52 protein-coding genes and 1 tRNA gene (2 of these 53 cut by a window edge) are annotated in these 57,671 nt (G+C 37.4%); 14 read left to right on the forward strand and 39 right to left on the reverse strand.

Going from position 1 to position 57,671, the window contains the following annotated elements; genetic code table 11:
- From rplJ to B9T35_RS01700, 11 genes are all read right to left on the reverse strand, one after another.
- On the reverse strand, nt 1-281 hold the 5' portion of the coding sequence (gene rplJ / locus B9T35_RS01650; protein ID WP_086189390.1) for a 50S ribosomal protein L10. The gene continues 235 nt to the left of window position 1, outside the view; 281 of the gene's 516 nt are visible here — the first part of the coding sequence; it begins with the start codon at nt 279-281; its stop codon lies beyond the left edge, outside the window.
- A 299-nt stretch (nt 282-580) separates the two neighbouring features.
- Nucleotides 581-1,276, reverse strand: a complete 696-nt coding sequence (gene rplA / locus B9T35_RS01655; protein WP_086189391.1) for a 50S ribosomal protein L1 — start codon at nt 1,274-1,276, stop codon at nt 581-583.
- A 3-nt stretch (nt 1,277-1,279) separates the two neighbouring features.
- The gene (gene rplK, locus B9T35_RS01660) at nt 1,280-1,708 is read right to left on the reverse strand and encodes a 50S ribosomal protein L11 (RefSeq protein WP_086175350.1); all 429 of its coding nucleotides are present in this window, start codon (nt 1,706-1,708) and stop codon (nt 1,280-1,282) included.
- 119 nt (nt 1,709-1,827) lie between these two features.
- Entirely contained in the window at nt 1,828-2,361 is a 534-nt protein-coding gene (gene nusG / locus B9T35_RS01665) for a transcription termination/antitermination protein NusG (protein WP_053579368.1), read from the reverse strand.
- 7 nt (nt 2,362-2,368) lie between these two features.
- Nucleotides 2,369-2,809: a preprotein translocase subunit SecE gene (gene secE, locus B9T35_RS01670; RefSeq protein WP_086189392.1), complete on the reverse strand. Its 441-nt coding sequence runs from the start codon at nt 2,807-2,809 to the stop codon at nt 2,369-2,371.
- Nucleotides 2,810-2,888: 79 nt separating this feature from the next.
- Nucleotides 2,889-2,964 (reverse strand) — tRNA-Trp (locus B9T35_RS01675).
- 54 nt (nt 2,965-3,018) lie between these two features.
- Nucleotides 3,019-4,209 (reverse strand): elongation factor Tu, encoded by a 1,191-nt coding sequence (gene tuf / locus B9T35_RS01680; RefSeq protein ID WP_086189393.1) that lies wholly within the window; start codon nt 4,207-4,209, stop codon nt 3,019-3,021.
- Between the two features lie 92 nt (nt 4,210-4,301).
- Complete coding sequence (fusA, locus tag B9T35_RS01685) at nt 4,302-6,440, reverse strand: elongation factor G (RefSeq protein WP_086189394.1); 2,139 nt, start codon at nt 6,438-6,440, stop codon at nt 4,302-4,304.
- 131 nt (nt 6,441-6,571) lie between these two features.
- Nucleotides 6,572-7,042 carry a 30S ribosomal protein S7 gene (gene rpsG / locus B9T35_RS01690; RefSeq protein WP_016657334.1) on the reverse strand — a complete coding sequence of 157 codons (471 nt, stop codon included), beginning with the start codon at nt 7,040-7,042 and terminating at the stop codon, nt 6,572-6,574.
- A 170-nt stretch (nt 7,043-7,212) separates the two neighbouring features.
- Entirely contained in the window at nt 7,213-7,587 is a 375-nt protein-coding gene (gene rpsL, locus B9T35_RS01695; protein WP_002050319.1) for a 30S ribosomal protein S12, read from the reverse strand.
- 154 nt (nt 7,588-7,741) lie between these two features.
- On the reverse strand, nt 7,742-9,235 hold the full coding sequence (locus B9T35_RS01700; RefSeq protein ID WP_086189395.1) for an EcsC family protein: 1,494 nt from the start codon (nt 9,233-9,235) through the stop codon (nt 7,742-7,744).
- Between the two features lie 355 nt (nt 9,236-9,590).
- On the opposite strand from B9T35_RS01700, the gene B9T35_RS01705 reads away from it, so the two are divergent.
- The 7 genes from B9T35_RS01705 to hemJ all read left to right on the forward strand — a co-directional run bounded on the left by B9T35_RS01705 (nt 9,591) and on the right by hemJ (nt 22,751).
- A complete protein-coding gene (locus B9T35_RS01705; protein WP_086189396.1) occupies nt 9,591-10,688 on the forward strand; it encodes an ATP-binding protein in 1,098 nt (365 codons plus the stop codon).
- 2 nt (nt 10,689-10,690) lie between these two features.
- Complete coding sequence (locus B9T35_RS01710; protein ID WP_086189397.1) at nt 10,691-13,330, forward strand: DUF5682 family protein; 2,640 nt, start codon at nt 10,691-10,693, stop codon at nt 13,328-13,330.
- Between the two features lie 91 nt (nt 13,331-13,421).
- On the forward strand, nt 13,422-14,513 hold the full coding sequence (locus B9T35_RS01715; protein ID WP_416202414.1) for a VWA domain-containing protein: 1,092 nt from the start codon (nt 13,422-13,424) through the stop codon (nt 14,511-14,513).
- Nucleotides 14,510-16,732, forward strand: a complete 2,223-nt coding sequence (locus B9T35_RS01720) for a hypothetical protein (protein WP_086189399.1) — start codon at nt 14,510-14,512, stop codon at nt 16,730-16,732. The genes B9T35_RS01715 and B9T35_RS01720 overlap by 4 nt, the downstream gene beginning before the upstream one ends.
- A 150-nt stretch (nt 16,733-16,882) precedes the next feature.
- A complete protein-coding gene (locus B9T35_RS01725) occupies nt 16,883-20,692 on the forward strand; it encodes a DUF4132 domain-containing protein (RefSeq protein ID WP_086189400.1) in 3,810 nt (1,269 codons plus the stop codon).
- A gap of 283 nt (nt 20,693-20,975) precedes the next feature.
- Nucleotides 20,976-22,208, forward strand: a complete 1,233-nt coding sequence (locus B9T35_RS01730) for a beta-ketoacyl synthase N-terminal-like domain-containing protein (RefSeq protein WP_086189401.1) — start codon at nt 20,976-20,978, stop codon at nt 22,206-22,208.
- Between the two features lie 90 nt (nt 22,209-22,298).
- Nucleotides 22,299-22,751 carry a protoporphyrinogen oxidase HemJ gene (hemJ, locus tag B9T35_RS01735; RefSeq protein ID WP_086189402.1) on the forward strand — a complete coding sequence of 151 codons (453 nt, stop codon included), beginning with the start codon at nt 22,299-22,301 and terminating at the stop codon, nt 22,749-22,751.
- Nucleotides 22,752-22,832: 81 nt separating this feature from the next.
- Here hemJ and B9T35_RS01740 read toward each other — a convergent pair whose 3' ends face one another.
- The 5 genes from B9T35_RS01740 to B9T35_RS01760 form a co-directional block, all read right to left on the reverse strand.
- On the reverse strand, nt 22,833-23,960 hold the full coding sequence (locus tag B9T35_RS01740; protein ID WP_086189403.1) for an acyltransferase family protein: 1,128 nt from the start codon (nt 23,958-23,960) through the stop codon (nt 22,833-22,835).
- 171 nt (nt 23,961-24,131) lie between these two features.
- On the reverse strand, nt 24,132-25,562 hold the full coding sequence (locus B9T35_RS01745; protein WP_086189404.1) for an amino acid permease: 1,431 nt from the start codon (nt 25,560-25,562) through the stop codon (nt 24,132-24,134).
- A gap of 268 nt (nt 25,563-25,830) precedes the next feature.
- Complete coding sequence (locus B9T35_RS01750; protein WP_213033342.1) at nt 25,831-26,205, reverse strand: RidA family protein; 375 nt, start codon at nt 26,203-26,205, stop codon at nt 25,831-25,833.
- A gap of 10 nt (nt 26,206-26,215) precedes the next feature.
- Nucleotides 26,216-27,340, reverse strand: a complete 1,125-nt coding sequence (gene alr / locus B9T35_RS01755; RefSeq protein ID WP_086189405.1) for an alanine racemase — start codon at nt 27,338-27,340, stop codon at nt 26,216-26,218.
- A 165-nt stretch (nt 27,341-27,505) separates the two neighbouring features.
- The gene (locus B9T35_RS01760; RefSeq protein WP_086189406.1) at nt 27,506-28,765 is read right to left on the reverse strand and encodes a D-amino acid dehydrogenase; all 1,260 of its coding nucleotides are present in this window, start codon (nt 28,763-28,765) and stop codon (nt 27,506-27,508) included.
- A gap of 138 nt (nt 28,766-28,903) precedes the next feature.
- Between B9T35_RS01760 and B9T35_RS01765 the strand changes: the two genes are divergently transcribed.
- Nucleotides 28,904-29,368, forward strand: coding sequence for an Lrp/AsnC ligand binding domain-containing protein (locus B9T35_RS01765; RefSeq protein ID WP_086189407.1), 465 nt, complete (start codon nt 28,904-28,906; stop codon nt 29,366-29,368).
- A gap of 90 nt (nt 29,369-29,458) precedes the next feature.
- On the opposite strand, the gene B9T35_RS01770 is transcribed toward B9T35_RS01765, so the two are convergent.
- On the reverse strand, nt 29,459-30,115 hold the full coding sequence (locus tag B9T35_RS01770) for an HAD-IA family hydrolase (RefSeq protein WP_086189408.1): 657 nt from the start codon (nt 30,113-30,115) through the stop codon (nt 29,459-29,461).
- 124 nt (nt 30,116-30,239) lie between these two features.
- Between B9T35_RS01770 and B9T35_RS01775 the strand changes: the two genes are divergently transcribed.
- Nucleotides 30,240-31,007 carry a hydroxymethylpyrimidine/phosphomethylpyrimidine kinase gene (locus tag B9T35_RS01775; protein ID WP_086189409.1) on the forward strand — a complete coding sequence of 256 codons (768 nt, stop codon included), beginning with the start codon at nt 30,240-30,242 and terminating at the stop codon, nt 31,005-31,007.
- 114 nt (nt 31,008-31,121) lie between these two features.
- Nucleotides 31,122-31,673, forward strand: a complete 552-nt coding sequence (locus tag B9T35_RS01780; RefSeq protein WP_086189410.1) for an XAC2610-related protein — start codon at nt 31,122-31,124, stop codon at nt 31,671-31,673.
- Between the two features lie 4 nt (nt 31,674-31,677).
- On the opposite strand, the gene B9T35_RS01785 is transcribed toward B9T35_RS01780, so the two are convergent.
- Genes B9T35_RS01785 through sugE form a run of 3 tightly spaced genes read right to left on the reverse strand, consistent with a single transcriptional unit; the run spans nt 31,678 to nt 33,243 of the window.
- Complete coding sequence (locus B9T35_RS01785; protein WP_086189411.1) at nt 31,678-32,349, reverse strand: nuclease-related domain-containing protein; 672 nt, start codon at nt 32,347-32,349, stop codon at nt 31,678-31,680.
- Nucleotides 32,350-32,392: 43 nt separating this feature from the next.
- Nucleotides 32,393-32,878, reverse strand: coding sequence for a methylated-DNA--[protein]-cysteine S-methyltransferase (locus B9T35_RS01790; RefSeq protein WP_086189412.1), 486 nt, complete (start codon nt 32,876-32,878; stop codon nt 32,393-32,395).
- A 47-nt stretch (nt 32,879-32,925) separates the two neighbouring features.
- Nucleotides 32,926-33,243, reverse strand: a complete 318-nt coding sequence (gene sugE, locus B9T35_RS01795) for a quaternary ammonium compound efflux SMR transporter SugE (protein WP_086189413.1) — start codon at nt 33,241-33,243, stop codon at nt 32,926-32,928.
- Nucleotides 33,244-33,484: 241 nt separating this feature from the next.
- Between sugE and B9T35_RS01800 the strand changes: the two genes are divergently transcribed.
- Complete coding sequence (locus B9T35_RS01800) at nt 33,485-33,976, forward strand: DUF6985 domain-containing protein (protein WP_086189414.1); 492 nt, start codon at nt 33,485-33,487, stop codon at nt 33,974-33,976.
- Nucleotides 33,977-34,061: 85 nt separating this feature from the next.
- Here the strand turns inward: B9T35_RS01800 and B9T35_RS01805 are convergent, their stop codons facing one another.
- From B9T35_RS01805 to rpe, 4 genes are all read right to left on the reverse strand, one after another.
- On the reverse strand, nt 34,062-34,991 hold the full coding sequence (locus B9T35_RS01805) for a copper resistance protein B (RefSeq protein WP_086189415.1): 930 nt from the start codon (nt 34,989-34,991) through the stop codon (nt 34,062-34,064).
- Entirely contained in the window at nt 34,978-36,720 is a 1,743-nt protein-coding gene (locus tag B9T35_RS01810) for a multicopper oxidase domain-containing protein (protein WP_086189416.1), read from the reverse strand. Before B9T35_RS01810 ends, B9T35_RS01805 begins: the two co-directional genes overlap by 14 nt.
- A gap of 46 nt (nt 36,721-36,766) precedes the next feature.
- Entirely contained in the window at nt 36,767-37,303 is a 537-nt protein-coding gene (locus B9T35_RS01815; RefSeq protein ID WP_086189417.1) for a hypothetical protein, read from the reverse strand.
- Nucleotides 37,304-37,693: 390 nt separating this feature from the next.
- Nucleotides 37,694-38,380 carry a ribulose-phosphate 3-epimerase gene (gene rpe, locus B9T35_RS01820; RefSeq protein ID WP_086189418.1) on the reverse strand — a complete coding sequence of 229 codons (687 nt, stop codon included), beginning with the start codon at nt 38,378-38,380 and terminating at the stop codon, nt 37,694-37,696.
- 290 nt (nt 38,381-38,670) lie between these two features.
- On the opposite strand from rpe, the gene B9T35_RS01825 reads away from it, so the two are divergent.
- Entirely contained in the window at nt 38,671-38,949 is a 279-nt protein-coding gene (locus B9T35_RS01825) for a DUF2218 domain-containing protein (RefSeq protein WP_086189419.1), read from the forward strand.
- Between the two features lie 67 nt (nt 38,950-39,016).
- Here B9T35_RS01825 and B9T35_RS01830 read toward each other — a convergent pair whose 3' ends face one another.
- From B9T35_RS01830 to B9T35_RS01870, 9 genes are all read right to left on the reverse strand, one after another.
- Complete coding sequence (locus B9T35_RS01830; RefSeq protein WP_086189420.1) at nt 39,017-40,132, reverse strand: M48 family metallopeptidase; 1,116 nt, start codon at nt 40,130-40,132, stop codon at nt 39,017-39,019.
- 20 nt (nt 40,133-40,152) lie between these two features.
- On the reverse strand, nt 40,153-41,241 hold the full coding sequence (locus tag B9T35_RS01835) for a YjgN family protein (RefSeq protein WP_086189421.1): 1,089 nt from the start codon (nt 41,239-41,241) through the stop codon (nt 40,153-40,155).
- Between the two features lie 214 nt (nt 41,242-41,455).
- Nucleotides 41,456-42,292: an S-formylglutathione hydrolase gene (fghA, locus tag B9T35_RS01840; protein WP_086189422.1), complete on the reverse strand. Its 837-nt coding sequence runs from the start codon at nt 42,290-42,292 to the stop codon at nt 41,456-41,458.
- Between the two features lie 42 nt (nt 42,293-42,334).
- The gene (locus B9T35_RS01845; RefSeq protein ID WP_086189423.1) at nt 42,335-43,789 is read right to left on the reverse strand and encodes a C13 family peptidase; all 1,455 of its coding nucleotides are present in this window, start codon (nt 43,787-43,789) and stop codon (nt 42,335-42,337) included.
- 121 nt (nt 43,790-43,910) lie between these two features.
- Nucleotides 43,911-44,729 (reverse strand): class I SAM-dependent methyltransferase, encoded by an 819-nt coding sequence (locus B9T35_RS01850; protein ID WP_086189424.1) that lies wholly within the window; start codon nt 44,727-44,729, stop codon nt 43,911-43,913.
- Nucleotides 44,723-45,547 carry an undecaprenyl-diphosphate phosphatase gene (locus B9T35_RS01855; RefSeq protein WP_086189425.1) on the reverse strand — a complete coding sequence of 275 codons (825 nt, stop codon included), beginning with the start codon at nt 45,545-45,547 and terminating at the stop codon, nt 44,723-44,725. The genes B9T35_RS01850 and B9T35_RS01855 overlap by 7 nt, the downstream gene beginning before the upstream one ends.
- Nucleotides 45,548-45,562: 15 nt before the next feature.
- A complete protein-coding gene (tsaB, locus tag B9T35_RS01860) occupies nt 45,563-46,228 on the reverse strand; it encodes a tRNA (adenosine(37)-N6)-threonylcarbamoyltransferase complex dimerization subunit type 1 TsaB (RefSeq protein WP_086189426.1) in 666 nt (221 codons plus the stop codon).
- A gap of 129 nt (nt 46,229-46,357) precedes the next feature.
- The gene (locus B9T35_RS01865; protein ID WP_086189427.1) at nt 46,358-46,888 is read right to left on the reverse strand and encodes a gamma carbonic anhydrase family protein; all 531 of its coding nucleotides are present in this window, start codon (nt 46,886-46,888) and stop codon (nt 46,358-46,360) included.
- A 34-nt stretch (nt 46,889-46,922) separates the two neighbouring features.
- The gene (locus tag B9T35_RS01870) at nt 46,923-47,552 is read right to left on the reverse strand and encodes a CoA pyrophosphatase (RefSeq protein WP_086189428.1); all 630 of its coding nucleotides are present in this window, start codon (nt 47,550-47,552) and stop codon (nt 46,923-46,925) included.
- A gap of 122 nt (nt 47,553-47,674) precedes the next feature.
- On the opposite strand from B9T35_RS01870, the gene B9T35_RS01875 reads away from it, so the two are divergent.
- Nucleotides 47,675-48,223, forward strand: a complete 549-nt coding sequence (locus B9T35_RS01875) for an NUDIX hydrolase (protein WP_171264192.1) — start codon at nt 47,675-47,677, stop codon at nt 48,221-48,223.
- Nucleotides 48,224-48,327: 104 nt separating this feature from the next.
- On the opposite strand, the gene B9T35_RS01880 is transcribed toward B9T35_RS01875, so the two are convergent.
- The 6 genes from B9T35_RS01880 to B9T35_RS01905 all read right to left on the reverse strand — a co-directional run bounded on the left by B9T35_RS01880 (nt 48,328) and on the right by B9T35_RS01905 (nt 56,476).
- Complete coding sequence (locus B9T35_RS01880) at nt 48,328-50,244, reverse strand: hypothetical protein (RefSeq protein ID WP_086189429.1); 1,917 nt, start codon at nt 50,242-50,244, stop codon at nt 48,328-48,330.
- A 17-nt stretch (nt 50,245-50,261) separates the two neighbouring features.
- The gene (gene filE, locus B9T35_RS01885) at nt 50,262-51,557 is read right to left on the reverse strand and encodes a putative pilus assembly protein FilE (protein ID WP_228147061.1); all 1,296 of its coding nucleotides are present in this window, start codon (nt 51,555-51,557) and stop codon (nt 50,262-50,264) included.
- The gene (locus B9T35_RS01890; RefSeq protein ID WP_086189431.1) at nt 51,557-53,221 is read right to left on the reverse strand and encodes an OmpP1/FadL family transporter; all 1,665 of its coding nucleotides are present in this window, start codon (nt 53,219-53,221) and stop codon (nt 51,557-51,559) included. The genes filE and B9T35_RS01890 overlap by 1 nt, the downstream gene beginning before the upstream one ends.
- A gap of 12 nt (nt 53,222-53,233) precedes the next feature.
- The gene (locus B9T35_RS01895) at nt 53,234-54,466 is read right to left on the reverse strand and encodes a hypothetical protein (RefSeq protein ID WP_086189432.1); all 1,233 of its coding nucleotides are present in this window, start codon (nt 54,464-54,466) and stop codon (nt 53,234-53,236) included.
- A gap of 46 nt (nt 54,467-54,512) precedes the next feature.
- A complete protein-coding gene (locus tag B9T35_RS01900) occupies nt 54,513-55,346 on the reverse strand; it encodes a C39 family peptidase (RefSeq protein ID WP_086189433.1) in 834 nt (277 codons plus the stop codon).
- Between the two features lie 200 nt (nt 55,347-55,546).
- Nucleotides 55,547-56,476, reverse strand: a complete 930-nt coding sequence (locus B9T35_RS01905) for a DUF6160 family protein (RefSeq protein ID WP_086189434.1) — start codon at nt 56,474-56,476, stop codon at nt 55,547-55,549.
- A gap of 248 nt (nt 56,477-56,724) precedes the next feature.
- Here B9T35_RS01905 and B9T35_RS01910 point away from each other — a divergent pair, with 248 nt between their 5' ends.
- Nucleotides 56,725-57,671, forward strand: partial view of an anthranilate synthase component I family protein gene (locus B9T35_RS01910; RefSeq protein ID WP_086189435.1) — the 5' portion only. It continues 418 nt past the right edge of the window; only the first 947 of its 1,365 coding nucleotides appear in the window; the start codon lies at nt 56,725-56,727; its stop codon lies off the right edge, out of view.

A 57,671-nucleotide genomic window follows, 5' to 3' on the forward strand; every position in this document is an offset into this window, starting at 1 on the left:
GCTGCACCCATATCATCTTCAGAAGTCGAGAAAGCTAAAATTGTTGGACCAACGAGGTTGTCATTCAAGATTGTAAATTGCGTATCTTGAAGAGCGCGTTTAGCCAAAGTATTACGTACAACGCGTGTAGCAACACCTAGTTTACGAGCTTCAACACGAAGAGCAGTTAATTGCCCAACGGTTAAACCTTGGTAGTCAGCAACAACGGCAGCGAACGCTGTAGAAGCAATTTCAGCAACTTCAGCAACGATCTGTTTTTTGTCTTCGATAAGAAGAGCCATTGTAAAACCTCCTAACGGTGATTTATGCACTTAAACAAGTGCACTCCCAATTCGTAAGTCCATACAGACTTACACGCGGAGGAGGAATAAATCACACCACCGCGTCTACTCAGACTGGACTTTTAAGAAGAAAGCTCCGAAGAGCTCCCCTCGCCTGAGGTCTTTGACGCTGATAAATATATATCTATCAATTCAAAGTTCGCCTAAGTTTGCAAAATACGACAGAGCATTTTTTGCGCAAAAATCAAAGTGTTTTTGATTTTTACTCAGGGCTTTAAAATTCTGTAATAAGTCGAAACTTATTTAGTTACGTCGCTTACATCAATAGTAAGACCAGGACCCATAGTTGAGCTCAAAGTGATCTTTTTGATATAAATACCTTTAGAAGTAGCAGGTTTTGCTTTCTTAAGGTCAGCCACAAGAGCTTCAACGTTTTGACGAACAGCATCGATATCAAAACCAACTTGACCGATTGCAGCGTGGATAATACCACCTTTGTCAACACGGTAACGTGCTTGACCAGACTTTGCATTTTTAACCGCAGTCGCTACGTCAGGAGTTACAGTACCCACTTTAGGGTTTGGCATTAAGCCACGTGGACCAAGAATCGTACCCAACTTACCAACAACGCGCATAGCGTCAGGAGCTGCGATTACAACATCAAAGTCTAAGTTACCTGCTTGAATGCTTTCAGCAAGATCTTCAAAACCAACGATATCCGCGCCTTCAGCTTTAGCAGCTTCTGCAGCAGCACCCTGTGCAAACACAGCTACACGTACAGTTTTACCAGTACCTGCAGGAAGTGTAGTTGCACCACGAACTACTTGATCAGATTTACGTGGATCAACACCTAGGTTTACCGATACATCCAAAGATTCTTTGAATTTAACAGCAGGTAGGTTGTTAAGAACTTGCAATGCTTCTTCCAAAGAATAAACTTTGTTAGCTACAACAGAAGCAGCAATGGCTTTTTGACGTTTCGTTAATTTAGCCATGTCTTATAACTCCACTTCCAAGCCCATAGAACGCGCAGAACCAGCAATGGTACGTACACGTGCGTCTAAATCAGCACCAGTTAAATCTGGTTCTTTAGTAGTCGCAATTTCTTCTAATTGAGCGCGAGTCAACTTACCAACTTTAGTTTTGTTAGGTACAGCTGAACCCTTAGCAATGCCTGCAGCTTTCTTAAGAAGAATTGCAGCAGGAGGAGTTTTCATGATGAAAGTGAACGACTTATCGTTGTACACAGTAATCACGACTGGAATTGGAAGACCTTGTTCAACTTTTTGTGTAGCAGCATTGAATTCTTTACAGAATGCCATGATGTTAACACCACGTTGACCTAGTGCAGGACCAATCGGTGGAGATGGATTTGCTTTACCAGCTGGAACTTGCAGCTTGATATAGCCGTCAATCTTCTTAGCCATTTCAAAATACCTCTGGGTACAAACGCCGTTAGGCTCCCCAATGTCGTCTAGAGAGCAACAATAAATGTTGCCACAATAACAATGCCCGATAAATCGGGCGTTTTACAACCAATACTAGTTTAGTTCGCTTTTTCGACTTGTCGAAATTCGAGTTCAACTTGAGTTGGTCGATTAAATACATTAATTGTCAACGTTAAACGTGACTTCTCGTACTGAACTTCTTCCACCACGCCTTTAAAGTCGGTGAATGGACCGTCAGTAACAAGTAATTCTTCGCCTGGCTCAAACATCGTCTTAGGACGTGGAGCTTCACCAGTATTGCGTACACGAGCAAGAATTGCATCAGCTTCTTTTTGCGTAATAGGTGCAGGCTTTTCTGCTGTACCACCGATGAAACCAAGCACTTTTGGACATTCTTTCACAATGTGCCAAGTATCATCATTCATTTCCATTTCGACCAATACATAGCCTGGAAAGAATTTACGCTCTGACTTACGTTTCTTACCATCCTTCATTTCCACTACTTCTTCAGTAGGGACAAGGACTTCACCAAAACTATCAGCAACAGCGCTACGCTGGATTCGATCATTAAGTGAACGCATCACTTGTTTTTCATAACCTGAATAGGCATGAAGAATGTACCAACGTTTCATAGCTCTCTTACCCGATAATAAACTTCATAAACCAACCGATAATATAGTCAAAACACCACAATACGATTGCAGCAATCACAACTACCAGTAAAACCTGCCATGAAGTGGTTACTGTTTCATGTTTCGTCGGCCAAGTCACTCGGCGTAGTTCGATACGCGAATCTTTGAGCAAACGAACAAAGCCTTTGCCTTGATGGGTGGCGTATAATAAACCTAAAGCCACAACGATACAAGCCAAAATTACCCCAACGCGCACCCAAATACTATTTGCAGGTGCCCAATACGCTGGTAAAAACTGATTCACAGTGAGTGCACCAGCGAATAAAACTAAAGCGATTACCCATAAAACCACATCAAGTGGAGAACCTGAGCTTACAACTTCAGCAGAATTATTTCTTTGAGGAATTGGCGCGTCGCTTAATGCGTCACGCGATTTATCATTCGACATTTTTGTACTCGTCGTAGGATTCGCGACTTATTATATGACAATTTCGTCGACATCAAGCTTTTTATTAAATAAAAAAATCTGGCAGGCCAGGAGGGACTCGAACCCCCAACATTCGGTTTTGGAGACCGACGCTCTACCAATTGAACTACTGACCTTCATTACAACAAACCGAGAATCTTAATTCCCGGTTTGCATTAAAACAGAATGGATTATAGTGTTACTTTAGCAACAACACCAGCACCCACTGTACGACCACCTTCACGGATCGCAAAACGTAGACCTGGGTCCATTGCGATTGGGTGAATCAATTCTACTGACATTTCAACGTTGTCACCTGGCATAACCATTTCAACGCCTTCTTGTAATTGGATTGCGCCAGTTACGTCAGTTGTACGGAAATAGAACTGTGGACGGTAACCGTTAAGGAACGGAGTATGACGACCACCTTCTTCTTTCGAAAGTACATATACTTCAGCATCAAACTTAGTATGCGGTTTGATTGTACCTGGTTTAGCAAGTACTTGACCACGTTGAACGTCTTCACGTTTAGTACCACGTAGTAAAACACCACAGTTCTCGCCAGCACGACCTTCGTCAAGCAATTTACGGAACATTTCTACGCCAGTTACAGTCGTAACAACTGTATCTTTAATACCAACGATTTCAACTGATTCGCCAACTTTAACGATACCAGATTCAACACGACCTGTTACAACCGTACCACGACCTGAGATAGAGAATACATCTTCGATTGGCATAAGGAATGCTTTATCGATTGCACGTTCTGGTTGTGGAATATAAGTATCAAGCGCTTCAACAAGAGCAAGAACAGCAGGAACGCCGTACTGACCTTCTTCACCGTTAAGTGCAGCAAGTGCTGAACCACGGATGATTGGAGTGTCATCGCCTGGGAAGTCATAAGTAGAAAGAAGTTCACGAACTTCCATTTCTACTAATTCTAATAATTCTTCATCATCAACAAGGTCACACTTGTTAAGGAATACAAGAATAAAAGGAACACCAACCTGACGAGAAAGAAGGATGTGTTCACGAGTCTGTGGCATAGGACCATCAGTCGCAGCACAAACAAGGATTGCACCATCCATCTGAGCAGCACCAGTGATCATGTTTTTAACATAATCGGCGTGACCTGGGCAGTCTACGTGCGCATAGTGACGAGCTGGAGAATCATATTCTACGTGAGAAGTATTAATTGTAATACCACGTGCTTTTTCTTCTGGTGCAGAGTCAATTGCAGCGTAATCTTTCGCTTCACCGCCAAAAGTTTTAGCACATACAGTTGCAATCGCAGCCGTTAAAGTTGTTTTACCATGGTCGACGTGACCAATTGTGCCCACGTTTACGTGTGGCTTATTACGTTCAAACTTAGCCTTAGCCATGAGATCTTCCTTTTTAAACAACTCATGAGGGTTAGCTCATGAGCATTTGGTTTTAACTATGAATTAGTTTGGGACTTATAGTAATCGAAAGATTACTCGTCGTCACCTTTTTTACCGCCAGTTTGGAACTTAGTGATAATGCCTTCAGCCACGTTACGTGGAGTTTCAGCATACTTCGCAAATTCCATAGAGTAAGTCGCACGACCTTGAGACATAGAACGCATAGACGTTGCGTAACCAAACATCTCAGCCAATGGAACTTCAGCTTTAATTGCTTTAGTACCACCAGGTAAATCGTCCATACCTTGAACCATACCACGACGACGGTTTAAGTCACCCATGATATCGCCCATGTAATCTTCTGGAGTTTCTACTTCAACTTTCATGATAGGCTCAAGCAAGATTGGATCCGCTTTCATGAAACCATCACGGAAGGCATAAGAACCCGCCATTTTGAACGATAATTCGTCAGAATCGACATCATGGTAAGAACCATCAAATAATGTCGCTTTGATACCCACAACAGGGTAACCAGCCAATACACCATTTTTCATACGTTCTTGAATACCTTTGTCTACCGCACCAAAGAATTCTTTAGGTACAGTACCGCCAACAACTTCTTCAGCGAATACGTATTCTTTACCAATTTCTTCGACATTCATAGGTTCTAAACGAACATATACATGACCGAATTTACCTTTACCACCTGTTTGACGTACGAATTTGCCTTCTTGCTCAACAGTCTTTTTGATTGTTTCACGGTAAGCAACCATTGGTTTACCAATGTTCGCTTCAACACCAAATTCACGTTTCATACGGTCAACAAGGATGTCAAGGTGAAGCTCACCCATACCAGCAATAATCGTTTGACCAGATTCTTCGTCTGTGCGAACACGGAACGATGGATCTTCTTTAGCCAAACGACCTAAAGCGATAGACATTTTTTCTTGGTCAGCTTTTGTCTTAGGCTCTACAGCTAAAGAAATTACTGGCTCAGGGAATTCCATACGCTCTAAAGTGATGATGTTTTTCTCATCACATAATGTATCACCAGTAGTAACGTCTTTAAGACCTACACATGCAGCGATATCACCAGCGCGGATTTCTTCAACGTCTTGACGATCGTTTGCGTGCATTTGCACGATACGGCCAATACGTTCACGCTTAGCTTTAACTGGGTTATATACTGGATCGCCTTGTTTAAGCACACCAGAATATACACGTACGAAAGTTAAGTTACCTACGAACTTGTCATTCATAATTTTGAATGCAAGTGCAGAGAACGGAGCTTCGTCAGATGCTTCACGAATCGCTTTAGTTTCAGCTTTGTCGTCAAGAATACCTTCGATTGGCTTAACTTCAGTAGGCGATGGTAAGAATTCAATAACAGCATCCAACATACGTTGAACACCTTTGTTTTTGAATGCTGTACCACAAAGCATTGGCTGAATTTCACAAGCAAGTGTACGTGCACGAATACCAGCAACGATGTCAGCTCTTGAAAGCTCACCTTCTTCTAAGTATTTGTCCATCAACTCTTCTGAAGCTTCAGCAGCCGCTTCAACCATGTTAGTACGCCATTCTTCAGCAGTAGCAACAAGGTCAGCAGGGATTTCGCCATATGCGAATTCCATACCTTGAGAAGCTTCATCCCAAATGATAGCTTTCATTTCTAGAAGATCAACAACACCTTGGAAGTTGTCTTCAGCACCAATTGGTACAACGATTGGCACAGGGCTTGCACCAAGACGTGTTTTCATTTGTTCAACAACACGGAAGAAGTTGGCACCAGTACGGTCCATCTTGTTCACGAATGCTAAACGAGGCACTTTATATTTATTTGCTTGACGCCATACAGTTTCTGACTGAGGTTGAACACCACCTACAGCACAATAAACCATGCACGCGCCGTCAAGAACACGCATAGAACGCTCAACTTCGATTGTGAAGTCAACGTGTCCTGGGGTGTCAATTACGTTAATACGGTGTTCTGGGAATTGTTTACCCATACCAGACCAGAAACAAGTTGTTGCAGCAGAAGTAATGGTAATACCACGTTCTTGCTCTTGTTCCATCCAGTCCATTGTTGCTGCACCATCATGTACTTCACCAATTTTGTGAGATACACCTGTGTAGAACAAAATACGTTCTGTAGTCGTAGTTTTACCAGCATCAATGTGAGCTGAAATACCAATGTTACGGTAACGAGAAATTGGGGTTTGACGAGCCATGATTTCTTGCATTCCTAAATTTTGTTGTTTAAAACAGGACGCTTTAAGTTGCTATGCAACTTAAAGCGCTTTGATGACAACTCGGTGACAACCGACTTGTCACCCTCCTGATTAAGGCCTGTTTTAGCCGCTTAGAAGCGGTAGTGAGAGAAGGCTTTGTTGGCTTCAGCCATACGATGCACATCTTCACGTTTTTTGATCGCTGAGCCTTTACCTTCAGCAGCATCAAGCAACTCGCCAGCTAGACGTAAAGCCATAGTTTTTTCAGAACGCTTAGCAGCAGCATCTACTAACCAACGCATAGCCAAGGCAGTACGACGGGATGGGCGCACTTCCATAGGTACTTGGTATGTAGCACCACCAACACGGCGTGCTTTTACTTCGACCATAGGACGAACTTTTTCAAGAGTAGTCTCGAAAAATTCAACTGGGTCTACTTTATTTTTTTCTTGAACGCGGTCTAAAGCACCGTAAACGATACTTTCTGCAATCGATTTTTTACCGTCTTGCATTACGTGGTTCATGAATTTAGCGATTGTTTGGCTGCCGAACTTAGGATCCGGAAGGATTTCACGGGCAGCGACTACGCGACGTCTTGGCATTTTAACACCTAATAATATGACACTTCAGGGTAATCCAGCAGCTTGTGCAAGTGTCACGCACGGTACGCTGGCCTTACTATACGTCGCTTGAATTTCAATAAATTAATGCAGAAATCAGACAAGCGATACGGTTACAGCACTTTCAATCTTAAGAGAATCTTGTAAAAAGATTATTTCTTAGGACGTTTAGTACCGTATTTAGAGCGAGATTGGTTACGATCTTTCACACCAGCGCAGTCTAAAGAACCACGAACGGTATGGTAACGTACACCTGGTAAATCTTTAACACGACCACCACGGATAAGAACAACACTGTGCTCTTGAAGGTTATGGCCTTCACCACCGATGTAGCTTGATACTTCAAAACCTGAAGTTAAGCGAACACGGCAAACTTTACGCATTGCTGAGTTAGGTTTTTTAGGTGTAGTTGTGTAAACACGTGTACAAACACCACGACGTTGTGGGCAAGCCTTCAACGCTGGAACTTTTGATTTCTCAACCAAAGTCGTACGACCCTTACGGATCAACTGATTTGTTGTTGCCATATGGCAAATCTCCCGTTAATAAAAAACCTCAAAAAATACCACTTTTTGAGGGCATGCAATTGTATGCCAATAACTAAAAATGGTCAACATTCGACACGCAGTCAAATGTTAACCATTTCAATGTTTATTGAGAGTCAAACCTACTCTCTCCCAGTTATTTTTCCTGATTTTTTGTAACTTTTGTTACCGTTGGTGTTGATGCTTTACGCGGTGTCCGTTTTTTTGTCGCTGTTTTAGGCTCATCAACAACAGTTTTATCCTGAGCAACATCAGGCTGAGCCACGTTTTGCACCCCTTCCTTCGCAGGAGCATCCTTTTGAGCTTGCCCTTCAGCAGTTTCTGTAGATGGCTCTCCTTGGGTTGAAGCCTCAACTTTTGACTGCACAGTTTGATCTACATTCTGAACAGGCTCTTTAATGTTTTTATCTGTAAGTGTTTTGACAGATTGATCTATTTCTGTGGGAGTACTTAATTCAGTGATCTCAGCTTGCTTATTCTGCTCAAGCTTTAAATCTGCATTTGCACCCTTGTCTATTGCTTGCTCAGAAATAACAGATGGTGATACCTGCTCTGCTTTTACATCTTGTAGCGACAATGGACTGATTTGTGCCAAAAGTTGCCCTGCTTTTTCATAAGCAGTTAATGCATCTATCTTTTGATCAGGATGTTCAATTAGATACTGACGTGCTGTTAAAAATACAGCTTGGGCTTTATCCGTCGCATCATCGACCAATTTCCAACTATATACAGCACTAATACCAATGGTAGCTAAAGGCGTCAGTTTTGATAGAAGTCCTAATTTAGGTAAACCATTGAGCCATGACCATTTAAATGAGCCATCTTCGTTGGAAATCCATTTTTTGATCAGCTCTGCATCATTTGCTGACCCTAATAACTGTTGCAACTGATCGATATTGTGCGTTTGCATCACATTGGCAACCGTACGAACCGCCATCAATAAAGCTTGTTTTTCTGCAACTGAACCCAAATCAATTTGTTTAAAGATGAACTCTACAACATCTTGATCTTTATGACTCAACTCAAAACCATGTGCACGCCCAGTTTGATAAATACTTCTTAAAGCCAATGCAATAGAGGTTGGTACATCAATTGCTGAACCAATAACACCCGTAGCGCCTGTTAAAGTTCCTTGTACTGCTGCAATGATTTTATTTTGATTGGCTAAAGCCTGACTAATCCGTTGTGAACGAGCAGGATCATTTGCTAAAGCACTTAAATCCTTCACGCCTACTTCTTTTAATAAAGCATCAACAGAACTTGACTCTGAAACAAAATCATTCAGTTTATCAAAAAAATAATCAGCTAATTTATCATTCAAATCTGGTGAAATAAATGAAGCGACATTATTCACTTTTTTATAATGGCGACCCAGTAATTGACTTGAGAGCTTAGGCAGTTGTTCACGTATCATTTGTTGTGGATTATCGTACGATTTTTTTTCAAATCCACCTTTCTCTCGGGCTACACTTTGCACAACCTGATGATCTTGTGGCGCTTGCGTTATCTTGGCAACAGTCCCTGGTGCAACATGATTTAATACACTTAAGCCAGTCGTACTGAGATTTTTAGCCACTCCAAAGGCATTCGAGATAAATCCGCCTGATTGTTTATTATTAGAATTTGCCATTTAAATCCAACCTCTCAATCAATTTTATTTACTTTTAATATTAGGGATTATTACTTTAGATCTCAACTTGAATGTGTATTGATTCATTAAGAGAGTAAATACGTTTAACGTTACGCATCTTACATTTACATTCACTCTTATCATCCAGCAATCCGATTTATGAGCTTAGGTAACACAAGATGTTATATCTTCAATTTCATATAAATCACAATATAAGGTGTAGATGAGTAACATCAGTTACCTTAGTGTAAACCTTAAGTCATAATTTGTCGTAGTCTCTTATCACTCTACTAGTCATCCTTGCTTTTGCTCGTTATGATAATTCAATGTTTAGCCTCATTTGAATAAAATACCAATGAATGATAATCACAATAATGTAATTCAACTTAGACTGAATGCTGAACAAAAATATAGCGAAGAGTTAAATCGTTTACATGAACAAGATCAACATCGAAAACCTCAAGGATGGACATTATCGGCATATGCAGTGCGAGCCTTTATTTTAGGTGATCCTAAACTAAATATTCAGAAAAAGTTTTATGGCGATGATGCATTAGTCGATCGTGCTTTAGTCACCTTAATGGGCAACCAAGGCCTCATGTTAGTTGGTGAACCTGGTACAGCAAAATCAATGCTGTCTGAGTTATTTAGTGCTGCAATTAGTGGCAATTCACAACTGACCATTCAAGGTACAGCAGGAACAACTGAAGATCATATTAAATATTCTTGGAATTATGCATTATTACTTTCTGAAGGACCGACTGAAAAATCATTAATTCCATCACCGATTTTTTATGCAATGCAAAAAGGTCAAATCGCGCGTTTTGAAGAAATTACGCGCTGTCCACCTGAAATTCAAGATGTTTTGGTCTCTTTGCTTTCTGAGAAACAAATGATGATTCCAGAAATGGGACAAGATTTTAGCCTTCAAGCTCAATATGGTTTTAATTTAATTGCGACTGCAAACTTACGTGATCGTGGCGTACATGAAATGTCTGCAGCGTTAAAACGGCGCTTTAATTTTGAAACAGTGAAGCCAATACGTGATCGTCAATTTGAAATTGAATTGGTTCAACAACAATTAAAACAACAACTGGCTGAATTATATTCAGAGCTAAAAGTTCAACCACAAGTGATTGAACTTTTAGTGACTATTTTTAATGAACTTCGTACAGGTCAGAGCTTACAAGGTGCGACCTTAAAGACACCTGATGCGGTTATGTCAACAGCGGAAGCAGTCAATATTGCCCATGCAGCAGGCTTACAAGCAATCTATTTAAGTGATGGAGTTTTACGTGCAGAACACATTGCACAACAACTTATTGGCGTGGTGTTTAAAGATAACCCTGATGATGCAAAGCGCCTCCGTTATTATTTAGATACAGTGGTTAAAGAGCGCGCTCGTCAAGATAGTGACTGGAAAGCATTTTATGAGGCGAGTCGTGAGTTTTAAAAATGCCTAATTTTATTGAAACAATAAATATGGATTTACCCACTCGTTTGTCGAATGCTTTTCAGTCTAAACAACTGTTAGCAGATCAACAGATTTTTTTTGCTCCTATTCGGCATCATAGCCCGGCTTGTGCCTATGCATTACAACACTATATTCAGCAACTCAAGCCGACCCATATTTTTATTGAAGCCCCTGAATCTTTTCAATTTTTATTGGAAAGCTTACTAGATGCTGAAACACAACCGCCTGTTGCAGTATTTGCTCAAGCGCAATCTTCACAAACCAGAACATCAAAACCAAATCATCCTCAAGAAGATCCCCCCTCAGAGCTTGTCAATCCTGAAAACGAATTACCTGAGTTGAATTCAGCCTATTTCCCTTTTTGTGAATATTCACCAGAATGGATTGCCTTAAAACAAGGACGCCAGATTCAAGCTCAACTTAAATTTATTGATTTATCTTGGGCCAAACAAAGTACTTTTAAAGCTGAACAAGAGGTTTTAGATTGGCAGCAAAAAAATCTCATTTCTGAGCGTTATTTAGCTCATAGCCAATTTATTCAAAAATTAGCGACACAACTTCATTGCCGTAACCATGATGAATTATGGGATCATTTATTTGAACTCCAACCTCAAGAAAAACTGAAAGATGCAGAATATTTTTTTAATGAGGTATTTACCTGGTGTTCATTTGCACGTTTAGACTATGAAAAAGATGTCCTACTGCAAGAAGCCTCTTTACATCGTGAAGACTGTATGTGGCAACACATTCAACAAGCCAGACAAGCTGAACATAGAATTTTGGTCGTGACAGGAGGCTTTCATACACTGGCATTAATAGAAAGCCTCGTTCAACCACAGCAGACTGAACGCTTTATTATTGAGAATAAAAAACAAACATGGCAAGAACAGGCATGGTTAATTCGGTATAGTTTTGATCGTTTAGATGCTCTAAATGGCTATGCATCAGGAATGCCATCCCCTGCTTACTATCAACATGTATGGTTAGATTTAAATACAGAAGAGCAACACAGTCCTGCTCAAATTCAACAACAATTTTTCCAGTATCTGAATCAACTCTGCCATTATTTAGATCATGAACAGACCTTAGATGTTACTCCATATATTGCTCTTAAAAATACGGCAGAATTAGCATGGAAACTTGCCGAATTACGTGGACATTATCGCCCCAGTAGATATGACCTTTTAGATGCTCTACAATCTGCTTTAGTTAAAGGTGAGATCGGCGATGGTCAACACCATTTATTTGCAAAAGTTTATCAATTTCTAAGTGGGCAGCAACTCGGCAAAGTTGCCAAAAATCAACATAGCCCAGCATTATTGCAAAATACCTATCAACAAATTGCAAAATATCGCTTTAATTTAAATGACACTATTTCTCGTACACGAAAATTAGATATTTATCGTAAAAATTTACATCAAGATATAAGTCAATTTTTACATTTATTAGAATTTGTAGACTGTGGTTTTGCTCATCGCCTTTCAGGCCCAGACTTTGTTCATGGCGTAGGTTTAGATTTACTGTTTGAAGAGTGGCGTTATGCATGGTCTCCAAGTGTCGAAGCGAGGCTCATTGAGTTAGCCGAGTTAGGTGACCAATTGAAGTACATTGCGCTAGGTAAAATTATAGCCTTGCAAAAAAATAATGAACAAAATGGTTTAGGACAATCAGCCTTCGAAACAGCAAAACTTTTAGCTTTAGCCTGCCGTTTGGGCTTAAAACAACAATTACAGTATTTGAGTCAACAGCTAGATCATTTTTTAGAGTCAGGTCAAAATTTAACATCATTAATTGGTGCCGCACAGCAACTTTATTATTTATGGCACGGTAGAAAACTTTTACAACTTCCAGAACAACAATTACAGCACAGCTTACAACAAGCTTTATTTCAAGCATGTTTTTTACTGGATCAGCTCAATGATACGCACGAAGAAAAAATTGAACAAAATTTAAAAGACTTAAAAACCTTACACGAATTGATTCTCAATTTAAAACAGCAAGTTTTCTTAGATCATCAAACTCTTCATCCTTCTGACGATCACCATGTAAATACCGTTAACTTATTAGACTTAATGTATCAACACATTGATGTGCAAAAATTAGATGAATTTCATCTCAGTAAACTTAAAGGTGCAGTAGATGTATTAATGTTTTTAGATGATCGGTTACAACAAGATCAGCTTAAAGAAAAATTAAAGTTAGCCTTTGCAGTTGGGAGTGATGCCGAAGAAGCAACCCAATATTTACATGGCATGTTTTATATTGCACCTGAAATTTTTGTACAGTCTGAGATTGCTATTCATGCATTGCATGAATTAGTCACACATTGGTCAGAAGAGACTTTTATACGAATACTACCCGATTTACGCTATATATTTAGTCAACTGTCTCCGAAACAAAGTACAACTGTCTCCAAAACTATCGCAATAATGACAGGTTTAGGAAATGAGGTCATTTTAGATCAAGTGATGAGTCATATTAGTGCGAATGACGTTATGGAAGGCGTAAAATTAAATTTACAATTACAACAAATGCTCCAAAACGATCATTTAGAAAATTGGATTAAAGCCTCCCCAATACAGTCCAATATACAATCACAAATAAAAAATATAGAGGACTAAAATGACTCATCCATTACATCCTCAAGATTTTGATGATCAAAATATAGATCAAGCTTTAGATACCTTAGAACAAGCACGTCGTTGGCGTTTAATGTTAGGACGTTATGCAGATCAAAATTTATCGCAAGCAAACTTATCCACTGAACAATTAAAAATTGAACGTAATTTAGATTATCTATATCAACAAGAATATAAACGTCGTGGCGTTGAGCAAAGTAAAAATCGACATGGTGGCTTAGAAGCCTCACAATTAACCGCGATTAACTGGTTAAATCAAAGTCGTAAATTATTTCCTAAATCAACATTTGAGCGCATGCAACGCCAAGCAATAGAACGCTATCAAATGACGGATTTATTGAAAAATCCACAGCATGTAAAACAACTTGAACCAAACCCTGCAGTTGCAAAAGCTTTACTGAGCATGCGGGGTCGGTTAAGTGTAGACATGAAAGAAGCCATTCGTGAATTGATTCAGAAAGTGGTTGAAGAATTACTGCAAAAAATTCGTACTCAATTTTTACAAGCGCTACAAGGTAGACGCAATCGTTTCCGTCGCTCCCACATAAAACAGGCGCAAAATTTTGATTGGCGTAGAACTATCCGTGAAAACTTAAAACATTACCAACCTGATTTACAAAAATTAATTATTCAAAATCCATATTTTAATGCACGAGTACAAAAGCACTTACCGTGGGAAATTGTGCTGTGCGTCGATCAAAGTGGTTCAATGCTTGACTCAGTGATGTACGCAGCGATTTGTGCCAGTATTCTGTCGGCTCTTCCTGCAGTCAATATCAGCTTGGTTTTATTTGATACGCAAGTTGTAGATTTAAGCCATATGACACATGACCCTGTAGAAGTTTTACTGACAATTCAACTCGGTGGCGGAACCAATATCGGTCAAGCTTTACAATATTGTGCTAAAAAAATTAAACAACCATCACGTAGTATTTTAGTTTTAATTAGTGATTTTGAAGAAGGTGCATCTGTACAACACATGCTGAATACTACGGCAGAATTACATCAACAAGGCTGTAAATTGCTAGGACTTGCAGCATTAGACCAAGAAGCAAATCCTACTTACGATATGAATATGGCTCAACAGCTGCAAGATCGAGGTATGAAAATTGCTGCGATGACGCCTGAACACTTAGCCACATGGTTTGCAGAGGTGATGCAATGAGTTGGCAAATTTACATTCAATATGATGAAGATAGCTTAACCTTACACAGTAATGCAGGACTATTAAGACGTGCAAAAAAGTCTTTACTAGATGTACAACTCATTGAGAAAAATCATACAGAACTCCAGTTTCAAGTCGAAGATTGCAAAGTAACCCTCTACCCACATGGAATTACGACAGCACAATGTAACTGCTCTTCCATCGATTGTTGTAAACATATTCTGAGCAGTATTTTATGGATTCAGCAAAATGTTGAACCCTTAAATTTAGTTGATGCCACAAATAATCCATCTGAAACATCTGAAACACATCCAAATCATTTAAATAGTCATACAGAAATTCATCTCGATAGCCGTATAGAAAATAATGATCAAATAACAGCAACTATTAGTTTCGCAGAAGCTGCTACATCAAACCCTCAAACAGCCCATGATGATGTATTAATTCGTCAGATATTGGCCTTTGATACTCCATCTATTTTAAAACAAGCTGGTAAAATAAATACGCGTTTGGCTTTCCAATTTTTTCAAAACTGGTGTCAAAATCCAGAGCTATGCCAAATTGAAATACAATCTGAAAGAATTAGTTTTAAAACTGAATTAAGCCCAAGTAAAATTTTTCTGTATCCCCAATTAGGTTTAACGGGCATGCTTTCTGAAATTCCAGATAAGCAACGACTTGCAGGTCATGTTGCATGTATCGCTTATTTTTTCAAAAAACATGCATCTGAGGAATGGCATTGGCCTGAAAATCTAAATTTATCTCAGACAGATACATCTGATCAACTCACTCAATATGATGTTGTATTTATTCATGAAATCCAAAGACTTTGTTTAACATTTATTCAACAAGGTTTATCACATTTAGCCAAAGAATCGGTATTGGCTTTACATATTTTAAATATGCAAGCTCGCGCACAAGACCTGCCTCGACTTGCGAGTGAGTTACGCCGCTTACATGGTGCAATGCGACAATTTTTAGATCAAAACACACAGATAGATGAAGCACAAATTTTTAATCAATTGGCTTATTTATATAGTTATTTAGCAGCATTACTGCAATTTCAAAACCAATCTCAAAATCAAAATCAGCCCAGCGCACTCAAAAGATTACGTGGTTCAATTCAACGTGATTATCAAGAAAGAAATGTTGAACATCTGATTCCATTAGGTTGTGAATGGTGGCAACTCGATAGCGGTGCACGAGGTCTAACCGTTTGTTTTTGGGATGTTCAACAAAATTTACTAACTGAAGTAACACAAGCGCGTGCAAATTATTTAGATCAAACTTTTAATAAACAAAGTGCTGAAAGTTCAGGAATTTGGGGAACCAGTCTAGATTATTTACTCAAACATCAAATTCAACTAACTCAAGCCAAACTCAGCTCAGAAATGCAACTGAGTGCAAGTACCGACACTCGTTTTCTGCAAAAAAGTTTAATCACTGAATTAAAGCCTCATGATTTGAATCTTTTGAATATAGGTTATTCAGATTGGCAACAATTTCAACAAGCGCTTAAGCCACAATCTAGTATTGAACAATCGACTATTCGATATGCATTTTTAACGCATAAAGAAATTAATAAACCTGAATTAAATGAATTAGAACAATGTTTTGAATGTCGTGTTGTAGATGAACATAATATAAGTTTAAAACTCAGTATTCCCATTCAACCTGAATATCAAATCAGAATTAAACACTTAACTCAATTAATTCAGAATGAAAATATTATTGCCACATTGGTTCGTATTGATTCATCCAAACACGAAATTCGCTTGATTCCATGTAGTATTTTTTTACATAAAAATGAAAAATTGAGTGTTTTTAGCTTAGATTATCACTCCCCACCTAGACCCAAAAAGAGCTCACTTTTCGAACTCATTTCTGGACGAATTGAAAAACTGTTGGAACAAAAAAAACAATGGCAAAGTGATTCTCAGCAATCAGCATTTGACATATTGATGAATCAAACTCAATCATTTATTGAGTTTTATGCCAATATTGGGCGTGCTCAATTAGATTCTACTGATCAAACAAAGCTTTTTGAGCTTGCACAACAATTTGATGCATTAGGGTTAAGTCTTCTTTCACAAAGTCTGAAAAAACGTCCTCAAGAATGTTCACTTCCCCATCTTTTACTCCAATGGCGACATCTGTTATTACAATTACAACGACTGACCTACAAACTTCCTTTAGAAGGACAAGTTATGTCGTGTTAAATTAATTTAGGGGTTAATTTAATCTTAATTTTTTTTATACTTTTATTTAGTCATCCATTATTTTCATAACAAGCATTATCTCTACCCCATAGTTTTATAGTTACATTAAAATATCAGCAATGTGGACTTGCAACATTAAGGATTAATTAAATGTTAAATGAATTATTCAATAAAATTGAATCACTTTTTTCTAAAAAGAACGATAAATCGACTGAACCAAAGCAAACAGATAATAGTAAAGAAATACAAGACTATAATGAACAATTGACACAAAAAGTTCAGCAAATCTATCAAGTGTTTGTCCCACTGGCTGAAATTGAACCGAACCTACACAAAAATGTTGTGATGTTCATTTTTGAAGGTAGCAACCCAGAAGTTCTATTGAAATTACAACAACTACCTGATGATAAAGCCTTAGCATTATTGGCCTGTCCAGGAACTTATAATTGGTTCTCACCGACTTATAACCTGACGAAGAACCAAGAAAAACTTGCTCAAGCATCTCATAAAGCTCGACATACTTTATATGGTTATTTATTTGAATATCTAAGCAATGAACAAATTATTCGTTATGCCAAAATTTTAGATGCTGCCACACAGAAACGAAATTTTACTGCGATTCATGATCAAATTCCGTCATGGTTTATCTATTTAATTATCGATGCCTTAGTCACAACTTATGATGATCATGGTTTTAAACAATTAAACGGCTCCAAACTATTAAAACAAAATTGGACGCATCAAAAACTATTTGATCTTTTAGAAAGTGATGAAAAGGGTGCAGGTGAACATTATCTTTCTATGCTGTTTGAACGAAAAAATATTGAGAGTTACTATTCAGATCGTTTAGAGAAAATTTTTAATTTTACCGATACTCACGAGTTTATTCAGTCACGTTTAGAACAATTAGTAGAGATCATTCCACCACTTAGTGTAAATGGGCAATCTATATTTTTAAATTATATTACAAAACAAAAAGACCTTTTTATTCAAATTCCAAAGTTAATTGTTCAATTAGCTATCGGTAAATCAAAAACTATTCGTGAAAAAGCCACCAGCTCTTTAAGTCTACTCAAACCAGAAGATAGTCAAAAATACTTACAAGATTTTTTACTCAATGGCCAAAGTAAAGAACGGAGTTATGCGGCTGAATTATTAGCTCGTTTAGGCGAACATAATATAAAGGTTTTAGAACACGCTTTAGCAGAAGAAAAACAAAAATCAGTTCAGCAAGTGATTCTTTCATCTATACAGCGTTTGCAATCAATGGCAACCGTAGATCAAGAACTCAGTTTTGAAATTCCAGAATTTACACCTATCATTGAACAAAAAATCCCTGAGAGTTTTACTGAAATCATTTTGGATAATTATCAGCAAATTTTAGCAAAAGCTGAACAATCGGCTGCCAATGAAATTGAAGAAAATAAGTCTCGTGATTATAAATATGACTGGGCACAAAAGAATCTATCTAACTTAAAAAAAGTGAAACCTGAAACTTTAAAAAGTGTCGTAAGCCAAATTAATGGTGAAATGGCTCGAAAGTCATTTGGAAATGATGAGCAAATTATTAATTTACAGAAAAAGATACAGAATTATTCTGAATTTTCTATCATTCATGCTTTAAGAATTATTGTTGCTAGAAGAAATTCAAATTATATCTATTGGGAATCACTTTTTGATTTACTAAAACCAGAACATTATATCCATTTAGAGCTACGTCAACTTGCACAAGCCTTAAAGCAAACCAATTTTAATAATCCAAATCGACTCATTGCGCAAGGAGTACTCGCTGATTGGAATGAATTGTTTAGCTATTTTACTGAGCCTGAGCAGGTATGGCCTTTCTTTGCAGAAAATATGGCATTTTTAACCGAAGCTTTAGGATTATCACCATCTTTGGAGGAAAACTCTTATCGAAGTTTTAGTCCAGCAAAAGCCATTGAGATTTTAAGTTATTTTCCAGCTTTACCCCAACAATTTATCCCCCGTTTACTTGAATTAGCATTGGGTGAAAATAAGCGTTTACGTGTAGATGCTCAGCAAGCCTTACAAAACTTACCAGATATTCATTTACGCGCTATTGAAGCATTGGAATCAGGTAAACAAGAAATTAGAATTACCGCTATTGAATGGTTAGCTCGTTTACAACACCAAGCTGCTATTCCTGCATTAAATACTTTACTAAATAAAGAAAAAAAAGAAGTTGTTCGTGCGGCTCTGTTAACCGCTTTAGAAAAACTAGGTCAGGATATCAGTTCATATTTATCTCCTGATGTTTTATTAAAAGAAGCTGAGCAAGGTTTAAAAACTAAACTTTCGAGCAGTTTGGCATGGTTTGACTTTAGCACTCTACCTCAAGTGAAATGGCATAATGGCGAGAGCGTTGATCCACGAATCATTCAATGGTGGACAATACTGGCAGAGAAACTCAAAGAGCCCAAAGCCAATGAACTATTACAATTATATATTGCTTTATTGGACTCAAAAAGTCAGCAACAACTTGCCAATCATTTATTGCATCAATTTATTCACCAAGATACCCGTGGTCCAACACTTGAAGAAGCGACAGCAATTGCAGTAAAAGAAGCACCAAGTCGACTTAAAAACTATCAAGATTGGTATAAGCGTTATCCTGAATATTATGCAGAATACGCCAATGCAACACTTGAACAGATTATTGAAGAAATTAAACGAGCACAATTGGCTACTTATTTAGGTTCAGCAATTAAAAGTAAAGGTCTCCTTGCACTCACAAATACGGCTCAAGGCAGCTTTGCTGTTAAACAATTGCAAGACTATATGAAGCAACACTACCCTCGTCGTGCTCAAATTGAAGCAATGATTTCAGCTTTATCTATGAGTAATGACCCTTTAATTATTCAACTCTTACTCTCTTTATCTCGTCGTTATCGTACTGCCTCTGTACAAGCACTGGCCAACACCTTGGTTTCTGAAATTGCTGAACGGAATCAATGGTCCAATGATGAATTGGCAGATCGAACTATTCCTACAGCAGGTTTAGATGAAAATGCTATTTTGAATCTACAATATGGTGAGCGTAATTTCACCGCAATTGTGGATGCTAAAGATAAATTTATTCTTAAAAATGAAGATGGCAAAGAAATTAAAGCTTTACCTGCTGCTCGACAAAATGATGATGAAGCTCTAATTAAAGAAGCGAAAGCCTTATTCAGTACCAGCAAAAAAGAGTTTAAACAAGTCGTGGATATGCAAACAGGTCGTTTGTATGAGGCCATGTGTAGTGAACGTCAGTGGAATGTAGCCGAATGGCAAGAGTATATTTTTGAACATCCTATTATGAAGCGCCTAATTCAGAGTTTGGTTTGGATAGAAGTAAAAATAGATGGCGAAAAAGTTAGTTTTAGACCGAGTGATGATGGTGCACTACTGAATTTGGATGATGATGAAATTGAATTAAGCTCTAAAAGTAAAATTCAAATTTCACATGCAGTTTTAGTCGGTACGGATGAAGCTAAAGCTTGGATTGAACATTTTAAAGATTATAAAGTGCAGTTTTTATTTGAGCAGATGACACATCACTTACCAAATTTGGAAAATCCTAAAGCAACACAAATTGATGATCATAGGGGCTGGTTAACCGATACATATACACTGCGTGGAATCATTACGAAACTCGGTTATCAGCGTTCAAGTATTGAAGATGGTGGTTCATTTGATCGCTATACCAAATCATATAATCAACTGGGTTTGGATGTACAAATCACATTCAGTGGTAGCTATGTTCCTGAAGAAAATATTCCCGCTGTGTTATATGAGTTAGAATTTGAAAAGCAAGGCAAACGCTCATGGAGTAATTCAGCATTGCTGTTAAATGATATTCCGCCAATTTTACTGGCAGAAAGTTATGCCGATTATTTAAAAGTTGCACAAGCTTGTTCAGGGTTTGATCCTGAATGGGAAAAGAAAACTCCTTGGTGAGTAGAGCTATTTAAAGCGTCTTTTAAAAATGAGGGCTAAAAACCATCTATATTTACACATGTGTATGGATGGTTTTGCCTAATTGATCTAAATATCACCCATGAATTCATTTTATTACACAAATAACAAATCTACCTATTTTCAATTATTTAGTTAGGTTTTAAACATTCAATATGTGGATTCAAATGATGGACAAGAATCAATATCTTTCGCCATTGAACTGAAAAAGTAAACACGTTTAAATGTAAACATTCATTCTGTATTCTAAAATAAAGGACTTTGCATGAACCGTCGTGTTGTTATTACGGGTATGGGTATTAACTCGTGTATAGGTAACTCGTTAGAGGATGTGACCCATTCATTAAAAAATGGAATTTCGGGCACACGCCACAATCCGACTTATGCTGAGCTGAATTTTAAAAGTCATGTCAGTGCAGCAGCTGTACAGGACTTTGATGGTATTGACCGTAAACTTAAGCGTTTTATGGGTGTATGTGCAATGTATGCCTACAATGCTGCTTTAGCTGCAATTGAGCATGCAGGGTTAACACCAGAGCAAATGGGTAGCAACCCTCGTTATGGTATTGCAGGCGGTTCAGGTGGTGGTTCTACTGCTTCAGTTGTCGAAATGAAAGATCTTTTAGACAGCAAAGGTGCACGTAAGATTGGTCCTTTCTTTGTGCCACGCAATATGTCAAATACCATTACAGCAAACGTCGGGGTGGCATTTAAATTACAAGGTGTTGCACATTCAATTACCAGTGCTTGTGCAACCTCTGCCGATGCCATTGGTTATGCATACAACCTCATCCAATTGGGCAAACAAGATTTAATGCTTGCAGGTGGTGGTGAAGAAGATCACTGGTCACAAAGCTTATTATTTGATGCCATGGGTGCATTATCTTCGAAATATAATGATGTTGCTGAAACAGCTTCACGCCCATACTCTGCTGACCGTGATGGTTTTGTGATTGCAGGTGGTGGTGGTTTTGTGATTTTAGAATCACTTGAACATGCGCAAGCACGTGATGCAAATATTCTTGCTGAAGTTGTTGGCTATGCAGCTAACTCTGATGGTGCAGATATGGTTGCACCAAGCGGTGAAGGCGCTACACGTTGTATCTTAATGGCTTTAGAAGAAGCCAAACAACATGGCGTAGATAAAATTGACTATGTGAATACACATGGTACATCTACCCCTGCTGGTGATGTGACTGAACTTCAAGCCATGGGTCGCGCTTTTGGTGAAGGAAATGTTCCACCACTCAGCTCAACCAAATCGATGACAGGTCATAGCTTGGGCGCTGCTGGTGTTCAAGAAGCAATTTATTCTGTACTGATGATGCAAAATGACTTTATTGCACCAAACATCAATGTGACTGAGCTTGATGAAGGCACAAAAGGTTATGACATCGTACTTGAAAAACGTGACGCAAAATTGAATACTGTGATGAGTAACAGTTTCGGTTTTGGCGGTGTAAATGCCTGCCTCATTTTCAAAAAATGGGAAGGTTAAGAGCTAAGAATTATTGATCATTCAATGTTACTGTTTAAAATAACTTTGAATGATCAACTTCTGCCACACTGCCCTTAAAAGGGTAAATTGATGGATGCTCCTTCTGATGCTTTCCTGTGGGTAAAGGCATTACATATTATTGCAGTCGTATGCTGGTTCGCTGCTCTGTTTTATCTACCACGTTTATTTGTCTATCACGCCATGAGTGATGATGTTGTCAGTCATCAACGTTTTGAGATCATGGAACGTAAGTTGTACCGAGGGATTATGTGGCCATCTATGATTGCTACACTCATCACGGCACATTTCTTGGTGGATTGGGGTGATGCAACACGGCATTACCACGAAGCAACATGGTTTTATCTAAAAGTTGGCTTAGTTGGTCTATTGGTGGTTTACCATTTTGTTTGTGGTCATTACCGTAAAAAGCTGATTGGCAATGCACATTATAAGTCACATAAGTTTTGGCGTTATTTTAATGAAATGCCAACCTTGATTTTATTTGCAGTGGTAATATTAGTAGTAGTAAAACCGACCTTCTAATATACAAATTTAAAACCTCCGTAATGGAGGTTTTTTATGATTGAACTTTTCAAAACAAAAGCATTATTCAAAAGTACTATATTATTCAGATCGAATTAATTTTTTCCGAATCTTCACATTCAATGGTGTTGAATAATACCTTTCAATCGCCCAGCTCAATACAAAAGTTGCAATAAAAAATATGGGGAGTAACATCAATTTTTCAGCAGGGAGTGTTTCTTTAGGAAAATAAAAGACTTTAAAGAACCCTAGAACAATCAGGTGAAATAAATACATTTCATAACTACGTTGCCCAATCCAAACCATCACTTTCGAAATTGGTGACTGAGCTTCTATTTGAGGGTTCTGCGCAAAACAGAAAATCAAGATTGCTGATAACAGTGCAAAAATACTGATGCTCCAAGTGCTAACTTCTTTAATCGGTGCATACACATACAAGCCAATCATCAAAATAGAAACGCAAACTATCAACAAGGCTTTAACTTGTCCTTTCCACTGAACGGTTTGAGCTACTTGTAATTTATGAACAATCAATGCAGTTAAACTGCCTATCGCTATGCCATCAAAACTGGAAAAATAATGATACAAATATGCGCCACTTTCTTCACCCGCATGTAGAGAACGAAAATACGGTGCATAACAAATCACAGCAAGCAGAAAGAGGATAAAGCCTTTGCCACGCCCCAATATCAAACAAAGTATTGGGAAAGCCAAATAAAAAACTTCCTCAACCGATAATGACCACAACACACCCAGTCCATAGTTCACCCAACCATATTTGATAATCAGGATATTCATCCAAAAAGTAAAAGCAGAAAAAACCGTTAATCCATAAGACACTTCAATATCGTTCGGTGCTTGATTCATAAATGGTTTTAAACCCAAACTTCCTAGAACTGTGACTATTGCGACCAATAAAACCAAACAGGGAATAATTCGGGCAATACGACGAATGTAGAAATCTTTAATACGAATCTTCGCCAAAGAATGATCACGCTTTAAAGTATGTTGGGTGATTAGAAATCCTGAAATAACAAAGAACATGGTCACACCATAATTACCATTACGAGCGACCAAGGTACTTAAACTTTCTCCAAAAACCTGTACACCTAAAAAAGTATCATGCAATTTATAAGGAATATTAAAGTGATGCAGTAGCACCAAAAGAATGGAAATTCCACGGAGCACATCAATTTTATAATTTCGCATTCAATCCATGCTTCGCTTATTTTCAAAGAGCTCTATTAAATGCGAATGATCATCTTATTTCATTTGATTTTTATATCAAAATTGCAAGAAATTGTTTTCACAATAAAAAAGCTAATGGATCAACATCAGCTTTTTTAGGTCTTTAAATCAGGGCTTTGAAACAACTGCTGATTATAATTTTTTATTCAACTTCTTCATTCGTGGTTTATAAAGCACTTGATAAGTGACTGCCAAAATAATCAACCACAATGGGCTAATAATTAAAGCTTTCAAAGTATCAGGTTCTAAAGCCAGAATAATTAAAGTGAAGAATAAGAAGATTAATACAATGTACGACATCCACACGCCACCTGGCATTTTAAAGGTCGATTTCTCATGTAATTCAGGGTTAATCTTTCTATAGCGAATGTAGCACACCATAATAATGCTCCAAATGCTGATGAATAGAATCACACAAAGCGAACTTGCTAAAGTGAAAGCTTCAATTGTATTTGGTACAAAATATTGTAATGCTGCGCCTGCCATAATAAAGAAGCAGGAAAAGATTAAGCCTTTTGCAGGAACGGCACGTTTAGACAATTTGCTCAATGCTTGAGGTGCTTGTCCATCTTTCGCCAAACCGAACAACATACGGCTTGTAGAGAATACACCACTGTTCATTGATGACATTACTGATGATAAAACCACAAGATTCATAATAATGGCTGAGGTTGGAATACCTGCATGCAAGAATAATGTAACGAATGGGCTTTGATCCGCAGGAATGAGATTCCATGGTGTCACTGACATTACAATAAACAATGCTAAAACATAAAACAAAATGATTCGAGTTGGAATTGCATTCACGGCTTTAGGTAAGTTCTTTTCAGGATCTTTGGTTTCTGCTGCCATAGTTCCAATCAGCTCTACACCAACAAAGGCAAATAACGCAATTTGGAAGCCGGCTAAGAAACCACTGCCCCCTTTAGGGAACATTCCCCCATGTGACCAGACATTACTAAAACTTGCGATAGAACCATCTGGAGAATGGAAATGAGTGAATACCATCACGGCACCAATGACGATCAGTCCAATAATGGCCATGATCTTAATCAGGGCAAACCAAAACTCAATTTCGCCAAACAGTTTGACTGTCAGTAAATTAATTCCCAATACAAAAAGGACACAACCCGCACTAATTAAAGCCTGTCCCATGGGGGTAAAAGCCACGCCTTCGGGTAGCCAGAACCCCAGATAGTTAATAATGGCGGCTAAATCTGCAATACCAACCAGAATCCAGCCTAACCAATAGGACCAACCAATATAGTAACCTGCACTTGGACCAATCAGGTCGTGTGCCATATCAATAAAGGATTTGTAGTGTAAATTGGCAAGAAGCATTTCCCCTAATGCACGCATGAGGAAAAAAAACATCGTACCAATAATCATATAAATAATGAGAATAGATGGACCAGCAAGTGAAATTGTCTTGCCCGAACCCATAAATAAACCTGTACCAATCGCCCCACCAATGGCAATTAACTGTAAATGGCGATTGGACAGTTTCCGCTGTAACTCGTGAGGCGACGCATGCTCGTCATCAGTTTGATGTGTTGTTGTCATGATAAAACATCCTTTTAAAATTTTTAAAGCAAGTAAACCGTGTATCAAACACAACTGAACGTTCCAGTATCAGTGCGATTTACCTATCTGAAATACACACGAAAAGAATCATTTTCTTTTCATTTATTTATGATCTTTTTCCTTGCTAAAATTTGGGAGAAATAAAGAATGAGAAATAGACCTCTTGCATAATGATTCAAAAGCCCTTTTTACTTTTCATTAAAGGAAAAATTAAAGGTGCTATGCAAGAAGTCCAATTAAAGCTCTATTATTTTTGAGCGGCGGTTACTGCAATTTCAATCAGCCAATCTGGATTAACCAAGTCTGCTTGAATAGTCGCTCTTGACGGCGCTACACAATCTTTCATCCAATCAATCCAAACAGCATTTACTTCTGAAAAATCAGCAAGATTTTTGATATACAATTGCGCTGACAATAAGCGTGATTTATCTGTCTCTGCTAAAGCAAGCAATTGGTCAATCGTCGCTAAAATTTCTTGCGTTTGACCAACAACATCCAACGCTGTGTTTTTAGGAACCTGACCTGATAAATAAACCACTTTATTGAAAATAGTCACAGCACTCATGACACCATTACTATTTATTTTCTGTATATCTTGATTCAATTGTTCGTTGTTTGACATTTTTATATCCTTAATGTTCATTTACAAAATTTACACGGTTTGTTACGCCACACATCAGCTCATAGCCGACTGTGCCTGAACTGATTGCCACTTCATCAATGGGTAATACAGCACCGCTTGAGGATTTACCCCACAGCACCACTTCACTACCAATTTCTGCATTTTCAACATGGGTTAAATCAACTGCGAGCATATCCATACTGACTCGACCAATCGTTTGACTTCGAATTGAATTCACCAATACAGGCGCATCGGTAGAAATTCGTTGATAACCATCTGCATAGCCACAAGCGACTATGCCAATTTTCATGGTTTGTTTTGCAATAAAACGTGAACCATAGCCCACTGTTTCATTGGCTTCTAAATTTTGGATTGCGATAATTTCACTTCGCAGGCTCATTGTCGGTTCAAGCTTCCAATCCTGAATATTATGTTCAGGGTAATCAGGTGAACTGCCATACAACATAATGCCACTTCGGACATAATCAGAATGTAGTTGTTTCGAATAGCGTAGCGTCGCTGCACTATTGCTGAGTGATCTTTTACCCGGTAAATCCCGAATAGCTTCTTCAAAAATTTGGCGTTGGTATTCTATGCCAGATCTTCCAAAGCGCTCACCATCTGCATCTGAAAAATGCATCATATGCGTGATCGAATGAATAGAATTTAGACTGTTGAGTTGATGCCATGCAGATTGATAGTGTTCTGGATTAAATCCGAGACGATTCATTCCACTGTTCATTTTTAAAAAAATATCAAATTGGACTATTTTTTGATCTTGCTGGTTTTGAATAACAGCATATTGCTGAATCCAGTCAATCTGATGCTGACTGTGAACAGTAAAACTCAGATTGTATTGATCGCAATCAAATAAATCTTGAGCTGAAAAAATGCCTTCCAATAATAAAATTGTACCTGTCCATCCTAAAGCACGAATTCGCTTTGCTTCTTCAATATCCAATAAAGCAAAACCATCAGCCGTTTTAAAGGATGAATACACCCGTTCAATGCCATGACCATAAGCGTTGGCTTTGACCACAGCGAAAACTTGACTATCGGGTGCCATTTCTCGTGCAATACTTAAATTATGTTGCAATGCATCGTGATGAATAACCGCTGTAATTGGACGTGGCATTTTATTCTTCCCTGAATAATTTTTTTCTAAACTGAATTGATCTAACTTGATCGATCTAAACAACTGAACTCAATATTCAACTTTTGCATAAAACCCTTTATTTATCCTTAAAGAAAAAAATAAAGAGCTTGTGCATGTTGATGTAGTATCTATTGACTGAAAAAGTTAGGCAGCACTTGGATAGCGTTTAATGGATAAACCATCGGTACTAATATCAGGTTTATGATTCAACACAATATCGCTAATTAATTTTCCTGAACCACACGCCATCGTCCAACCTAGAGTTCCATGACCAGTATTAAGGAATAGATTTTTAAAACGCGTTGCACCGATAATTGGCGTACTGTCTGGGGTCATTGGACGTAAGCCTGTCCAGAAAGAAGCTTGAGCCAAATCACCGCCTGGGAATAAATCTTGAGTGACCATTTCCAAAGTTGCACGACGATCTAGGTTTAAACCATGATTGAAACCACTCAATTCCGCCATACCACCCACACGGATACGCTGATCAAAACGCGTAATTGCAATTTTATAGGTTTCATCCAGTACTGTAGACTGAGGCGCGTAGGCTGGATCTACAATTGGAATGGTCAGTGAATAGCCTTTCACAGGATAAACGGGTAAATTCAACTCAAGCGGTTTAAGAAAATCACGTGAATAACTACCAAACGCCAATACATATTTATCAGCAGTCAGTACTTTCCCATCGACCACAACACCTTTGATTTCATTGCCTTCAACCACCAGTTTTTCAACATTCTGATTAAATTTGAAATCCACACCTAAACCTTTTGCAAGATTGGCTAAGGCATTGGTAAATAAATAGCAGTCACCTGTTTCATCATTTGGTAAATGCAAACCACCGACCAATTTATCTTTGGCATGTTCTAATGCAGGTTCAACTTTAGATAAATCATCTTTCAATAATAAACGATAGTCTACGCCACATTCTTTTAAGACTTGAATATCACGTTGTACCGCTTCAAGCTGAGCTTCATTACGAAATAATTGTAATGTTCCGTTTGAGCGATGTTCGTAACTAATACCAGTATCTTTTCTCAACTCTCTTAAACAATCACGGCTGTATTCTGCAACTCGTGTCATTCGTTCTTTGTTAATTGAATAACTTTGTGGATTACAGTTTTTTAGCATCTGTGCCATCCACTGTAACTGCCACATACTGCCATCCATATTAATTGCAAGCGGTGCATGATGTTGAAACATCCACTTCACTGCTTTAAATGGAATACCAGGTGCAGCCCATGGCGTAGAATAGCCCGGAGAGATTTGTCCTGCATTACCAAAACTGGTTTCTTCCGCAGGACCTGTTTGACGGTCTAAAACGGTAACTTCTGCTCCCTGCTGCGCTAGGTAATACGCACTTGCAACACCAATTACACCACTACCTAAGACGATTACACGCATGACGCATCCCTTTGCACTTATTAGTTTATTTAACTAGTATATTTGTCATTTAATAGTTTATTTCACCAATTTTAATACTATAATCTAGGTGATTTAACATTTTTGTCGTGTAATAAATCTAAATAAAGGAAATAATTGATGCGCACATTAGATCGTATTGATCGTATGATTTTAGATATTTTGCAAAAGGAAGGCAGAATCGCAATTAGTGAACTTGCGTCACGTGTAAATTTATCAACAACACCGTGTTCGGAACGCGTAAAACGTTTAGAGCGTGATGAAATTATTATGGGCTACCATGCACGGTTAAACCCAAAGCATTTAGATCGTAATTTATTGGTGTTTTTGGAAATTAGCTTATCTGCAAAGTCGGGTGATGTTTTTGAACAAGTCGCTAAAGATTTAATGGAAATACCTGAAGTACAAGAATGCCATTTAATTTCAGGAAATTTTGATTATTTGGTTAAAGCACGTTTAAAAGAAATGAGTACTTATCGTCGTTTATTGGGTGATTTACTGAAAAAATTACCCTCTTCAGCATCTTCACATAGTTATATTGTGATGGAAGAAATTAAAGAAACGCTGTATTTGGATGTGAAATAATATACGGCGAATATTAGGCATCTTATATAAAAAAGAGAGTGAAAAATCACTCTCTATCTAAATGAGCTCAGGGCTTTTTAACCGTATTGCTTAGACCTGAGCGGCTAAAAGTTGTGTAATTTGCGAAAACTGTTGAATTCGAGCTTTAGGCTGAGCTTCATCCAGTTCTGCTTTTGAACCATAGCCATTCTCTACAGCAATCGTTTCAATCCCATTGCGACGTGCACCTAAAATATCATGCTCTCGATCTCCAATCATTAAGCATTCTTTAGGGTCGAGTTTTTCTTGTTGAAGAATATACTCAATTAAATCGCCCTTATTGGTACGCTCACCTGTTAGCTCGCTACCATAAGGGTACTCAAAATATTGCAGTAAATTAAAATGCTCTAAGATTCGTTTGGCATAAATTTCTGGTTTTGCTGTCGCCAAAAATAGACGATACCCTTGCTCTTGTAGTTGCTTTAAGGTTTCCGCTACATTTGCAAATACTTCATTTTCAAATAAACCTGTAACAGCAAAGCGTTCACGATAGCCCAGCAAAGCCTGTTCAGCTAAATCATTATCTACAGATACATTTAAAATTTTCGCCAAAGATGCTTTTAACGGCGGTCCAATAATCCAGTCAATATTTTCAGATTCCGCAATTGAATGTCCCACTTTTGCTAAACCATAACGTGCGGAAGTAGTAATACCTACTTTAGGGTCGGTTAATGTTCCATCCAAATCTATCAAAATATTCTTAATCACGACCTAACCCTATTTGTCTATTTTGGCAATAAGCGCATTCCAAATGCTAATTTCACAATTAGTATCGAGACTTCGCTTAAAGTTGCCTATACTAACGCAAATTTTATGTATTAAGGACATCATTGTGCGCCCGACTGTACTTTGTTTTTCTGGTTTAGATCCATCTGGTGGCGCAGGTTTACAAGCCGATATTGAAGCGATTGGTCAAAGTGGCGCGCATGCAGCCATTGCCTGTACCGCACTCACGATTCAGAACTCTCAACAAGTTTTTGGCTTTGAAGCGACATCAAAAGAATTATTACTTGCTCAAGCCAATGCTGTCGTGAATGACTTACCCATTTCATGTATTAAATCTGGCATGTTGGGAACAACAGATAACATTGCAACTTTAGCGGAGTTTTTACGTGCACATCCTGATTATTTATATGTACTAGATCCTGTTCTTGTCGCCAACAGTGGTGGTTCATTAGGCAATCAAGAAACTTTAGTGAAAGCATTTGCAGAACTTGTTCCTTTTGCTACCGTGATTACGCCAAATACTGTCGAATTGCGTGCTTTAACCGGTGAGCAAGAGTTAGAAAAAGCCACAGCCAAGCTTTTTGAAATGGGTGCACAAGCTGTACTCGTTAAAGGCGGCCATGAAGATACACCTGACTATATTCGCAATGCTTTATATATCAATGGCGAATTAGTTTCTGAAACACGTTGTCCTCGTTTAGATGGCGAATATCACGGTTCAGGTTGTTCATTGGCAAGTTTTATTGCAGGTCGTTTGGCTCAAGCTGATGAATTAAAAGTTGCTGTAAATCATGCTGAAGCATGGCTCTTCGGTGTATTGAAAAATGCTGAAAGCCCTGTTCTAAATGGACAGAAGATTCCGAAACGGTTTTGATTTTCTAAGATAACTATTTCTAAAGCCCTAGAAGCGATTTACATCTATATACGATTTAACTTTTTAGAATCCAAGTTTCATCAAGCTGATTTGATGAAACTTTAAGGAATTAACATGAACATAATAAAAAGAACATTCGCACTTCTTACTATATTCACTCTTCATTCTATTTCTTTCGCACTACCAACTTCTCAGGCAGTAAAAGGAAATACTGAATTCAAATTAAATGGGCAAAACATTCAGTTTATTTTTAATGAAAATAGTGATGATGCACCTGCACAGTTAATAATGAAAAATAAACTAAAAAAACAACAATTTTCAATTGCTGAATTACCTTATCAATCTACTCGTCATATTTATTTTGCTGATTATAATTTTGATGGCTTGACTGATTTTTCAATATCAGCACCTGATATGGGGATGGGCGTTTATCAAGTATTTGATATATTTCTGTATCAACCTAAAACCCAAAATTTTGAAGTTATTGATCAGGAAAAGTTTGATTTTAGCCATTCTCAATGCACAGCTTTTACCGATATTCGTCTCTTTCCCACCAAGCGCCAAATGAGCAGTTCATGTCGTGGTGGCGCGCGTTGGTGGACAGATACTTATCAGTTTAACAAGGGACAATGGCGCTGGATAAAATCAAAAGATGAGAGCGAATAAAGCGTTAATATTCTGCTGACTTATCTGCGTGTTGCTCTTTTAAGTTTTGTACATGTTGTCGATTGGTCTTCCATGATTTTTCTAAAATTTCTTTTTCAATACGTAGCTGTATTCGTTTTAACTTCGTTGATGAAATAATGTCACTGCTAAAAGTTTTCACATAATCTGTCCAACCAGCTCCACGAAAAACATTCATCGGCATTTCAGTTTTAAATTCACAATCAGGCATGAATACAACAATAGAATGTATCAATGTAGGATCGACAATATCACTCAATACCTGTTCCAAAACTTTATGATGCTTATAATTTTGGTGTAAAGGATTTTGAAATTTGAATGACTTTTTATAGATTTTTTGCGTCCATGTTTTCTGACGCTCACTACCAAAAATCCAACCTTTATAGTTCTTTGTTTCGATCACAAAAATACCATAAGGACTTAATAAAATATGATCAATTTGTGTCGTTTTATTCTGTTCATCAGGCAAAGTACAATCATTTAATAAAATATATTCTTTATCCAAATACAGCTTTACATGCGTGCTGACAGCAAATTCCCCAAGTTTACCTTTAATAAATGGCTTAAATGCTTTAAACAAACCAATAACAATGAATAATAAAACGATCCACCATAATTGAGAAAATAGAGGGCCAAAAATTTGTGAAATATTTATCATTTAAAAAGCGCATTATATTTTAAATAACAATAACATAAAATCTTTACATATTTGAAATTTCTAGTTCTAATAAAATACTTTTATTCTCCAACCCACCTGCAAAACCCACTAACTTTCCATTTGCACCCACCACTCGATGGCACGGTGCAATAATTGAAATTGGATTTTTACCATTGGCTGCACCCACTGCACGAACAGCTTTAACATTTCCAACCTGCTCGGCAATTTGCTTATAACTACGTGTTTCACCAAATGGAATCGTTAATAAAGCTTGCCAAATTTTCTTTTGAAATTCTGTACCTTCAAAATCTAAAGGTAAATCAAACTGAGTGCGTTGACCCACAAAATATTCATTTAATTGTTTTTGAGTTTCCAATAAAATTGGATGCTTTTTATCTTCAACCAGTTCAGCTAGACGTATTCGTTTAGGATTCTCATTTTCCCAAAGCACAGCAACTAAAGCCTGATCTGTTGCAACTAATTTCAGTAAACCCACAGGAGAAGCCATTTCAGTAAATACGAGTTTCATTAACCTCTCCCATGGTTCAATATTTTTAAATCTATTTAAAAATCATATTATGATGAAGATAATTTCATCAGTACTAAACCAGCAACAATCAATACCGCAGCCAACATTCGCATAGCCGTTGCAGGTTCACCTAAGATAAAAATACCAATTAGGAAAGAACCAATGGCACCAATTCCTGTCCAGATGGTATACGCAGTTCCGAGTGGTAGAGTTCGCATTGCATAAGCCAATAAACCAAAACTCAAAATCATAAATACAAGCGTAATAATACTTGGGGTTAGCTTACTAAAGCCGTCAGACATTTTCATTGAATATGCCCAAACCACTTCAAACAAACCCGCCAAAATAAGAACAAACCAAGCCATGATGCCTGTCTCCAATTGATTAGAGTCAGGTCGTCCTGACGAATTTTCTCACTATTATAAATATATGAAGAATAATGATGGAGGTCGTTCCTCCTTAATTGCCTGAAGATTATATAAAATATGACGCTATAAATAAGAATAAATTACATTTTTTGACCAAAACTTACCCTTTCGTCTCTTTTTTTTAAAAGTGCTTCTCTATAATCATTTTATGAATCAAAAACTGATGAGAATTAGAAAAATGAAACATGCATATTGGGGAGAAGTTTCTGAAAGTTGGGCAGGTTTTAGCTCAATCACGCAATTTTCACATCCATTTTTTAATGAAAATGCCTCAAGAGAAATCTTTTTAGGAGATGAATTTGATGAAAATGGTGATGAAATTGAAGATCTACCCTCAGAAAATCAATTAGATGAATATGCGAAAACCTATCAAGCATTTTTATTCAATATTGAAGATCATTTGCAGAGCATTCAAAACAAAGCTTTTGAACGCTATCAAAAACTCTATGCACATTACTATGAAAATGCTGAAAAATCAGGTCAAAGTCCTTTAAATATTACAGATATAAATGCCCATAATTCATATATTCAAACCATGTTGCATTTAAGAGTATCCACACCAAATACCATTCGAATCCTCATTCATTATGATTTAGATACGGAACATGGTCTTGAATTTAAATTAGAAAACAATGAGCTGATACAAGTCGGTGGAATTGCTGAAACTTAGACTAACTCTTTATGTAAGACATCCAACAAAATGCCACTATCGTAAAGTGGCATTTTGTTGCTAGGAAAATTGACCATTTAAAATATTAAAATTTAAAGCTGATCCCTGCACCATATAACCAACCTGATTCAGAATCAGAACGCCCTTGCCACACTGTCTGCTCATTGCCTTTGTCATAACGATAAGCGACATCAACAAACGGCATCACTTTTTTGCTGATTTCATAACGGTTTTGAATACCTGCTTGAATACTGGATAAACCTGTCTTTTTGGCAAATTTAGAATCATCACTCAACACAATTTCAGCATCTAAATAAGGCTGAGTAATCAATTTTTGTGTGAATAAAAAATCCCGTTCTGTTTCTAAACTGAGTAACACTTGCTGATCTTGACCGATATGCAGATAAGTATCCGTTTCAAAGAAATAAGGTGCCATCCCATGTACACCCAACATTGCTTTAACTTGATCTTTGTCACTCGGTTTATTTTTATCATACAAGTACTGAACACCTGCCTGAACATCCCAGAAATCCGCAACATTACGGCTATATAAAGCGGCAATATCATAATGTTCTAAAGTAGATTCAGCTTTACTCAAATGCCCTTTGAAGAATAATTTATTTTCATCCGAACCCACCCACGTATCAATTTTGGACTGCAATTCACCCTGACCATCTTCATTCAACATCCACTTGTTTTCCACAGTGGTTGCTTGATTAATTTGACCACCATGTTCTTTATGATGATCATGACTTTGATCTATCGAGCTTGAAGATTGAAAGTTTTCAGATTGATCATCTTTTTGAGTCGATTCTACTGAATGTAACTGCGTTACTGTACCATGCATCGAGTGATCAGACATAGACATGGTAGATGGAACAGCGGATTCTACTGTCACCATTGGCTGAGCATTAGACATCATCATGTCATGCCCTTCATGTGCCCAAATCACACTACTCATCATCAAAATTGAACTGCTTAAAACTGTTTTTGAAAAAAGATTAATGATGTGCATGGCTTTTCTCCTGATTCTGAAGAGAAGCATCCCCTTTCATATCCATTAGCATTGTTGTTTTGCTCTTTGACCCATCATCTAACTGAGGTTTTAATGGCTGAGTAGAAACGTTACCATCCGATACATTGGCAACAATCAACTTATTCATCATTCCTGCACTCATGTGATACAGCAAATGGCAATGAATTGCCCATTCACCCAACTCATCAGCCGTCAATAAAGTCGTCACCGTTTTGCCTGGTAGCACAATCACAGTATGCTTATTCGGCATATCTACCATAGGCTGACCATTTTCCAATTGCATAAACATGCCATGTAAATGCATAGGATGCGCCATCATACTGTCATTGATAAATTTCAAACGGATACGTTCACCGAACTTCACTTTTAAAGGTTCAGCTTCACTAAATTTTTTACCATTGATGGTCCAAATATAACGCTCCATCGTACCGCCTAAACGAATCACCAATTCACTACTTGCTTCCCGCGTATCTTTTTGTGGCGTGAGTGATTTTAAGTCTGCATATTGCAAAGCTTTATCACCTTTGGGTGTTGATGCATTTACCCAACCATACGCAATTTGATCATTTTTAGGGATTAATGCAGATGCTGTTTTGCTCTGCTGTGAATGATCCATATCAGACATTGAACCATGCCCCATATCTTCCATCGTCAACAAAGAACGTGGACGCGGTTCAGGCAGATGAACACCATGTGCCATTGGATTCATTTCATTATGCAAAGTTCCGATTGCAAAACCTGAACGATCAATCGATTCTGCTTCAATCTGATAATGTTCTGCTTTAGGCTCAACAATCACATCATAGGTTTCAGCCGTACCAATTCGAAACTCATCAACAGGAACAGGTTGCACAGGTTGACCATCTGCACTGACTACCATCATTTTTAAATGTGGAATACGGACATCAAAGAACGACATTGCCGAGGCATTAATAAAACGTAAGCGCACTTTCTCATTTGGCTTAAACATGCCTGTCCAATTTTGCTCAGGTGTTTTGCCATTCACTAAAAAGGTATAACCCGTCACATCAGATAAATCAGTTTTCAGCATGCGCATCTGATTCCACATCGAACGATCTTGCCATGCTGATTTCACACCATCTCGTTTCACTTGCTTTAAAATATCAGCAACTGTTTCACGTTGGTTTTGATAATACTCCGCAGATTTTTTTAGATTTTTCATGATCTGATCACTGGTCGAGTCATGAAAATCAGACAGCATCACCACATAATCACGATCAGCCTGTTCATGTGTTGCTAATGGCTTTTTACCTTTCGGATAAATCACCAATGAGCCATATAAACCATCCTGCTCCTGACCTTTGGAATGTGCGTGATACCAATAGGTTCCGCTTTGGCGTACTTTAAATTTATAAACAAAATCTCCATTCGGTTTGATGGCATTAAAACCATTAAAGCCTGGCACACCATCCATCAAACCGGGTAGCAATAAACCATGCCAATGAATTGAAGAATCCTGATTTTTTAAATTATTATGCACGTGAATAACAGCGTCATCACCTTCTTCAAACTCTAAAAGAGGCGCAGGGAATTGACCATTTACCGTAATACGTTTTACTGGCTTACCTGTAATATTGACTGTACCTTCAGCAATATTCAGATGATATTCTTTCACTTCTGCAAATACCCATGTAGATGCAGAGAGACATAAGCCCAAAAGCAAGCTTTGCTTGATAAAAATAGACATAATTTGACCTTAATCTTAAAAATAAAATGCGTTTTTTATTCCAAGATTAAGCTTTAGGAGGGCGAAGAATTTCCTGCCAATGCCCTGCAAGATGCTGAGCTTGATAATCGTGCTGTGACGATTGTTTTTGATAAGCCACAATAGGCTGAGAAAACTCAACAGGAGCAACATTCAACCATACAATCATTGCCTGACATGCCATTAAGCTACAATCAGGGCATTGCTGATGCTGTATTTTTCCTGAATCGGATACAAACATACAACTGGCTTTCAAAGCCATATCATTTAAATCTGTGGATGTTGCATCTTTAGACTTTACTGACATCGTATGATTTTGATTCTGCTCCATCATCTGCTGACAATGGCTTTTCATCTGAGCAACTGATATTTTTGACATGTCGTGTTCAGGAGTCACTGAATCTGCTTTTGATTGATCCGTGCTTGATAAGTCATTCGTTGATAAATCATCATTCGGTACTTCCGAATTTGATTGCATCATCTGTTGATGTTGAATCTGCATTTCTAAATGCATATTCTTTGTCGATGCAACAGACACACCACTCCAGCCTACGGCAAAAACCATAAGACAAACAAACCACATCTGTTTGCTGAGTTGTGTGAACAAAATAAAACCTATGGTTGTATTTATGACGAATATTCAAAGCATAGCCAATAAATTTTGGATTAGCAAATCGTCATCCAATACTTTGAGTAAGCAAGCACTGCGCTGGTTCATATTTATACAGCCGTGTTATTAACCACAGATGAATAATCAAGCGCCTACTTAAAAGACATTTACGATAAAAAAAGAGCTCATTTGAGCTCTTTTTATACATTTTTTGACTAGATGATAAACGGTTGATCTCACATTGTTTAATCTATACGCAGTTTATCCATAGCGTTATCAACACACTTATCCACCGAGTTATCATCAAACTTATCCACAATTCACATAACTAAATTGTGCAAAGATTTAAACGTTAACTGAACCCACTTTTGCCAACTCAGCACGCATTTCATCAATCACAGCTTTATAATCAGGTTTGCCAAAAATTGCTGAACCTGCAACAAACATATCTGCACCCGCTTCCGCAATTTCACGAATATTTGCAGGTCCAACACCACCATCTACTTCCAAGCGAATATCACGACCCGAAGCATCAATAATTTGGCGTGCTTTGCGTAATTTTTCTAAAGTCATTGGAATGAATTTTTGACCGCCAAAACCGGGGTTGACACTCATAATTAAAATTTGATCGACTTTATCCAAAACATAGTCTAGATAATGCAAAGGTGTACCTGGATTAAACACTAAACCTGCTTTTGCTCCACCATCTTTAATCAACTGTAATGAACGGTCAATATGATGCGATGCTTCTGGATGAAAGGTAATAATATCTGCACCTGCATCCAAAAAATCACCAATCATGCGGTCTACAGGTGAAACCATTAAATGCACATCAATCGGTGCTTTAATCCCATATTTTTTCAACGCCTTACAGATTCCTGCACCAAAAGTTAAGTTCGGCACATAGTGGTTATCCATCACATCAAAATGGACAACATCTGCACCTGATTCAAGTACGTTCTCAACTTCTTCTCCTAAGCGAGCAAAATCTGCAGATAGAATTGAAGGTGCGATTAAATAAGGCTTGGACATGAGACAACCTAGCTGTGAATTTGTGAATATCGTAATTATAGCAAACTTGACCCGTTTCGACTTTTCAAATCCAGATTCTTTTGTGGCTTAGCCAAATTAGAAACCTTTCAGCAATCTTTTTCATTTCTCTTTTTAGGAGAAAAAAAGAGACTGTAGGTACTGCTGTAAGATGTTTATTCTAGTTCTAAAAGTAAAAGCATTGCAAAAATGCAACGTATTGTTCCATTTCTACGGCATATTTATTATCTTAATTTTGCTAGATTAAACTTCAAACTTAAGAGTGTCTAAGAATGAAAAGCCATACTTCAATTTCAACCGCTGAAGCCAAGCGCATTGCGAAACGACTTTTAAACCACTGGAAACACAAATTTGAAGTCACTGAAACAGAAACTGTATTTAGTATTTTTATGCCTGAAACAACCGTTGTTTTAACTGCTGAAACAAATGCTTTACTCGTTGATATAGACACACAACTTGAAGATTACACTCGTATAGAACATGTGGTGATTGACCACTTGAATCGTATGGCACAACAAGAATTTTTTGTAGAATGGCAACATCTGAGTTAAATAAAAACAGCCATCTATTTAGATGGCTGTTGGATACCTCATCATTCAATGCTCGCTGTTGGATGTTTCACTCTTTAGTGCTTGGCTTTTGCATATTGATTTGGGGATGCTTCGCTTCAAAATCACGTACCATTTGAATCCGCTCTTCTGTCGCAGGATGTGAAGATAAAGCATCTAAAATTTCTAAAGTTTTGGGTTTCTGCTGATCCATTTGTTTTTCATCTTTTTTAGGATTCTTTTCAGTTTTCCCTTCAACTTTATCTGACTCTTCATTTAATCGCTGTAAAAAATTAGCAAAATGAGAAACTTCAATATGATGTTTATACATTGAGTTCAAAGCATATAAATCGGCTTCCTGTTCAAATTTACGTGAATAATTGGCACCGATCATCGCAGCAGGTAATGAAGTTAATAAATCTGAACTATCCCCAGTCATTGCAATATATAAAACACTAAACCCTAAGCTTGAAAGCCCTTGTTGTAAACTATGACGTTGGACCAAATGTCCTTGCTCATGCGCCAGTACACCTATAATTTCTTGGTCGCTATGTGCCAACTCAACCAATTCATCAGTAATGATAATGGTATTATTCGGCAAAGCGACCGCATTCGCTCCTAAGTAATCACCTTCTCGGAACACCAATTTGGCAGGTCTACCTTCCGCGACATTCAATAAATAATCTGATTTGATTTGATCTTTCTGCCCTTGAGAAAGCTGACTAGGCTGAGTCAAATTATTCAGGACATATTCTTCTGCTTCATTACCAATTTTAGTCAGCGTATTTTCAGGCAATTGAAAAGCAAGATAGTGAGAGGTGAAAGGAATCCCCCATTTCACTAAAGCAAAACCGAAAGCCACTACAAAAACCACACTAAATAAAATTAAACTCGGTGATCGTTCTAACTTCCAAATCGACTGATAAATATCTTTTTGTTTAATGTTAAACCAGTCAGGCAATTCATTTTTAAATTCAATTCTTGCATCATTTTTCAGTTCAATAACAGGCTTAATTTTCCCTAAAGCACCGATCAAAATCATCTCGCTATAAAGATATTGCTGCTTCAATTCAAGTGCATCACCATAACGAAGCAAAACTGAATCTTGATTGATGGGTGAAATTTCAGCTTGGCGTGGTTTTGAAACCACACCATCATAATAAATAACAGATTCAGTAGAAGACATTAATTATTGATCTCATAGCATTATAGTGAAACATCGATGTCAAAGATGTCACTAATTTCTTCGGCAATAGCACTGTGATCTTCTTGAGCTTGATTCATCATTTCATTTGGATCATCAAATAAAGTCAAACTTAAAGATTCTATTTGATATCGATATAAACGAATTGCTGCCCACGCAGACATCAAGCCAATCGATAAAACTTTTACAATCCAATTTGAACCGACAATCCATGCATAGCGCCATTGATTACAATCTGTTTGAAATTGGCTGTTTCCGACCGTCGTATTATTCCAAGTGGTGATAAAAATACGGGCAGATATTAACGGCCAAATAAAGAACAATACAAAAGCATAACCAATACCAAAGAACACTAGAGCTTGGTCAGGGCGAGATGCCAACATGAAACCTAAAATCACCAAAACTAAAATAATGCCTAAAAACATAAAAATAGGAATATATACTGCACGCATATAAGCAGGCCAATCTGCATGGAGTTGAAACTTCAACTGCCCTGCATATAGGTTATTGATGCAATAACGTTTATAAAGCCAAATCAATACAGGTGTGAAAAGTCCTAAGGTAAAAATATAGATTAGAACTCCTGTAATCAACGCGATATAAGAATCTTTGGTCGTGCCACCAAAATAAAAACGACTATTGCCATATTTACTATTTCGAGCTGTAAATCTGAGCGTTGCCCAAATAAGCCAAGGAATCGCTAAATACAGAATTAGAAAACCAAAAATTGAGACATTAATTGAATATTGAGCACCAATCGAAATACCTGCATAAATCCCTAATGCAATTAAGCGACCAATTAAAATTTTCTTAGGCACGCCTGTAAAATCAAATTTACGATCGATAAATTCAGAATTACCATAAAAATAGCGCAAACGACGAACTTTTGCCCACGGCGCATAAAGGCTCAAAGTAACAATCGTCAGTAAGATATTGACGATCCAAATACCAAAATATTCATTGGCATCACCATAAAACTTAAATCGATACACACTACCTGAACCAGTTAACTGTAATGGTTCAAAAGGAATAGGCGGTGGAAAATCTGGTGGTGCTGAATCTGGAAAAAATGGAGGGTTTTGTTCTTGCATTATTTTCTCTTATTTTAGCATGTCATCATTTTTGGAATAAAAATTAACTTTTTAAAAATAATCAAAGTTATCTAGAGTTTATATTTTTTTAACACAAAATAAAATAGAACAAAATATAAACAACATTTATCTTTTGCTCTATTTTTGCATAATTCAGTTTCTTAGATCAAATATTAAAATGATCGTTCTGCTATCAAAACCAATAATTCAATGTTTACTTCTGCAATTGTAAGGCATGAAATTGTAGATGATCATCAATAAAGCTTTGAATAAAGTAATAACCATGATCATAGCCATCATGCAATCTAAGGGTCAGTTTCTGACCCACTTTATTACACGCTTTCTGGTATTTTTCAGGATTAAGTTGACTATAAAATTGATCATTAACCCCTTGATCAATGAGAACTTCATCAAACAGCTTTCCTTTGACTAAAACCAATTGCTCTGCATCATGTTTTGCCCATTCACTCTGATCACCACCTAAATAATGAGAAAAAGCTTTCTCGCCCCAAGGACAAACACTTGGTGCACAAATCGGAGCAAAAGCAGAAACTGATTTAAATTTCTCTGGATACTTCCAAGCTAACGTCAATGCACCATGACCGCCCATACTGTGCCCTAGAATTCCAATGGCATTTTTTTGAATGGGTAGCTCTTGCAATACTTTTGAATAAAGCTCATCAACAATATAACTTTCCATCTGATAATGCGCTGACCATGGCGATTGAGTTGCATTTAAATAAAAACCTGCACCCTGCCCTAAATCCCATGAGTCTGCCTGAGCAACATCATCACCACGTGGTGATGTATCTGGGCAAATTAAAATCAATCCCAATTGAGCTGCTAAACGTTGCGCATGTGCCTTGATAATGAACGTTTCTTCAGTACATGTTAAACCTGCCAAATAAAACACAGCAGCACATTTCTGGGCTTTCAACGCTTGAGGTGGTAAATACACCGAAAACTTGGTTAGCCCTTTCAAGAAAGATGAGTACATTTGATAAATACGTTGCTCACCATCAAAACATTTATTTTTTTGAAGCAGTTCCATTCAATTCTTCCTTTAAATGCTATGGGGATACTAAATAGTTATCTAATGTGTCGCGCTCATACTTTTAGTTTGATCAAGTTGACTGTTTAAAGCGTCATTCTCGATATGACGAATCGCTTGTGCAGTAGGTTGAACATTACTTTGTGGAAATAAATGTTTTTCTAATTGAGGCAACATTAATTCCATATTTTTACCAATCACCCATTGCGGTTCAGATGGCTCAAAACCTTGTGCGCTTTCCCACTTCGCCACTGTTTCGCTGGCTTGGCTAAAAGCAGATTTCATAGTAGTTTGTTCACGCATTGCTTGATCAAAAAACGCGCGGCCAAAATAAGTATAATCAGACTCACTCGAACATCCAAATGATGCACGATCTGCCGCAGATGCGGTAATAATTAAAGTATCTGGAGATTGTAAAGCAGGAATAAAACTACCTGAATAGCACGCTGAAATTACAATCACTTTCCAACGAATACCCGATTTATCTAAAGTTTCACGCAACCATTTCGGGTCAACATCATTTAAATCAATCGGTGCATTTTCCATTTCAAACTGATTTGGGAGACCATGTGATGTCATATATAAAAATAACACATCACTTTCACGGTTCATCTGCTGGCCCATTCGGCGCAGTGCCATTTCCATACTGGTACGGGATGCAATCGGAATCTCTGTTGTGGTGTCTGGATTGTTAATCAATTCCATTGAACGACCAAAAGTACCAAACCGTGTATCAAATTGTTCTTTAATTCGTTCAATTTCAAATTTAAAGACATCTTGATAGCTTGCTCCACCCACGCCTAAAAAATACCAATGGGTTTGTGCAAATTCACCAAATTGAACTTGTTCTAATGCTTTATTCAATACGCGACTTTGATCATACAGTGCATTTTCAGACAAGGTCGGTGGGGTTTCTTCCACTTTCCAAATTGGTTGGTCTTTAATTGAAACTTGCCAAACAGATAAAGTAAAAAACGTTGCCAGCATAATCAGCGCACGTTCCCACCATGGCCATTTAAGCTCTCTGGAAATAACCCAAATCACGGCTAAACTTTGCCAAACAAACAACAAGATAAATAAAGTTGGAATATAGTCGTACAGAATATTCGGAAGATAATCTAAATTACCTAAATATTGCACCAAACATTGAAACAGCATGATATGGGTGTCAAGTACCAACCATAACAATGCAGGAACCAACATTAATCGAGAGTTATTCGTCCGTTGTGATAAGAAAATACCGACAATTAAAGCAATAAATGGCCACAAGGCATAACTGACTAAGCCTTGACGATTAAATACGCCACCATCCCCTGCAACCAACCAACTAAATAAAGTATTGGCACAGCCACCCAACACTCCCCAAAAAACCAATTGGAGAATAGAGGGCCGAACGATTTGAAGCGATTTACGTGACCCTAAAAATAACCATATCCCTGCACGTTGGTTACTTTTTAAATCATGCCAAAAGTTAATTGAGGGTTTTAGGTCTATCATAGGATTCAGTTATGGCAGGTGGCTTCAAGCAGCCCACCTAGTTTATGCTCGGTTAATATTTTATCAATGCTTCTTTTAACTATATAACAATTTTTTGACTATTATTGAAACATTTACCAAATTACTCAATAAGCATTTTGGGGAAATAGGCATCAAATCGGCATGCATCGCCTTGCCACTGATGATCAGGTTGCTGTGCATTTAAAAAAACAGCATGACGAGGACGTTTTACCACAACTCGCTTGGATATTTGTTGAGCTAAGACTAAAAGATAATCTCCTAAATCCATCTCACCATCTTCAGGCAAAAGCAAATGTAACAATTGCATTTGTTTCTTGACTTGAGCTTGTTTTTTAATGGCTTGCTGATTTTGATCTCTTTGTGGAAACATCGGATCTAAATACACCACATCAACAAGAGTCTTTTGTTCAATTTGTTGCTGTAAATACTCAGCTGAATCAGAAAAAACCAAATCGATTCTTTGCATCACTTTGGCTAGAAAAGGATCTGATGCTGCCTGTTGTTTAGAGTCTTCAAGTAAAGTAAATAAAATCGGATGGCGTTCAATCAGTGTCACATGTCCACCCAAATGAGCCATCAACAAGCTGTCATGCCCTAAACCTGCGGTTGCATCAATCAGTTTCGGCTTTTCTGCAAGGTTACACGCGCGTGCAATCATTTCTGATTTTAAACTGGCTCGTTTTAAACGTGCAGTTTCGGCTTTCCAATCAGGCTGCATTTTCATGCCATTGGCACTTAACCATAATCCATCTTGATCTACACATAACCCTAAATCAGGATTTAAGCGTAAAAAACGTGCATTTAATTTATCAATGACATCTAATTTTACATCTACACCACGTGAAGAAAGCACAGCCTGATAAGACTGTGCTTTCTCTAAGTATGTATCTTCTGCAAATAAGCGAATTTCGCTTACCATAATTTCCAGCCTGTTAAAGCAAATAATAAAATGATCAAACCAGAGATGATTCGATACCAAGCAAAAACCATGAAATCACGTTTCGCTACATAAGCAACCAATACACGGATGAGAACTAAAGCTGAAATGAACGAGACCAGTGTACCTACGCCCAGTACGATCCAATCCTGCTTACCTTCAAAAATATGATAACTCTGATACAGATCGAGTAAACCCGCACCTACAATAACTGGAATACCGAGGAAGAATGAAAATTCAGTTGCCGCTTTACGTGACACACCTAACATCATTGCACCAATAATGGTTGCACCTGAGCGAGATGTTCCTGGAATTAATGCCAAGACCTGAATCAAACCAATATAAATGGCTTCTTTTAAGGAAATATCATCAACTTCGACTGCATTGACTTTTGGTGGATTTTTTTCTACCCACCAAATAATGACACCACCAACAATCAAGCCCAATGCAATGGAAATATCATTAAATAGAAGTTCTTTGACCTTTTGACCAAAAGATAAACCGACAATCATAATCGGAATAGAGGCTAAAATAAGACTGATCCCCAGATGGCGACCTTTCTTTTCACCTGTCACCAATCCAGTCGCCGCACCCCATAATTTCGCCCAATATTCATAAATAACAGCTGCAATTGCGCCCATTTGAATGGCGATGACAAAGACATCACTTTTTTCTTTGGTCCAAAAGTCCATCAATTCTGAAGCTAAAATTAAATGCCCAGTACTAGAAATGGGTAAAAACTCTGTAACACCCTCAACGATACCCATAATCGCTGCTTTAAGGAGCAGTAAAAGATCCATGTATTATCCTAAATTTTATGGCTTGCCTTGTTCTGGAATTTTTTTCCAAGCATTATCACGCAAATAAACAGGCAGTGCATATTCTGCACTCACCCACTCTTGATTTAGTGCAGAGAGTCGAGCAATCGCTGCGATATCTTCTGCACTTGCTGTAATATGCTGATATTCTATTGAATCGGCATGAATTAAAACCGAACCTGAGCCAATTAATGTAAATTTTTGATACTCAGTGGCTTGTTGGTAGTCGAGTAATTTCTCCGCATCCACCAACTGCATAATTTGATTATCATCTAATTGAAAACTAGCCATATAGACTTCTTTCATACGGGCATCTAACACGGCGGTAACTTGAGTTAACTGCGCCTCTCTAAAAGCCGCTTGTGCCAATGCCTGCAAAGTTGAAACTGCAATCACAGGTAAATCATTTGACCAAGCTAAAGCCTGAGTGACTGCCGCATTAATACGAACCCCACTAAATGAACCCGGACCACGGCTAAATGCAATTGCTGAAAAATCAGAAATGATCAATTTAGTCTGCAGTAAACCTTGCTCAATCATCGGTAAAATGGTTTGAGTTTGTGCCTTAGCTCGCTCATCACGCTGAAAAAAAAGTGTTTGGGTTTCATCAATAATTGAAACAGAACACTGCTCATTGGCAGTTTCCAATGCCAGCAATTTCATGCACAACCTTTTCTATCTTTTAAAATGTCGACTATGATACTCCACTCATTTTAATAGCGCGAGATAATCTAGACACATAAACAAAAATGCCAAGAAATTTTCTTGGCAAATGGCTTTTCATTTTCAACGTTAAAATTCAAATTTTTCTAAATGAGTGAACTGCTTAAAGTGCTCTGCATAATGCATAGCACTTAATTTCAAACGTACTTCTGCATCAGCATCTAAAGTTTTAACCACTTTCCCAGGAGAACCCATCACCACTGAATTATCAGGAATGACCTTCCCTTCTGGAATTAAGGCATTGGCACCAATAATACAATTTTTACCAATCACCGCATGATTCAAAATAACAGAGTTGATCCCGATGAGCGTATTATCGCCAATCGTACAGCCATGTAGCATTGCTTGATGACCAATCGTGACATAACGACCAATATTCATCTCAATGCCAGCATCCGTATGTAACACTGCATTTTCTTGAACATTGGTAAAATTACCTAAACGAATCACACTATTATCACCACGAATAACAGCACCAAACCATACACTGACTTGTTTACCCATTTCTACCTGACCAATCACAGTCGCAGTTTCTGCAACCCAACCATCCCAAGGTTGATGAGTTGCTTTAGGTGCATAGCCTTGAAACTTGTACATCATAATTTTTAGTCCCTTAAACAACACTTTTAAATAGTTACTTTTGAATATCCTGACTCTTATTAAAAATTTTAGATTTAAATGTCGGTGAATTGAGTAGAAAAGGCCAGTTCTTTTGATAATCTAAACCATATTGAAATAAAGAAATAAGTATCCGAGCAGTCAGCCCCCAAACCACTTCATTTTCAACTCTTAAACTTGGGAAATATATTGACTGATGCGCTAAACGTACTTCATAAGGAATCGGTTGTGACTCCATTAGTTTCCGCAACGGTGCATAGAAAATACGATCAATTTCTGTAGGTTGAGCAATCAATTGTACATTCGGTGGAATTAAGCCAACTACTGGTTTAACCAATAATCCACTCTTTGCCCGCTCCATCGGTAAATCACCTAATAGTTTCACATCAAAAGGATTAAGTGCTGTTTCTTCCCAAGCTTCTCTTAAGGCCACAACAATATTACTGGTGTCATTTGGATCACGTTTCCCACCAGGAAAAGACACTTCCCCTGCATGATTATTGAGATATAGAGAACGACGTGTGAGTAAAATTTTAGGATCTGCTTCATTGGTAATCGCTATTAACACGGCTGCATTTGCAGGTTGCGTACGCTTAGAAAAACGTAAGCGTTGTTGCAATACTTGTGTTAATAAATGATCCTGCATTTTTGACTCTTCCTTTTTGTTGTATTCCCATCATATATGAAATTTTGTGCTGTAGGCTATAAATGATGCGAAAGTAGAATTTTTCAGTTATGCTGAGTTATCTCTTAATTTCAATGAAGCTTATGCATTTTTGTACTGCCTGCGGACATGAAACAACAGCAAAAATCCCTTTAGGTGACCAAAAAGTTCGCCAAGTTTGTTCAAATTGTAGAACCATACATTACGTCAATCCAAAAGTCATTTGTGGCGCCTTAGCACTTTGGGAAAACAAGGTGCTTTTATGCAGGCGTGCAATTGAACCTCGTTACGGTTTATGGACCTTACCTGCAGGCTACATGGAACTTTTTGAAACCATGGAGCAAGGTTCTGCCCGTGAAACACGTGAAGAAGCCGAAGCTGAAATTGAAATTGAACAACTTTACTGTATGTACAATATTCCGCGTATTGGACAAATTTATACATTATTTAAAGCCAATATTATCAATGGTGAATTTGGTGCAGGTGAAGAAACCATTGAAAGTCGATTATTTGACGAACATGAAATTCCGTGGGATGAATTGGCATTTCCAAGTGTAGAACGCACTTTAAGGCATTATTTTGAAGATCGTAAAAGTAACCATTTCCCCATGCATTTAGAAACTTTAGGTTCTCGTTTAGATCAAACAGGTTAAGGGATAATAGTGAAGTTTAATCACTGACAACGAATCAGAAATTAAATACTTACATAAAAAAACCATCCTATTTAGGATGGTTTTTTTATTACCTCATTTTTATATTATTTTGTTTTCAGCGTATAACAAGTTGGCAATTCAATTGACAAATAACCATTCGCTCGTTTTGCTAAATCTAGCTGTGCTTGAGTTGCTTTGGTTTTATTCGCACTGTTATAAATAGCTTGAGAAATCGCAAGCATATTGCCCCATTGCGCTTGACTTGCCGCTTGTCCATCCCAACCTGTCACGTTAATACCACGGGTTGTCGATTTGTCGACAATCAAGTTCTGCAAGTTCATACGCACACCACCTGAAGTAAATGTTGCTGTATTACCACTACTATCTTGTGGTAAATACAATAAGCTTTCATTTAATCCAACAAGAGCACCATCAATATTGCCAAATATTGGATTAGATAGAATCATACGAATCGTAAGTGACTTATCACTCGTATCATAATTGGCAGCACCTGTTGTGCCTATACGATATTGCTGTACACCTGTTGTTGTGTCCTTATACGTATTAGAATCTACAGTTGTACATTGTGTCGATGAAAGGTCTGTTGTTGTATTATTTGGACCAATATTGGTGCGAATATCTCCACTTTCATCAATGACGATTCCTAACTTAACAGCAGGAATGGTCGTATCTCCGAAATTAAATATGAGGTTGGCATAAAGAGGGAAAATATATTGCTCACCTGTTTTAACCGTATTTGGTGTTAAAAATACTCGCTTATCTAGATAAGTCGCAGGATTAGTTTTATAAATATCAATTGATCCAGTAAATGCCTCACCTGAAATACTCTGACGCCATTTTCCATAAATACTGGTATCAACAGGTGCTTTAGTATCACCAGAAACTTGTTTGTACATAAACTCGGTACCTGGAACAGTTGTACCATTTAACAAAGTTCCTTGATAAATTTCTAAGTTATCAGCTAAGTTCGTTGCTGAATGTAAAACAAATGGCTTACTAATTTTTTTACTGAGTGGATCAATTAAACTGGTTTGTGCATCAGCAGATAATTTTTGTGGCGCAACTTGAGCCAATAAATTTAGTCGAGCAATAGAACTAATTACTTGGTCACCCGTTGTTAATGGTTTACCCATCCACTGCACAGCATAACCAGTTGTATAACCTTGTCGAGTATTCAATAAATATAAGTTTGCAATAGATTCATTGCCTGCTGCACTGGTGCCATGGAAACCACCTAAATCAACATTTAATGCAGAGATCGCTAGGAAATTAGCTGTATAAATATTTACATTAGATAAACGAATAAGTTGTTCTGCAACTTGTGCAGCAGACTGTTCGCCAATTGTGCTCACATCAAGCCACGGCTTTAAAATAGAGACATAGCTACCATCTAAAAAGTTCTTCACATCTACAGATGATTCAACCTTACTTAAACTATCCTTTAAATCTTTGGTTAATTCAAAAGGCTGAACATCTCCTTCAATATTTGCATTTTGCTCAACAGCAACAGCTTGAAATACTCGAACTAAACCCACCATCACTTTGAAGGTATCATCATTCATTGTTGTCGATGTGATGGCTTTACCTGTCATTGCCGTTGCAAGATCAACTAAACCAATTTGTGCTGGCTGATTAGCAATCTTTAATGGTCTAATTTTTGTTAAGTCAACATCACCCAAAGAAATCATACGACTAGTTTGAGAACCTTGAATATAAAATTTAACTTTATCACCAACTGCACAGCCACCTGATGCTAAACCACCTTCCAACTCAGTTACAAAATGATTCTTGGTATCTGTACTACAGTCAAAGTTAAGCCCTTCTACTGGATAATCTAAAACAAAATCAAGACATTTCTCAGCGGTGCCAGAACAACCATTGGTTGATGTTTCTACCCCTTTGTAGGGATCTTCATTAATACTTTGACTACCACCACCACAACCTGAAAGAGCTGTGACTAAACCTGTTAATGCAAAAGGTAAAATTAATTTATTTTTCATATTCCTAATCTCTTCACTTAACGAATAACACTAAGCTTAATTTGTCCTTGATTTGTTAATTGTTTATTTTCCACATCTATTGCAGAAGATAACGGTGTCATAAACATAAAAAATGCTGAAGATGGTTTTTTTAGAACCCCTTCTAGTGCCGCATGCTGAAAATTACTTTCACTGATATCTTGGTTCTTAAATCCGCTTACGCCTTCAATTACACAGCCTTTTTGATCTAAAAAGACCACCAATGGCCAATAATAGCTTGGAGTTTTATTGGATGATGCATAAGAAGTGAATAGAATATCTTGTACATTCTGATCTAATTTCACCACTTCATAAGCAAACTTTTCTTTAATGGGTGTAACAGGCCAAAAACCAATTTCCTTATCTTTTAATGTTAATGCTTTTGCCTTTTCAATTTTTTTACCGCTAAAACATGATTGTTCTAGGTTTTGAATTACTTCATCTTTAGGCAAACGATAATAGGTTGGTGCTAAAGCAATCGGAGTATCCATTGCTGTTTTTGGTGCTTGAATTTTTTCAATTAAAGAATGACTTAAACCTTTTTCACGCTCTACTGTTTCAACATGACGTGCACCGACACCAGATTCAGGCATCACATAAAAACGTTTTTTACCCTCTAAATTGAATTCCTTATCTTCTAAATATTCATTATTGACATATTTTTCACCGTCAATTACGGTAAAATTTTCATTTAATTGATCAGCATCTTTTTGAATCACTACTGAAGGATTTTCAACAACTGTACTTTTTAACTCTTGCTGTTTTTTAGAGCTTTGTATTTTTGTCTCGACAATAGGCTGAATAATTTTTTTCTCAGCATCATTTTGCTTCAATGGTATATCTAAACTGACTTGATGAGGAGCCTGAGTATTAATACTAGACTCTGTATTTTGAATTGGACTTGAAGATACTATCTTTGCACTCGAATCAACCGTCGAAAGAGTTTGAGCTTGCTTTTTATCAAGTAGAGATATATCAGTCTCGTGCTTTATGGGTATTTTTGGTTCAACATTTACACTTGAAGATGTCTCTTTTTTTACAGCCTTTTCCTTTAATGTATTTTCTGACTGTAATTGAACTTGTTCAGTATTTTGTTGAACCGTTTTACTCTTTTCAGCCACTTTTACTTCTTGTTTTTTCTTTGTTTCAACTTTCTGTTGAACAACCATCGGATGCCCATCTGGACCAATAATGGTATAAAAGCTACCAGCAGCAAAAACAGTAGTATTTACTCCTAATGATAGAAATAATAACCACGGTATATGTGTGATAACTTTTTTAATTTTCAAAGACATTACCATCTCGTTCTATAATTTATACCTAAGATTGTGACTTTAGTATTTGTTTTCACATTTAAGCCTGCATAAGGGTTTAACAACAGATTATCTACACCTGTCTTATTCGATAAACTACTGGTATTTGCAGGAATGTTGTCACGGCTACGCAAGAAACCAACAGATAAGTCAATATCTGTATCTTCATCAAAACGATAGCCTAAACCTAGACCAAAAAGTTGCGCATTATTAATTGGAACCAATGTATTCCGTTTATCATCTGGAATCGAACTGGCACGAGGTTCATAACCTGCGCGTAATTTTAAACGGTCTGTTGCTGAGTATTCAAAACCAATACCCCAACTCCAAGGAGATTGAAAACCTAGTGGTAATGATAATGACGTATCTGTCACCTGATTGGATAAAATTTTTGCAATTTTAAGTGCAGAAATTTGACGATCAAATTCAAATTTAAATTTTTCCCACGCTTTAAAATCAGTCCAGCCCACATCAAAATTCATTTGTAAATCAGGTAAAATTTTATATTTTATCCCTGTTTGAAAATGTGCAGGATATTCCAAATCCATTGAAATAAGACCCGATTCTGTCGGTGGAATATAACCAGGAAAACCCAAAATTGCTGCTAGAATTTGACCTGTTGCAGAGGAGTTCAATCCTTTTATGAGTTCACGTGGTGCATTGGCATTATCAATAAAGTATTTACCCTTCATACGCATTTTCGCGGCACTTTGGTACACCATACCAAAACCAAAATCGTCATTGGGTTCCCACATTAATCCTAAGTTATAACTTGGACTTAAACTCTGCTCCATACTCACTTGCATTTGCGCAAACTTATTAAATGGACTGACTGTTTCATTGGCATTACAAATACCAAATAAAAGTAAGTCAGTGATCACATTTGAATTTTCTCTAAATGGTGCACAAACCGATTCATCCACCATACGTAACACCCCAATCATTTCATTGGGAAAACGCAAGTCTGTCTTTAATGCGATGGCATTGTATGACATGCCAATTGAGGCACCTAAAGACAATTCATCATTCACTTGATAAGCAATAGATGGCGACAAATAAGTAATACGTTCTATCGCAACTTGTTGCCCCATGAAATTACCAGGATTTCCATTTTCAGAACCAAAACCTGCCACCATGGGTGCATAAGCAGCCGTTGCATAAGTTAGTTTAGAACCAGGTGGATTATATGAAACGCCACCGGTAGGTGCTAACACAGGCCATCCAGGACCAAGATCGACCACTTTTTTTAGAATTGGAATATACAAACTGGCATATTCAACATCACCACTCACAGAACCTTTATAGTCTGTACACAAATTAGATGGATTATTAGGTGAGTCGTTACAAATTAGAGGATCGTCTGAATAACCAAAAACGTTATAACCTTCTGGCGCAGAAAATTCTTTTTGTATATTGAAGTTTGCGACAATCCCTTGTACGTCTGTCTGTAAACCTTTTAGTTTAGTGAGTCCAGCAGGGTTAAAGTGAATCGCACTAATTCCGGGTGGATCTGCTGTTACAGCATTCCCCATAGATAATGAACGCACATCAACCGATAAATTTAGCCCTAAATGGGCAAAAGCTTGTGTAGAACATCCCGTTAAGATAATTGCTGTCACTAACGGGTGTAATCGAAGGTATTTCATACCAACTCCCCTTTAATGAGCTTTTTTCTTACCGAAACCTAAAATATCCAGCGGGAAAGATAATCCTAATGAAACATCAGGAGAGTCTTCCGTTAAACCTATCCCCAAAGTTCCATTAACAATAGTCTCTGGTGATACACGCACACCTAAAGCAATCGAGAACATTGAACTGGTTTGAGCTGGAGATTCAAAATTCTCACCAGAAGTATAAGTAAATGATGTATTGGTATTAAACGACTGCTGATATGACATCGTCATTGAAACATCATAGTTAAATGAATATGCAAAGCCGAATGAGAAGCCTGCTGTAATTCCTGGTTCAAAACTATCTAAAATTCGAGTTGTTTCACTACCACCACCACGTACTTGATTTAGACCTGTTTCTTTAAAGCCATAGTTTGCTGAAGCTGAAGCAAACAGAACAACTGGATCTATATATTTACGTGTGCTGGCACCAATCCCTGCCGAATAATAACCCTTACCTGTTGAAAGATCCGTATTTGGATTAATTTCATAAGGACTGTCTCCCGTTTTGGTTGAAAGGCTACCAAAAAGAATTAAAGGTAAACGTCCTGCTTTTAATGGGAAGGGTTCCCAACGCGCACCAAAGTTAATATCACCTAAACCTGCGGCTGTGGTATCTTTTAAATTATCTGATTTTGCAATTAAAGGTACAGAGGCACTAAAGGTTAAATTATCAAGAACACCGTATTGCATTGTGAATGTATTGGTAATGGTATGACTAGCATCTTCATCCACCCGAAGTTGATATAAACTTCCTTCATTCACTGCCGCATTAATTTGTGTATCTCGATAATACGAATAATCTAAATCATAAAAGGTCGAAATCTCACCCTTTTTGATTAATGAATATTGACGTTCATTTGATGTAAAGACTTCTTGTAAATTTGTTTCCTGAGTCGCATCACCTGCTTTTTGTTGTAAAGCTTGTGCTGCTTTTGTCCCAGCCTGCGGAACTAAAGAAGGTGTCTCATCTTTATTAATTTTTACGTCTTCTGAAACAGGTTTAGCTTCTGAGACTGGTTTAATTTCTGTACTAGCAGTACTCGCTTTTACCTCTGCTTCTGTCGCTTGATATGAACTACCAGCATCATCAGTTGTCGCTTGATCGTTTTCCATGTTTAAACTTTCAGCATTTGGAGCTGTTTCAGCTGCATATGCCCCACCAATAACAATTTGAATGCTAATTGCGAGTAAAGTTCGTTTCATCCATTGATTATTCATTTTATTCCTACCAAAACTATGATTATTTAATTTTTTAATCTGTCTTTTATTTACGTTTATAATATAAACGCATGTATGAAGTAATTGGCTGACCATACGTACTTGAGTTCTTATCTTGGTCAATGACCTTACGCATGGTTGATGCACGATCGGCAATTTTATTCATATAATCAGTAGAAAATTGAGCATCAACTAATGCATAACGATTAATCGTTGCATCATCTACGTGCCTTAAATCAGCATCTTGAAGAGCTAATAAACTTTTTTGTTGATCTTTAGGAACACTAATTAGGAATAAAGTATTGTTTTCCCAAATTTGTTTAAAGCGCTCTTGGTCAAAACTAATATTTCCAAGTGCAGGGTCAGCCACATAGACACGACCATTTTTATACGCTTTAAATACGACAAAATGTTTAAATCCAGCGTATGAAATCGGAACAATTGCAGGTTGATCTTGCTTAATTAAATCTGAAAACTCACCTTTAAAACCGCCGCTTTCAAAACCTAATGCGGTAACAAAGCGTTTCATGTCTAATAATGAAAAACTACGACGCTCAACAATCCGATTATATTCACCGAAGCGCAATAAGCCTTCCATCGTTTGTTGTTCTGATAAATTGGTTCCGACATAACCATTCAATAAGGTCGTAAGCGCAGCTGAGCCACAACTATAATCGTAAGCTTGGCGTACAATTCCACGGAATTGATTTTCTAATGCAGGTTTAATTTCAACCGCTTCTCTATGAAAGCGTGTAAAAGATTTATCTCGAGGATCAGCAAGCTCTGTATAATATACAGCATTCGCTGGTTTTGGTTTTACGTCTAATGCATGGCTGGCAAAATAATAAATTAATGCCGACCCTAAAGTAATTTCTAACATAATTTTAACTATTCAAGTATCGGCAATTGAATTTGCCTGAAGTGTAGATTTTATTTTTAGAGTAAACACTCTACTTCCCTGTATTAAGAAGATACCTTCTTTTGAAAAAAAAAACAGCCTTTTTTTATTTTTTAGATATATTTCTTAATATTTTTGTAAAAAAAAACGCGTGAAATCACGCGTTTTTTATACTCAAAGACTTAGTGACCAGAAATTGTGATCACTGCTCCAGTTGCACCGCCTGTACCATTAAATACTTTCATACCAGAAATTGCTACATCACCAATCGAACCTGTTCCAACACCGGTACCTGGAACTGCTGGTGTCGCACCAGCTTTAGGTACATATCCTGTACCACCACCCAATTGAACTTTAGTGATATAAATATCTGTGCCAGCTGCACCCTTCATAGCTGTAATAGCAAGACCTTGTGGAGTAACTGCCACATCAGCATCTAAAGATAAATCTGCAGAACCAGTATCATTCAACTTAATACCACCTAGCACGATGTAACCACCGCCACCAGTTGATGCATCTTTAATTGCAAGGTCATTGATCTGTAAACCACCAACCATAGCACCAGCCAATTTAATCATCGCACCTTGTGGTGTATTACCCAATTGAATATTTGCTGTCATTTTACCTGTTTTTAAGCTTAAACCACTTAAAATTTCAGCAGAATTTGCACCAACTACATATGCACCACCAGTACCTGATGCATCATTTACTTCTATTTTACCCAAATCAATATTTAAGCCAGAAACTGCAGCAGCAACATTTAAGAATGGTTTGCCGGCACCAGAGTCTGTATCAATAGATAAATCTGCCAAATTATGACTAGCTAACAATGATGATGTATTTGCAGTCACTACTACATCATTCAAAGTGATAGCACCCACTGTAGCAGTACCACCAAATCCTGCTTGACCTGCAGCACCAGCAGCAGCCAAACCATCACCATCAAAAACGTGAACTTTATCAATATCTACTTTCGAAATACCAATACCGATCGAGATACCATCTTGACCAGTAGTAGCACTTAGGTCAGCATCATCCATTGCTTGCATTGCCATTGCATTTGCACTAACAGCCATTGCAGAAACTAAAGCGATTTTAGAAAATAATTTCATGTTTGTACTCTCCCAAGAGCATTTTTTTTCATTTTTAACCGCTCTCCGTGCCACAGTTGTTTTATATTTTTTTACAACTGAAACGTCAATCCTTGAGCAGTCCGTTTTGCCTTTTTAAATTAACCTCAAGTTACTTTTTGTTCAATAGTTGTTTATCAAAAACTCTATTTACCCGATAAACGGCATTTTTGTGATTTAGTGTACAAAATTATTGTAGAATATATTCAACCCACCAGCTGATTCTTACAATGCTAAGTACTTCATTTTTTAAGAAATCTTTAACCATAAGCAATGCAAGTGTCTCCAGTATTTTAAATAAATTAGAAGCTTTGTTTGGATGTGTGTATTTAGAAAATAATGGTATGCCTATTATTGGTTTTTCACCTAAAAAATATTGCATTTATCAGCATGAACATACTCATATTTATAATAGAAATATTGATTTAACATATACCTTGGATTTGAACTCAGGATCTATTCATGACTTTATCCAAATTTCATTGCCGACAAATAAAGAAATAAATAACCAAAAATCTATAAATTTTAATGGTGGTTATATTGGCTTTGCTGATTATAATTTTTCTGCCAATCAAAGTATTCAAACTCGTTGTAAATCACAACCTAATTTTTTCTTAGGTGATTATCAAACTTTTCTAAAATATGAAAATGATCAATGGTTTTTTTACAGCCATGAAGTTGAAGCACCACAAATCCATTTATTTATTGAAAGTTTACTTGCAAAAAACTCAGAAAAAAAACCATCTTTCAAGCTAAAAGCATCCTGTACTGCCCGCTGGTCTAAAGCACAATATCAACATGCATTTCAACAAGTACAAGACTATATTCAAGCAGGTGATTGTTATCAAATTAACTTAACTCAGGAGTTTACAGGACAATCTAGTGGAAATTTACTAGATACAGCTGAGCAATTTTGGCAACTAACAGATGCGCCCTATTCTGGTTATTTGAAATTAGATGACTTTGAATTACTCAGTTGTTCACCCGAATTATTTATTGATTTTGAAACTAATCGTAAACTAGTGACTAAACCGATTAAAGGCACAATGCCACGTTATGAAGATCCCATTTTAGATATAGAATCCAAGCGAACTTTAGCTAACTCAAAAAAAGATCAGGCTGAAAATGTCATGATTGTAGACTTACTTCGCAATGACTTGAGTGTTTATGCCGAAAT

The sequence above is a fragment of the Acinetobacter sp. ANC 3832 genome (assembly GCF_002135415.1).
Lineage (GTDB): Bacteria > Pseudomonadota > Gammaproteobacteria > Pseudomonadales > Moraxellaceae > Acinetobacter.

Coding starts and splice junctions, on each gene's coding strand:
- rplA (WP_086189391.1), bottom strand. CDS start 1,276: ATGGCTAAATTAACGAAACGTCAAAAAGCCATTGCTGCTTCTGTTGTA.
- rplK (WP_086175350.1), bottom strand. CDS start 1,708: ATGGCTAAGAAGATTGACGGCTATATCAAGCTGCAAGTTCCAGCTGGT.
- nusG (WP_053579368.1), bottom strand. CDS start 2,361: ATGAAACGTTGGTACATTCTTCATGCCTATTCAGGTTATGAAAAACAA.
- secE (WP_086189392.1), bottom strand. CDS start 2,809: ATGTCGAATGATAAATCGCGTGACGCATTAAGCGACGCGCCAATTCCT.
- tuf (WP_086189393.1), bottom strand. CDS start 4,209: ATGGCTAAGGCTAAGTTTGAACGTAATAAGCCACACGTAAACGTGGGC.
- fusA (WP_086189394.1), bottom strand. CDS start 6,440: ATGGCTCGTCAAACCCCAATTTCTCGTTACCGTAACATTGGTATTTCA.
- rpsG (WP_016657334.1), bottom strand. CDS start 7,042: ATGCCAAGACGTCGCGTAGTCGCTGCCCGTGAAATCCTTCCGGATCCT.
- rpsL (WP_002050319.1), bottom strand. CDS start 7,587: ATGGCAACAACAAATCAGTTGATCCGTAAGGGTCGTACGACTTTGGTT.
- B9T35_RS01700 (WP_086189395.1), bottom strand. CDS start 9,235: ATGGCAAATTCTAATAATAAACAATCAGGCGGATTTATCTCGAATGCC.
- B9T35_RS01705 (WP_086189396.1), top strand. CDS start 9,591: ATGAATGATAATCACAATAATGTAATTCAACTTAGACTGAATGCTGAA.
- B9T35_RS01710 (WP_086189397.1), top strand. CDS start 10,691: ATGCCTAATTTTATTGAAACAATAAATATGGATTTACCCACTCGTTTG.
- B9T35_RS01715 (WP_416202414.1), top strand. CDS start 13,422: ATGTTAGGACGTTATGCAGATCAAAATTTATCGCAAGCAAACTTATCC.
- B9T35_RS01720 (WP_086189399.1), top strand. CDS start 14,510: ATGAGTTGGCAAATTTACATTCAATATGATGAAGATAGCTTAACCTTA.
- B9T35_RS01725 (WP_086189400.1), top strand. CDS start 16,883: ATGTTAAATGAATTATTCAATAAAATTGAATCACTTTTTTCTAAAAAG.
- B9T35_RS01730 (WP_086189401.1), top strand. CDS start 20,976: ATGAACCGTCGTGTTGTTATTACGGGTATGGGTATTAACTCGTGTATA.
- hemJ (WP_086189402.1), top strand. CDS start 22,299: ATGGATGCTCCTTCTGATGCTTTCCTGTGGGTAAAGGCATTACATATT.
- B9T35_RS01740 (WP_086189403.1), bottom strand. CDS start 23,960: ATGCGAAATTATAAAATTGATGTGCTCCGTGGAATTTCCATTCTTTTG.
- B9T35_RS01745 (WP_086189404.1), bottom strand. CDS start 25,562: ATGACAACAACACATCAAACTGATGACGAGCATGCGTCGCCTCACGAG.
- B9T35_RS01750 (WP_213033342.1), bottom strand. CDS start 26,205: ATGTCAAACAACGAACAATTGAATCAAGATATACAGAAAATAAATAGT.
- alr (WP_086189405.1), bottom strand. CDS start 27,340: ATGCCACGTCCAATTACAGCGGTTATTCATCACGATGCATTGCAACAT.
- B9T35_RS01760 (WP_086189406.1), bottom strand. CDS start 28,765: ATGCGTGTAATCGTCTTAGGTAGTGGTGTAATTGGTGTTGCAAGTGCG.
- B9T35_RS01765 (WP_086189407.1), top strand. CDS start 28,904: ATGCGCACATTAGATCGTATTGATCGTATGATTTTAGATATTTTGCAA.
- B9T35_RS01780 (WP_086189410.1), top strand. CDS start 31,122: ATGAACATAATAAAAAGAACATTCGCACTTCTTACTATATTCACTCTT.
- B9T35_RS01785 (WP_086189411.1), bottom strand. CDS start 32,349: ATGATAAATATTTCACAAATTTTTGGCCCTCTATTTTCTCAATTATGG.
- B9T35_RS01790 (WP_086189412.1), bottom strand. CDS start 32,878: ATGAAACTCGTATTTACTGAAATGGCTTCTCCTGTGGGTTTACTGAAA.
- sugE (WP_086189413.1), bottom strand. CDS start 33,243: ATGGCTTGGTTTGTTCTTATTTTGGCGGGTTTGTTTGAAGTGGTTTGG.
- B9T35_RS01800 (WP_086189414.1), top strand. CDS start 33,485: ATGAAACATGCATATTGGGGAGAAGTTTCTGAAAGTTGGGCAGGTTTT.
- B9T35_RS01805 (WP_086189415.1), bottom strand. CDS start 34,991: ATGCACATCATTAATCTTTTTTCAAAAACAGTTTTAAGCAGTTCAATT.
- B9T35_RS01810 (WP_086189416.1), bottom strand. CDS start 36,720: ATGTCTATTTTTATCAAGCAAAGCTTGCTTTTGGGCTTATGTCTCTCT.
- B9T35_RS01815 (WP_086189417.1), bottom strand. CDS start 37,303: ATGGTTTTTGCCGTAGGCTGGAGTGGTGTGTCTGTTGCATCGACAAAG.
- rpe (WP_086189418.1), bottom strand. CDS start 38,380: ATGTCCAAGCCTTATTTAATCGCACCTTCAATTCTATCTGCAGATTTT.
- B9T35_RS01825 (WP_086189419.1), top strand. CDS start 38,671: ATGAAAAGCCATACTTCAATTTCAACCGCTGAAGCCAAGCGCATTGCG.
- B9T35_RS01830 (WP_086189420.1), bottom strand. CDS start 40,132: ATGTCTTCTACTGAATCTGTTATTTATTATGATGGTGTGGTTTCAAAA.
- B9T35_RS01835 (WP_086189421.1), bottom strand. CDS start 41,241: ATGCAAGAACAAAACCCTCCATTTTTTCCAGATTCAGCACCACCAGAT.
- fghA (WP_086189422.1), bottom strand. CDS start 42,292: ATGGAACTGCTTCAAAAAAATAAATGTTTTGATGGTGAGCAACGTATT.
- B9T35_RS01845 (WP_086189423.1), bottom strand. CDS start 43,789: ATGATAGACCTAAAACCCTCAATTAACTTTTGGCATGATTTAAAAAGT.
- B9T35_RS01850 (WP_086189424.1), bottom strand. CDS start 44,729: ATGGTAAGCGAAATTCGCTTATTTGCAGAAGATACATACTTAGAGAAA.
- B9T35_RS01855 (WP_086189425.1), bottom strand. CDS start 45,547: ATGGATCTTTTACTGCTCCTTAAAGCAGCGATTATGGGTATCGTTGAG.
- tsaB (WP_086189426.1), bottom strand. CDS start 46,228: ATGAAATTGCTGGCATTGGAAACTGCCAATGAGCAGTGTTCTGTTTCA.
- B9T35_RS01865 (WP_086189427.1), bottom strand. CDS start 46,888: ATGATGTACAAGTTTCAAGGCTATGCACCTAAAGCAACTCATCAACCT.
- B9T35_RS01870 (WP_086189428.1), bottom strand. CDS start 47,552: ATGCAGGATCATTTATTAACACAAGTATTGCAACAACGCTTACGTTTT.
- B9T35_RS01875 (WP_171264192.1), top strand. CDS start 47,675: ATGCATTTTTGTACTGCCTGCGGACATGAAACAACAGCAAAAATCCCT.
- B9T35_RS01880 (WP_086189429.1), bottom strand. CDS start 50,244: ATGAAAAATAAATTAATTTTACCTTTTGCATTAACAGGTTTAGTCACA.
- filE (WP_228147061.1), bottom strand. CDS start 51,557: ATGTCTTTGAAAATTAAAAAAGTTATCACACATATACCGTGGTTATTA.
- B9T35_RS01890 (WP_086189431.1), bottom strand. CDS start 53,221: ATGAAATACCTTCGATTACACCCGTTAGTGACAGCAATTATCTTAACG.
- B9T35_RS01895 (WP_086189432.1), bottom strand. CDS start 54,466: ATGAATAATCAATGGATGAAACGAACTTTACTCGCAATTAGCATTCAA.
- B9T35_RS01900 (WP_086189433.1), bottom strand. CDS start 55,346: ATGTTAGAAATTACTTTAGGGTCGGCATTAATTTATTATTTTGCCAGC.
- B9T35_RS01905 (WP_086189434.1), bottom strand. CDS start 56,476: ATGAAATTATTTTCTAAAATCGCTTTAGTTTCTGCAATGGCTGTTAGT.